The sequence below is a fragment of the Adlercreutzia sp. ZJ242 genome, from assembly GCF_011038995.1.
In the GTDB taxonomy this organism is placed as follows: Bacteria; Actinomycetota; Coriobacteriia; order Coriobacteriales; family Eggerthellaceae; genus CAAEEV01.
On sequence record NZ_JAAKEE010000002.1, the window covers coordinates 1 to 56,130 of the forward strand.

Consider the following 56,130-nt stretch of genomic DNA (forward strand, 5'->3'; position numbering starts at 1 on the left):
CGGGCCACCCGGGGCGCGCCGCCGCACGCCGCGCGCAGCCGCAAGGCCGCACGCGCCCATGCGCCCGCGCCGCGCGGCCTCCCCCTACGACTCCCCCACGCGCGTCACCTTCACGCCGCCGCCCTCGAGGCTCAGAGAGACCTTGCCGGCCAGAAGGTCGAGCAGCTCCTCGCCCACGATGGCGCGGCGCCACCCGCGCAGCACGTCGACGTCGGTGTGCCCGCGCGCCACCTGGCAGAGGTCCGCATGGCTCGCGAGCGTCTGCATGGCCACGCCGTTCTCCCGCGCGCGCAGGCGCACGACGGCGTTCATGAGGTCGAGCTCCGCGTCGACGTTCGGCTCGTTGCGCGACGAGCGGTCGAGCTCGGGCCACTCGTCCTCGGGCAGGGCGTACGCCTTCTTCATGAGGCCCGCCACCGTGCGCGCGTCGCGCGTGACGAGGCGCTCGCGCACGCCGCGCACCATGAACAAGTCGTCGATCGTCGCCGCCTCGCGCTTGCACACCTCCACGATCTGCTCGTCGGTGAGCACCCACTTGCGCGGCACGTTGCGCCTTCGCGCCTCCACCTCGCGCCACGCGGCCACCTCGCGCGCCGCCGCGAGCTGCTTGCGCGAGAGCTGGTTGCCGCGCTTGAGCCTGCGGAAGCGCTCGCGCGGGTCGCTCTCGTAGCGCGCCGGGTCCACCAGGTCGTCGAAGTCGCGCTCGAGCCAGCCGAGGCGCCCCTTCTTCTCGAGCGCCTCGGTGAGGACGCGGTGGACCTGCGGCAGGTACACCACGTCGTCGGCCGCGTACGCGAGCTGCGAGCCGGACAGGGGCCGACGCGACCAGTCGGTGAACGAGTCGATCTTCTTGAGCGACACGCCGCAGGTGGCGCTCACGAGCGCGCCGTAGCCGATCTGCTGGGTGTGCCCGATGAGCGCCGCGGCGATCTGCGTGTCGAACACCGGGTGGGGCAGCATGCCGATCTCGCGGTAGAGGATCTCGAGGTCCTGCCCGCCCGCGTGGAAGAGCTTCAGGATGGACTCGTCGGCGAGCAGCGGGGCGATCACGCGCAGGTCGCGCACCGCGAACGGGTCGATGACGGCCACCTCGCTGTCGGTCGCCATCTGGAGCAGGCACAGCTTCGCGTAGTAGGTCTTCTCGCGAAGGAACTCCGTATCGATGGCAAGAAGGGAAGAAGACCTCGCGCGCTCGACGAACGCCTCGAGGCTTTCCTGGTTCGCTATGTACACCGAGTTGTTCCTAACATGATCACAGTTTGTAGTACCATGCCATTGTAGCTTGGGAAAGGAAATCTGTGAAACTGCTCGTGATAAATAACCTGGCTTCCGGCTTCGGCGAGGGCGCGGTCTACGACTTCGTGCGCTCGTTCTCGGCCGACGGCGACGAGGTGACGATGCGCTCCACGGACGGCAGCTCGGATCTGCGCACCTTCCTCTACGACGCCGAGGACTACGACGCCGTGGTGGCCGCCGGCGGAGACGGCACCATCGCCACGGTGACCTACCTTCTGGCCGACACCGGCATCCCGGTGCTCCCCTTCCCCGCAGGCACCGCCAACCTGCTCGCCATGAACCTCGCCTCGCCCACCGAGCCGCACGCGCTCGCCAAGATGACGCGCGAGATGCGCTGCATGGACTTCGACATCGGCGAGATCGAGCTCCCGAGCGGCGAGCACTGCGGATTCTCCATCATGGCGGGCGCCGGCTACGACGCCACCATCATGAAGGGCGCCGCCGCGGGCAAGAAGCTCCTCGGCCCCATGGCCTACTTCACCTCGGCCGTGGCCAACGCCACGCCCCAGCACGCCACGTTCACGCTGAGCATCGATGGGCACGAGGTGAGAAGCTCGGGCGTGGGCGTGATCATCGCGAACTTCTCGAAGATCCAGTTCGACCTCTCGCTCGTGCACGAGAACCTCCCGCGCGACGGCGCGTTCGACGTGGTGGTGCTCAATACCAAGGACGCCTTCGGGCTCATCCCCGCCCTGATCGCGTGCGTGCTCGACCGCTCGGGCGAGTTCCCCGGGCGCACGGACGCGCTCGAGATCTACCGCGGGCGCGAGATCACCGTCGAGGCCGACCCGCCTCTGGTGGTGCAGTACGACGGCGAGGTCACGAGCCGCACCACGCCGTTCGCCGTGCGCATGCTGCCCAAGGCGGCGCGCTTCATCGTGTCGGAGGAGTGCTGCCGCGTGTTCGCCAAGGCGTGAGGGGCGCCGAACGCCGAGCACCCTTACGTCCGAACGCGGGTCCCAAGCGCGAAGCCCGAACGCGTAACACCTGGTCACCCGAGCACGGGGGCGCCCGAACGCCGTGCGTCCAGACGCCCCCGCGTCGCGCAAGCTGCTAGGCCCGGTCGTCGAGCGTGCGCTCCTTGACGGCCTGGCTGGCCTTCCAGCGCGCCAGGTTCGCGTTGTAGCGCATCTGGATGAGCTCGAGGATCACCGCGAACACCATGGCGAAGTAGACCATGAGCTTCTCAAGGTGCATGTCGAGCACCTCGATGCCCGTGGTGATGCCGGCCGCGTCAAGCACGAGCAAGACGCCGATGGCGGTGATGAACACGAGCGCCAGAAGCTTCATCTCGACGTTGCGGTTGATGAAGTCGGCGATGAAGTCGATGAACACCATCATGACCACGATGGCCACGATGACGGCGATGATCATGATGATGAGGTGCTCGGCGAGGCCCACCGCCGTGATCACCGAGTCGATGGAGAACACGAGGTCCATCACCATGATGGTGCCGACGGCCTGGGGAAGCGTGAGCATGTGCAGGAGCGCGTGCACCTCGGAGCTCTTCGCCTTGATCTCGGTGAGGCGCAGCGCGTCGAGGAGCTCGACGATGCCCTTGTAGATGAGGTAGGCGCCGCCGGCGAGCATGACGAGGTCGCGAACGGAGAAGCCGTGCGAGAAGTCACCCAGATCGAGGGTGAACAGCGGCGTGGTCATGTGCACGAGCCAGCTGGCGAAGCAGAGGAACAGACAGCGCATGATGAGCGCGCCGGCCAAGCCGAGCTTGCGGCCGATGTGCTGCTTGTCCTCGGGCAGGCGGTTCGTGGTGATCGAGATGAACACGATGTTGTCCACGCCGAGCACGATCTCGAGGAATATCAGGGTGATGAGGCTGATCCAGGCCTCGGGTGTCGCGAAGATCGAGAAGTCCACACGCGCTCCTTTCGGTTTGCTTCCACAAAAAAGACTCATGGCGCAAAGCCGATGATCCGTTGCGTCATCGATTCTGCGCCATGAGTCTCGTTAATTAAGATGCGCCAGGCCGCTTGTTGCCCAGGTGCAACCGCGCTGCCATGATGTTGAACGCATCGCGCTGTTTCGCGCCAACTACTCCCCCATGGAGTGCGTTCATGCTAACAGAGGGCAGAGTCGGCCGCAATGCTATAATCGGCGGAGTCACAAAATATTACAAGGAGTTTGCATGGCATTCCAGCTTCCCTTTGACTTCATGCGCGAGCCTGCGCGCGCGCAGCGCCCACGGGCCGCCGCGGCGCCGCTGCCCGGCTTCGAGAACGAGAGCATCCGCTACTTTGACGCGCCGGCGCTCTCGCGCCCCCTTGAGATGCCGCAGTCGGTGCGCGCCGGGGCGCTCGCCGGCATGCTCGTGGCCGCGGTCATCGGCGGGGTCATCCTGTTCCAGTACTTCGACGCCATCGTGAACGCGCCTGCGCGCGAGCAGGCGGCGCTTGAGGAGAACCTCGCGCGCGCGGTGCCCGTCGAGGTGCCGGCGATCATGTCGTTCATGACGATGAGCGACGAGGAGGTGATGGGCGCGCTCAACGCGTCGGGCGCCACCCTGTACGAGCGCGTGGCGCCGGGCACCTCCGAGGACGGCAGCTTCGAGGTCATCAAGCTGCCCGAGGGCGTGACGGTGGCCGACGCGGGCGCGATGTACGTCACCGGCATCGACAACCTGGGCGCGGCCGACGCCGTGCGCCTGCTCAACGGCGCGTGGGACCTCACCGTGAACCACACGAACGGCTCGCTGGTGCGCGTGCGCTACGCCGACTTCACCTCGCTGTCCGTCCAGGAGGCCGTGCAGGGCGCCATCAACGCCGCCGGGCTCGGCGAATGCGCCATCGACGACTCGGGCGTCGACGAGTCGGGCAACACCTACGCGGCCGGCGTGGTCGAGAGCGAGGGCAACGTCTACAACTGGCGCGTGTCCGCCCTGCCGCTCTCCGAGATGTACGACATCAGCGGCGTTCCCGAGACCGCCAGCTACGTCGGGATCAAGCTGACGAGCGCGTAAGGGAGGAGGGCGCGCTCGCTGCCGAAGTGGCTGGTGGGCGCTTCGGGCTGGCGCCCCCCGCCAAAGTTCATCGCCGAAGCGGTGGCAAGCACTTTTAGCCGGGGCTCACTGCCGAAGCGGGCAGCGAGCCCCCTGCCCGCCACCCGCTCGAACCACCGACAACGCCCCTTTTGCATCCACGATTCTGGGAAGCTGGATGGAAAATGCCCGTTATCGGCGATTCGAGCCCCGAAAACCACCGACAACGACGCTTTAGCATCCACTTTTATCGAAAAAGCACCGATAACGGCCTTGTTTCATCCATAATCACCTGGGAGGTGGATGGAAAAGAGCCGTTGTCGGTAACTGGATTGCGAACACGCGCTTTCTTGCTTCGATGCCGCCTACGATCCCCGCTGACGCTTCTTTTCCCTCATGCGAAAGAGGCTCCCGTTCATGAATCGGGAGTCCTTCGAGTTTCGACGCAAAGCAAAACAGCCCCGAGGGATCCCTCGGGGCTGCACGATAGACAATGGAGCGGACAACGGGGTTCGAACCCGCGACCCCCACCTTGGCAAGGTGGTGCTCTACCAGCTGAGCCATGTCCGCATGTTAAGTTGTCAAAGCCGAATGGAGGCGACGCCCGGATTCGAACCGGGGGTGAAGGCTTTGCAGGCCTCTGCCTTACCACTTGGCCACGTCGCCATTTTCAAGCTTGCCGTCATGTAAGAGGCTGGCCAAAACGTAAGCCTGACCAGCCTCGATGTGACAATGGAGCGGACAACGGGGTTCGAACCCGCGACCCCCACCTTGGCAAGGTGGTGCTCTACCAGCTGAGCCATGTCCGCGTCGCAAAGAGATATATTAGAGGAACTTAAACTCTCATGCAAGCATTTTTTTCAACTTTTTTACGAACGCCTGCCGAGGGTTGGTTGCCAAGGGTTGGTCGAGGGTTGGTTGCCGAGGGCTGTTTGGGCTGGTTGCCGAGTGCTATTGCAACACCGTGCCGAGCAATTCAACCTACCAATTCAACCTACGAGCGTCTGCCGAGGCGCACGCGGCACGCACCAGCTCGCGCCGACCGACACGCACTGACCGACACGCACCAACGGTTTCCCGAGAGTCCGCACGGAAGCGAAGACTCAATTTGCCAGGAATCCGCAGAAGTCGGGAATGCTCTCCGCATGGCAAATTTTCTCGAAAAAGGGTCTTGTCAGATTCCCCTGCTCTGCTAGAATATCTTTTCGCTGACGCGGGAACGCGACGCACACCACATACGTGGGCGGTTAGCTCAGGGGGAGAGCACTACCTTGACACGGTAGGGGTCACAAGTTCAAATCTTGTACCGCCCACCATTGAACTTCGAAAGCGGCCTTCTGGCCGCTTTTTTGCTGTTCGACCCGCATCGTCGCGCGCGAATCCTTTCCGCCGCATGAGACGCGCAGCGCGCCTTCCCGCCGCGGGAGATCCCCTGGGCCGTCTGGGAACCCCCGCAGACTGCACGAAGGGGATCCTCTTTCTGGCGTCAGACGCCTCTGAGTGGATCACCGGGGACAGCCTCGCCATAGACGGCGGCGAGCTCTGCTCGTAGGCAAGCCTTCCGCTACGGCAGCGAGGGCGATTTCTTCCCTAACGGGAAGAGTCGTCCTCGCCGCTTTTTTGCGCCCTCTGCGCGGCGCGCCTCCCTTGCCGCGGCGCGCGGCCTGCGTCGCTCCCCCTTTCAGCGCCTCTAGGGCGCCCTGAGTCATCTCCCTGCTTGCTGCTTGCTGCTTGCTGCTTGCTGCTTGCTCCCCTCCTCGGCGCCTCTGGGGCCTCCCCTGAACCATCTCCCAGCGTGTTTCCTCTCCTCGGCGCCTTCTGGGGCGCCCTGGCAGGCGCTAGCGGGAGGACTCGTCCTCGCCGTAGGGCTCGATGTGGACGAGGACCTCCTTCACGTTGGGGTGGCGCTTGATGACCTCGCGCTCGAAGGCGTCGCCGAGCTCGTGGGCCGCGCGCACCGTCATCTCGGGGTCGACGAGCGCATGCAGGTCGCAGTACACCTCCGCCTCGGTGCCGCGCGTGCGCACGCAGTGCACCTCGACGAGGCCCGGCATCTCCCGCGCGATGGACTCGATGTCCTCGGGCGGGATGCACGCGTGGTCGGACAGCGTGCGCAGCGCCGTGCGGAACACGCCCACCGCCGACAGGAGGATGAACACCGTCACGATGAGCGCCATGATGGGGTCAGCCGCCGGGAAGCCCGCCGCCACGAAGCCGAGGCCCGCGATGACGCCGATGGACACGAACGCGTCGGAGAGCGTGTGGGCCGCGTCGGCCGCGAGGATCTCGCTGCGCAGCTCCTTGCCGCGCCGCCGCTCGTAGAGCGTGACGCCCAGGTTCACCGCGAGCGTGGCCACCATGACCACGAACGACATGGGCGTGACCTCGGCGGTGTAGCTCTGGCTCATGAGCTTGCCCACCGCTCCCGAGCCCACCTCGAAGGCCGCGAGCACGAGCAGCACGCCGATGGCCATGGAGCCGTACGTCTCGAACTTCGCATGCCCGTAGGGATGCCCCGCGTCAGCCGGGCGGCCCGCCACGGCGATGCCCACGAGCCCGATGATGTTGCCGAGCGAGTCGAACACCGAGTGGATGCCGTCGGCCTGCATCGAGGCGGAGCTCGAGGCCAAGCCGTAGAAGAACTTCGCCGCCGCCACCGCCAGGTTGAGCACGAACACGATCCAGAGCACCCGCTCCACGCTGCGCGCGTGGTCGGTCTTAACCGAGGAGCTGAAACGAGCCATGCGCCCTCCTCTCCGCAAGACGGGATCAAAAAGACGGGATCTGATGCAAAAAAGCCCCGCTCAGCGGGGCTTTCGATTGCAAATGGTGTCGGAGGCGGGATTTGAACCCGCACACCCGGTATGTGGGCACTAGCACCTCAAGCTAGCGTGTCTGCCGTTCCACCACTCCGACATGCTTTTTTGCAGCGACAAATAGTTTAGCATAATACCGCTGCGATGCAAGAAATATTTTCAACTTTTCTTGCCGCGGCGCGCTGCGCTGGCGCTAGGCGCCGATCGTCCCATGCGGGTAGATGACCATGAGCACCAGAAGCGACAGCATGAACACGATCGCGCACGCGATGGTGATGCGGTCGAGGTTCTTCTCGATGACGCTCGTGCCCGTCTGGGTGGAGTACATGGAGCTCGCGATCATGTCGGAGATGCCCGTGCCCTTGCCCGAGTGCATGAGGATGAACACGATCATGCCCACGCCCGACAGCACGAGCAGGATGAGAAACACAATAACCAGAGGATTCAAAGCTTCACTCTTCTCTCGGAGGAATAACTACCTTTACACAAATTCGTTATTATAGCGCAACCTCCGCTACGAGGCAAGCAGACACGAGCCCGTCATCTCGTCAGGCGCCGCGAGCCCCACGGCGGCGAGCAGCGTGGGCGCGATGTCGGCCAGGCACCCCTCTTCCCCGCTCAGGCCAAGGCCCGCCCCCGTCTCGTCCACCAGGACGAACGGCACGGGCGCCGTGGTGTGGGCCGTATGCGGCGTGCCGTCCGGCGCGATCATCTTGTCGGCGTTGCCGTGGTCGGCCGTGACGAACGCCACGCCGCCCTTGCGCGCCACCGCGTCGAGCACGCGCCCCACGCCCGCGTCGACCGCCTCGACGGCAGCCACCGCGGCGGGGATCACGCCGGTGTGCCCCACCATGTCGCAGTTCGCGAAGTTCACGATGTACACGTCGGCCTCGTCGGCGTCGATGGCCGCAGCGAGCGCCTCGGCCACCTCAGGCTCGCTCATCTCCGGCTTGAGGTCGTAGGTCGCCACCTTCGGGCTCGCGATGAGCTTGCGCTCCTCGCCCGCCTTCTCCTCCTCGCGCCCGCCGTTCAGGAAGAACGTCACGTGGGCGTACTTCTCGGTCTCCGCGATGTGGTACTGGCCAAGCCCCGCGTCGGCGAGCACGTCGGCCAGCACGTTGTCGGGGAACTCCTTCGGGAAGGCCACCGCCGCCGCGATCTCGGGGTCGTACTCGGTGAGGCACACGAACTTGACCTGCGGCCAGAAGGCGCGCTCGAAGCCCGCGAAGCCCTCGTCCGTGAGGGCGCGCGTGATCTCGCGCGCGCGGTCGGGGCGGAAGTTGAAGAAGATCACCGCGTCGCCGTCGCGCATGCCGCGGTCGGCGAGGGCCACGGGCACCACGAACTCGTCGGTCACACCGTCGGCGTACGACGCCTCCATGGCCTCGACGGGGCCGAGCTGCGTGAGGTTCGCGGCGCTTGCGAGCGTGTCGTAGGCGCGCTCGACGCGGTCCCAGCGGTTGTCGCGGTCCATGGCGTAGTAGCGCCCCTCGATGGAGGCGATCTCCATCACGCAGCCGCCCTCGGGCGCCTCCGCCCCAAGCCGCCCGATGACCTCGGCGAGCTCGCGCACGTACCCCGCGCCGCTCGAGGGCGGCACGTCGCGGCCGTCCATGAAGCAGTGCACCATGACGTGCGGCACGCCCGCGTCGCGCGCCGCCTCGAGCAGCGCGTAGAGGTGGGCGTTGGAGGAGTGCACGCCGCCGTCGCTCAGGAGCCCCATGAGGTGCAGCGCCGCGCCCGGCGCCTTCGCCGCCTCGAACGCCGCCGTGATCTCGGGGTTCGTGACGATGGAGCCGTCTGCGCACGCGCGGTTGATGCGCGTGAGCTCCTGGAACACCACGCGCCCCGCGCCGATGTTGAGGTGCCCCACCTCGGAGTTGCCCATCTGGCCCGCCGGCAGGCCCACGGCCTCGCCCGACGCCTCGAGGCGCACCCAGGGGCGCGTGGCGAACAGCTCGTCGAGCACGGGGGTCTTCGCGAGCGAGATGGCGTTCCCCTCCCCCGGCTCCTCGAGGCCGAAGCCGTCCATGATGATGAGGCACGCCGGGAGGCGCAGGGACGCGCGGTCCGCGCCCTGCGCCTCCCTTCCTTCGTTAAGCTGCTCAGACGCCATCTACATCGCTGCCTTCACGATCTCGATGAACGACTTCGCCTTGAGCGACGCGCCGCCGATGAGGCCGCCGTCGATGTCGGGCTCGGCGAGCAGGAGCGCGGCGTTGCCCTCGTTCATGGAGCCGCCGTAGAGCACGCGCATGGCGTCGGCCGTCTTGTCAGCGTAGATCTCGGCGAGCGTGGCGCGCACCGCCGCGCACACCTCCTCGGCCTGCTCGGGGGTGGCGGTGCGACCGGTGCCGATGGCCCAGATGGGCTCGTAGGCCACGACCGCGCTCTTCGCCGCCGCCTCGTCCACGCCGGCGAACGCCGCGCGCACCTGGGCGCACACGTACTCGAGGTACGAGCCCTCGTCGCGCACGGCGAGCGACTCGCCCACGCACACGATGGGCTTGATGCCGCCGTCGACGAGCGCCTTGACCTTCTTGTTCACGTCCTCGTTCGTCTCGCCGAACAGCCCGCGGCGCTCCGAGTGGCCCACGATGCACCACTCGCAGCCGATCTCGCGCAGCATCTCGATCGAGATCTCGCCCGTGTAGGCGCCCTTCGGCTCCCAGTAGACGTTCTGCGCGCCCACGCCCACCTTCAGATGGTCGAACTCGAACACGTTCACCACCGGCTTGAGGTCGACGTACGGCGGGCACACCGCCACGTCGACGAGCTCGAGCCAGTCGCGGTAGAAGTCGTACGAGATCTCCTGCGCGAGCACCACGGCCTCGCCGATGGTGTTGTTCATCTTCCAGTTGCCCGCGATGAGGTTCTTTCTGGTCATGTGAGGTCCTTTCACTCTGCTCGCAGCGCCTCGACGCCGGGCAGCTTCTCGCCCTGCACGAGCTCCATGGAGGCTCCGCCGCCGGTGGAGATGAACGTCATCTTCTCGGCGAGGTCGAACTTGTTGACCGCCGCCACCGAGTCGCCGCCGCCGATGATGGTGTCGGCCGCCTCGTTGGCCGCCACGGCCTCGGCCACGGCCTTCGTGCCCGCCTCGAACGCCTTCATCTCGAACACGCCCATGGGGCCGTTCCAGAACACGCTCGCGGCGCCCGCGATGGCCTCCGCGTAGAGCGCGGCCGTCTTCGGCCCGATGTCTAGGCCCATCATATCCGCGGGGATCTCGTCCGCCGAAACCGTTTTCGTGTTGGCATCTTCGGCGAAGGCGTCAGCGCACACCACGTCCACGGGGAGCAGCAGCTTCACGCCGCGCTCCTCGGCCTTTTCGATCATGGCGCCGGCGCGCTCGACCCAGTCGTCTTCCTTGAGCGAGGTGCCCACGGCGCGCCCCTGCGCGAGCAGGAAGGTGAAGCACATGCCGCCGCCGATGATGAGGGTGTCGGCCTTGTCCATGAGCGCGTCGATGACCTTGATCTTGTCGGACACCTTGCTGCCGCCGAGGATGGCCACGAACGGGCGCTTGGGCTCGTCGAGCATGCCGGTGAGCGTGGCCACCTCGCGCTGCATGAGGTAGCCCGCGTACGCCGGGAGCAGCGCCGCGACGCCGGCCGTGGAGGCGTGCGCGCGGTGCGCGGTGCCGAAGGCGTCGTTCACGTAGGCGTCGGCCAGCGCGGCGAGCTCGGCGCAGAGGGCCGGGTCGTTCTTCTTCTCGCGCTTGTCGAAGCGCAGGTTCTCGAGCACCACCACGTCGCCGTCGGCGAGCGCGGCGACCTTGGCCTGCGCGTCGGCGCCCACGGTGTCGGACGCGAAGGCGACGGGACGGCCCAGGAGCTCGCCCAGGCGCGCGGCCGCGGGGGCCAGCGTGTAGGCCTCCTCGAAGCCCTCGCCCTTCGGGCGGCCCAGGTGGCTCATGAGGATGACGCGCGCGCCCTCGCCCACGAGGCGCTCGATGGTGGGCAGCGCCGCGCGGATGCGCGTGTCGTCGGTCACCACGCCGTCTTTCACCGGCACGTTGAAGTCGACGCGCACGAGCACGCGCTTCCCGCGCGCCTCGAGCTCGTCAACCGAGTTAATCTTGCTCATGTTCACTTCCTAGCAAATCGGGATCGTTCATGCCGCCAAGCGCGTGCATCAGCTCGCGCAGCATCTCAGTTTGCTCGCGCTGCGCGGCGGCGACCTGCCTTTGGGCCTCGGCGGCCTCCTTCAAAGCCTGCACCATCTCGAAGAACTTCTTCAAGATGAGCAGCACGACGGCGAAGGGGACCAGGTAGACCAGGGCGGCCATGATGCTCGGGATCATGTTCTCCATGGGACGGGCACCTCCTTTGCAGAAAAGCCCCGGGGGCCGATCAGGAACCCGGGGCTTAGCAGATCGTGAATCGCACGCTGAAGGATCGCAGGTCGTTCGCAACGTCGCAGGTCAATGCAACGTCACAGGTCGTTCGTAACGTCACAGGTCGTTCGTAACGTCAGCGAGCGACGCCGAGGTGCCCGTAATTGCCCCGCCGCGCCGCCAAGCGTACCTCGGTACGCGCAGCGCGGCGCAGAAGGGGCAAGGACGGGTGCTTCGGCGCCGCGCAGCGTCGAGCAGCCCGCCGTTGCGCCAGCAACGGCGGCACGGCTTACAGCATGATCTTGACGAGGTCCTTCACGCGGTTGGAGTAGCCCCACTCGTTGTCGTACCAGCTGATGCACTTCACCATGTCGGACTTCTCGCCCATCACCATGGTGAGCAGGCTGTCGAAGATGGAGGAGTGGTTGTCGCCCACGATGTCGATGGACACGATGGGATCGTCCTGGTACTCGAGGATGCCCTTCAGCGGGCCCTCGGCGGCGGCCTTCATGGCCTCGTTGATCTCCTCGCGGGTCACCTCGCGCTCAAGCTCCACCGTGAGGTCGACCATGGAGCCGTCCGGCGTGGGAACGCGGGTGGCGAAGCCGTCGAGCTTGCCCTTGAGCTCGGGCAGGACGAGCGCCACGGCGCGGGCGGCGCCGGTGGTGGTGGGGATCATCGACATGGCGGCCGCGCGGGCGCGACGCAGGTCCTTGTGCGGGAGGTCGAGGATCTTCTGGTCGTTGGTGTACGCGTGGATGGTGTTCATGTAGCCGCGCTTGATGCCGAAGTTCTCCATGAGGACCTTCGCCATGGGGGCCAGGCAGTTGGTGGTGCAGGAGGCGTTCGACACGATGTTGTGCTTCGCCGGGTCGTACTGGTCGTCGTTCACGCCCATGACGATGGTGATGTCCTCGCCCTTCGCGGGGCAGGTGATGACGACCTTCTTGGCGCCGGCCTTGATGTGCTTGCCGGCCAGCTCGCCGGTCTTGAAGATGCCCGTGGACTCGACCACGATGTCGACGCCGAGCTCGCCCCAGGGCAGGTTCTCCGGGTCGCGCTCGGAGAGCACCTTGACGGCGTGGCCGTCGGCCACGAAGCCGTCCTCGGTGACCTCGACGGTGTCGAACGCGCGGCCGTGGACGGAGTCGTACTTCAGGAGATGCGCCATCGTGGGGATGTCACCCAGGTCGTTCACGGCCACGACCTCAATCGCGGGGTCGTTCACCATCGCGCGGTAGACGAGGCGGCCGATGCGGCCGAATCCGTTGATGCCTACTTTGGTTGCCATACGTATCTCCTTTCACAAGATACTCCTTGAAAACCCTTGCTCAGGGCTGATTACCTGACCCATACAGCATAGCACGCCGCGCGCCGAATCGGCGGGCGCGTGTTAGCTTCAGTATACGCGCTCCTCCCCCGCTATCTCGCGGGCCATCTGCTCGAGGCGGCGGACGCGGTGGTAGACGGCCGACTTCGACAGCGGCGGCGACGAGTGGCTCCCGAGCTCCTTGAGCGACGCGTCGGGGAAGGTGACGCGCAGGCGGATGAACTCCTGGAGCGCGGGCGGGAGGTTCTCCATGCCGTAGCGCTCGAGCACGGTGCGGATGGTGAAGAGCTGCTCCACCGCGGCGTTCGAAGCCTTCTGCTGGTTGGCGAGCTCGGCGTTGATGGCGCGGTTCACGTCGTTGCGCACCGACTTCACCACGCGCTGCTCCTCCATGAACAGGGCCGACGCGTGCGCGCCCACGAACGCCAGGAACTCCAGGATGGCGTTTCCGCTCTTCAGGTAGACCATGTACGAGCTGCGGCGCTGCATGACGCGCGCGGTGATGTCCTTCTCGGCCATGAGGGCCACGAGCCCCTCCGCGAGCTCCTCGCTCTCCACGGTGATCTCGAAGTGGAAGTCGCTCTTGGGATTCGAGATGAAGCCCGACCCCAGGAACGCCCCGCGCAGGTACGCCGCCGCGCAGCACTGCTTCGCCACGAGCTCGGGCTTGACGCCGAGCTCGAGGCCGTCCTCGGGCGAGAGCACGCCCATGTCGCGCAGCGCGGGGGCCAGCGCGGGCTGCGCGGGGACCTCGATGAGGTAGTTCGGCGTCTTGTGCAGCACGCTGCGGCGCACGGTGAGGTCGGTCTTGAGCTGGTAGAGCGTGTGCAGGAGGCGGATGATGAGGCGCGCCACGGAGGGCACGTCGGTGGCCACCTCCATGCGGTAGCGCCCCGGGCCGCTCACGAACAGCGTGCCCTCGATGCGCACGAGCGCGGCGAGCGTGGCCTTCTCGCAGTGCGAGCACTCGGGCGCGACGTGGGCGATCTCGTCCTTCACATCTGAGGTAAACGACATGCCGAAGCCCTACCCCCGCCTCGCCTGCATGAGCTTGACGACCTGCAGGAGCGCGTTGCGCAGCGCCTCGGGGGAATGCCAGGTGGGGCGCTCGGCGTCGGCGAGGGCGCGCGCCAGGACCACCGGGCCCATCGACTGGATGGCCTGGAGGTCGTGGTAGTTGATGGACACGGGCCGCACCTTGCCCGCAAGGCGCGCGTCGTCGAGGCCGGCGGTGGAGGCGTGGTCGGAGTCGCGCCCCGTCATGGCGTTGAAGCGGTCGTTCGCCGGGCTGTCGGCGCGCAGCGGCACGCGCGTGTGCACGAGCACGTAGTCCACGAGCCCCGCCATGCCGTGGTCCATGAGCGCCTCCACGTGCTCGCGCGCGGTGAGGCCCCACGTCTCGCCCTGCACGTCGGCGAGCGAGCACACGAAGAGGACGCGTCCGCGCGAGGCGCGGATGGCGTCGACGATGCCGGGCACGAGCAGGTTGGGGATGATGGAGGTGAACAGCGACCCGGGGCCGAGCACGATGAGGTCGGCCTCGCGCAGCGCGTTGAGCGCCGGCTCGTAGGCGGCGATGCCGCCCGCCGCGGGCGCGCACAGGCGCACGCGCTCGAGCGCCGTGTGCGAGTGGCACGCCACCGCCTGCCCGTCGAGCTCGCGCCCGTCGCGCGTGGTGGCCGCGAGCGTCACGTGGTCGAGCGTGGAGGGGTACACGTGCCCCTGCGCGTCGACGAGGCGCTCGCAGATGCGGATGGCCTCGGGGAACGAGCCGCACGCGTCCTCGAGCGCGGCGAGCATGAGGTTGCCGAGCGCGTGGTCGCGCGCCACGGCGAAGCGGTACTTGAACGCGCGCACGAGGGGGTCCTGCGGGTCGCGCGCGAACGCGGCGATGCACTTGCGGATGTCACCGGGAGGCGTGACGTCGGCCTCCTCGCGCAGGATGCCCGTCGAGCCGCCGTCGTCGGCCATGGCCACCACCGCGCTCGTCTCGATGCCGAGCGAGAGCAGCGTGCGGATGGACATGGGCGCGCCCGTGCCGCCGCCGACCACCACGGCGCGCAGGCGCTGCCCGCCGTGCGCGAGCGCGTCGAGGCGCGGCAGCTTGCCGCGGAGCGCCGAGAACGACCCGGTGGCTGACGGGTCGACGCGGAACGGATGCTTGGCAGCCATGGCGCTTCCGCCTAGCGCGCGCCCGCGGGGGCGGGGGTGGCGGCGGTTGCGGAGCCGGTGGCGGCCTCGGCCTCGGGGGCGGGGGCTGCGGGGGCGGGGACTCCGCCAACGGCCGCGTCCGCCTCCGCGTGCACGTCGGGCGACTCGGCGAGCACCGCCGCGCCCACGTGGCGGTCGGCCAGCTTGAGGTCGCGGTGCGCCACCGACACGCGGTAGCCCTTGGTCTTGAGGTAGTCGCCCGTCGACTCGGCGAGCGCCACGCTGCGGTGCTGCCCGCCCGTGCACCCCACGGCGATGGCGAGCTGCTGCTTGCCCTCGGCCACGTAGCCCGGCATCACCACGTCGAGCAGGTCGTGCCAGCGGTGCCGAAACTCGATCGTCTCCTCGCGCAGCATCACGAAGTCGCGCACCGGCGCGTCGAGGCCCGTCAGGGGGCGCAGCTCGGGGTCGTAGTAGGGGTTCGGCAGGAAGCGCACGTCCATCACGAGGTCGGCGTCGAGCGGCGCGCCGTGCTTGAAGCCGAACGAGTACACCGTGACGGCGAGGCCGCGGCGCTCGCTGCCGGTGCCGAAGAGCGAGCGGATGGTGGTGCGCAGCTTCTGCGGCAGCATCTCGGTGGTGTTGATCACGTGGTCGGAGGCGTCATGCAGGTCCATGAGCAGCTGCCGCTCGCGCTGGATGCCCTGGGCGATGGTGGTGCCGTCAGTGCACAGCGGGTGCCGGCGGCGGCTCGACTTGTAGCGCGCGACGAGCTTCTCGTCGTCGGCGTCGAGGAAGAGCATGCGGTAGTCGACGCCCTCCTCGCGCAGGCGCCCCAGCTGCGCGTCGAGCGAGCCGAAGTAGCCGCCGTTGCGCGCGTCGCACACCACGGCGAGGCGCTTGCGCTCGCCTTCCCCGCCCGGGCGCTCGTTCAGCTCGATCAGGTTGCCGATGAGGCTCGCCGGCAGGTTGTCCACGCAGAAGTACCCCAGGTCCTCGAACACGTGCATGGCCTCGGTTCGCCCCGCGCCGCTCATGCCGGTGACGATCACCAGGTCGGGCATGTTCTCCAGGTCCACGTGCTCCTCAGTCATGGGCGCCTCCTTCGGTCGCGGCGCGCGCAAGCGCGTCCTCAGCGGTTCTCTTGTCCTCATTATACTGCTCGATCACGCGCACGAGCTCCTCGGCCACCTCGTCGGGCACCACGTGCGCCGCCTTGACCTCCTCGAGCGTGGCGGCCTTGAGGTTCTTGAACGACTTGAAGTGCTTCATCAGGGCCTTCTTGCGCACGGGGCCGAGGCCCGCCACGTCGTCGAGGATGGAGGCCGTCATGCCCTTGCCGCGCAGCTCGCGGTGGAACGTGATGGCGAAGCGGTGGGCCTCGTCGCGCACCTGCTTCACCAGGTACAGGCTCGCGCTGCCGCCGGGCAGGACCACGGGCCCGGTGTCCTGCCAGGGCACGAAGAGCTCCTCGTCGCGCTTGGCCAGGCCGCACAGCGCGATCCCTGTGACCCCCATCTCCTCGAACATCTTGAGCGCGGCGGTGAGCTGGGGCTTTCCGCCGTCGAGGATGATGAGGTCGGGTTTCTTGCCGAAACGCTCGTCGGCCATGCGCGCGGGCGCGTAGCGGCGGCCCATGACCTCCTGCATGGAGAGGAAGTCGTTCGCCTCGTCGAGCGGCGTCTTGATCTTGAAGCGCCGGTACTGGTTCTTGTCGGGCTTGCCGCCCGTGAACACCACCATGGAGGCCACCGTGTAGGAGCCGTGGATGGTGGAGATGTCGAAGCACTCGATGCGCATCGGCGGGCCGTCGAGCGCGAGCGCGCTCTCGAGCTGCAGGAGCGCGTCGTTGATGCGCTTGTCGTCGTAGTTCGTGCGCACCTTGTAGCGCATGAGCGTGTGCTTGGCGTTCGTCTCCGCCATGCCCACGAGCTCGGACTTCTCCCCCTTCTTCGGGGCGGTGAAGCGCACCTTCGCCCCGTGCGCCGAGCCGAGCTTGCCCGTGAGCCACTCCTCCATGGCGTCGGCGTCCTCGGGCAGCTCCCGCACGATCACCTCGTGCGGGATCGAGGTGGTGGCGTCGTAGTAGCGCAGCAGGAAGTTGTGCTGCAGGTCCTGGTCGGGCACGTCGCGCCCGCGGTTCAGGGTGAACTCGTTCGAGTTGATGATGCGCCCCTCGCGCACCATGAGCACGTGCGCGCCGGCCACCGTCTCCTCGCGGAAGAAGCCGATGACGTCGGCGTTGAGGTTGCGCGCGGACACGGCGTGCTGCTTGTCGGTGAGCGAGCCGATGGTGTCGATGCGGCTCTTGATGCGCGCCGCGCGCTCGAAGTCCAGCTCGGCGGCGGCGGCGCGCATGTCGGCGGAGAGCTCGTCGACGAACTCGCGGTGGTGCCCCGCGAGGAACCGCTCGACTCGGCGCACGTTCTCCGCGTACCCCTCGGGCGTGATCTGCCCGCAGCACGCGCCCGGCCCGAGCCCCACGTGGCAGTCGAAGCACGGGCGGATGGAGCCGTCGGGCGTGAGGAAGGTGCCGGGCGTGGCGGCCTCGCCCCTGCCTGCGAGCTTCTCCAGCTTGCGCGTGAGGTTGCGCCAGTCCGCGCAGCTCGCGGCGCAGATCGGCACCACGCGCCGCGCGATGTCGACCATCTCGCGCGCGGCGCGCGAGTCGGTGTAGGGCCCGAAGTAGCGCGTGGCGCTCTTGTGCCGCTCGCGCGTGTACTTGATGGCGGGGAACACGTCCCCCTTGGTGAGCGCGATGAAGGGGTAGGACTTGTCGTCCTTGAAGTCCGCGTTGAAGAACGGGCTGTGCTGGTTGATAAGGTTCTTCTCGAGCACGAGCGACTCGTGCTCGTTCTGCACCACGATGTACTCGAACGAGTCGATCTGGTCGACGAGCAGCGGGATCTTGGCGCGGTCGTCCTGGAAGTTCACGTACTGGCGCATGCGCGCGCGCAGCTGCTTGGCCTTGCCCACGTAGATGACCTGGCCCGACGCGTCCTTCCAGAGGTACACGCCCGGAAGCGTCGGCACCGCGTCGAGCTCCCGCTTGACGCGCGCGATCTTGGCGGCCTGGGTCTCGGGCGCGGCGGGCGCGAGGGCGGGAGCTGCGCCGGCAGACGCGGCGCCGCTAGGGCCGCTGGGCGCGGGAGCGCCAGAGCCGGCGGGCACGGAGGCGACGTTGTTCTCGAATTCTTCCATGCGGAAGAGTATAGCGGTTCTCCCGCCGCCGCCGGGCGCCTGCGCGGCATTCTACAGATCGAGCGCCTTGCGCGCAGCGGTGGTGAGCTTGGCGACGACGATAGGTTTTAAGAGTCGGCTACCCAAGCCACTTGTTCAAAACCTTGAACAGCTGGTCAAAGTCAAGGGGCTTTGCGATGTGCTCGTCCATTCCGGCATCCCTGCAGGCCTGCACGTCCCCGACAAAGGCATTCGCGGTCAAGGCGATGATCGGCACCTGCCGGGGATAGTCGCCGGGCAGGCTGCGGATGGCCCGAGTCGCCTCGCAGCCGTCCATGATCGGCATCTGGACATCCATGAACACGATGTCGTAATAGCCTGCCTCAGCCACGGTCATCCTGTCGAGAGCCTCTTTTCCGTCCTTTGCGTATTCGACCTCGAGACCTGCCGTGCCAAGGACTTCGCGCGCTATTTCCGCGCTCAGCTCATTGTCCTCCACCAGCAGCGCCCGCTTGCCGCTGAAGTCTTCCTTCTGAATCGCATTGAGCGCAGGCAGGCCTTGCAGCTGCTTCCCGTTTCCAAGAAGCTCTTTGAACAGGTAAACCATCTTCGACTTGAACAAAGGCTTGCTGAGGAACGCGTTGGCTCCGGCCGCCCTTGCCGAGACTTCGATTTCGGACCAGTCGTAAGCCGAGATGATGATGATCGGCACGTCCTCCCCGACCTGCCTGCGAATCTCCCTGGTTACCTCCACGCCGTCCATTCCCGGCATCTTCCAGTCGAGGATGACCGCGAAGTAGTCATCCTCCGCCTCGTGGCGGGTCACGACGCACTTCACCGCGTCCTCGCCGCAGAGCACGTATTCGCCCAACATGCCGAGGTCGCTCAGCATATCGCAGGTGGACTCGCAGGTCGCCAGATCGTCGTCCACCACCAGAATCGGCAGGTCGATCAGCTCGTCAGAGGAAGCAGCCTCCCCGCCTTCCTGGAGCTTCAGGAAAATCGTTATGGTGAATCTCGTCCCCTTGTCCGGCTCGCTCTTTACGTCGATCCTCCCGTTCATGAGCTGGACGATGTTCTGGGTAATCGCCATTCCCAGTCCCGTCCCCTGAACGCCCGCCATGCGGCTGTCTTCCGCCCTGGTGAAAGGCTCGAACAAGTGCTTCAGGAACTCCTCGCTCATGCCGATGCCATTGTCCTCGATGACGATCTCATAGCAGCCCAGGGCCTTCCTGCGGATCGGCTTCTCGGACAGGAGCAGCTGCACCCTTCCACCCTCGGGCGTGTATTTGATGGCGTTGCTCAGCAGGTTCAGGAATACCTGCCGGATCCGCTGGCTGTCGCCAACGACCTTCTCATGCGCAACGCCCCTGACCGAGACGTAGAACTCATGGCGCTTTGCCTCGATCTGAGGCTTCACCATCGGGATCAGATCATCCAGCAAGTCCGGCAGGCTGAACTCTTCATCCTGCAACTCGATCTTGCCGGATTCGATCTTGCTCATGTCCAGCACTTCGTTGAGCAGTCCCAGCAGGTGCTTGCTGGCGACCATGATCTTAGAAAGGCAGTCCGAGACCCGCTCCTTGTCGTCCAAATAGGTCCCGGCAATAGCGGTCATGCCGATGATGCCGTTCATGGGGGTTCGGATGTCATGGCTCATGTTGGCCAGGAAAGTGGACTTTGCGGCGCTGGCGTGATTGGCTGCCTCATAGGCGGCCAGAAGCGCCTGCTGCTGATTCTGCTGCTTCAGCTTCGCCTCGGTAATGTCTGTCGCTATGAACAGCCCGTGAATATGGTCGGTCTCCTTGTCCTGGTGCATGAAGACAGAGACCCGCATGTAGGTGTCCTCGACGGGGTTGTAGTATTCCGCCTCCGGATTTGAGATTCCCTTCTCAAACAGCTCCGCAAGCCCGGCGCAGGAGAAGCAGCCAGCCTCGTCTTCCTCTAGCAGGCGGATCTTGTTCTTCTCCAAGAACATGCTCTGAAACGTGTCGTAATCCACCGGAAGGGAAAGCCCCAGCGACGCGAGCAGGTTCTTGTTATGGGCCGTCACGATCTTCTCCCGGATCAGCCCCCCGGAAACCTCGAAGGAAAAGCTGTACTCCGAGCCCTGCACCAGCGCATCCCGGTACTGCCTCCGCTCCTGCTCCAGCGTCGCGTAAAGATGCTCGTTCACCCCCTCCGCGAGAGGCACGCTGAAGATCATCTTGAACAGCTTTCCCAGCTTCAGCAGCGCCGCCTTCTCCTCTTCCGTCCAGTCATGGGGCGTAAAGCACTGGAAGCCGACGGAGCCGTCATAGCTGCGGGTCTTCTTTCGGACGAACCCGTAGTGCATGATGCAGTCCGATATCTCATAGTCTGACAGCGAGCCCACGTTATAGGCGCAGAGAGGAGAGTCGTCGTACATATGGAGGGCCCTCTCGTAGTCCTCCTCCGTCAGCTCCAGGTACACGCCCCGGTTGTCGTACTTGGGATGGCTCACGCTGGCGTATTTATAGGTGAACGCGTAGTTCCAGTTGACCCTCTCCAAAATATAGACCACGTCAAACCCGTACTGCTCCCGCACACGATCCAGCAGCTCCTGAACATGCTCGCTGATGTCGTCCGTCTCCAACGCAATTGCCGCAAACCGGGCGATCGCATCGTCTACTCTCGTCCTCACAGGGTCTCTCCTAAACCTATGCCAACAATCAGAGTTTTTTCATGTTTTTTACATAATACATGCTTTTGTCGGCCAGCGTGATCAGTTTTTCCAGATCAGCCCGCTCCTCGAAAAAGGCGATGTCAGAAGCCGCGGCACGGTGAAGCGCATTTCGCGGCATGGTGAGGCGCATTCTCATGATGGGAAATCGCAGTGCTTCTGGCTTGCCCGGCGATCGCCTCCGTCACGGAAGCCGCGCAAGCGCTATTGCCGCGCTATTGCCGCGCCCTCCCTTTATCCGCCAGCAGGTAGGCCTTCAGGTCCCTGGGTGGCAGAGACTTCGAGAAATAGTATCCCTGGCAGCAGGTTGCGCCGAGGGAGCGGAGATACTCGTAGGTCTTCTGGTCTTCGACCCCCTCCAGGCAGCTGTGGAGGCCCAGCCTCCGGGCAGCATCCACGATCGCGCCCACGTACACCTGATTAGCCTCCCGGCTGCGTATGTCCGTGATGAAGGATTTGTCCAGCTTGACCTCGTCTACCGGGAGGTTGAGCAAGACGCCCAGGGAGGAGAAGCCGGTGCCCACATCGTCCAGGGCAACCTGAATGCCGAACCGGTGGAAGAACTCGATCTGCGACTTCAGGTATTCCTCGTCCAGTTCGCGGCAGCGCTCCGTCAGCTCCAGGCAAAGCTGCTGGGGCGGGAAGCCGGTCTCCCGCAGCGCCTCGAGCACCATGGCGTTAAACCGCTCGTCCTCCAGCTGCAGGACGGTGATGTTGACCTTGATCACGAAGCCGGGCACCACCGGCAGCATTTCCCGGGCGTCTGAGAGGGCTTTCCGAAGGATCCACCAGCCCACCTGGAAGAAGCAGGGATCGTTTTCCAGCCAAGGCACAAACTGCCCCGGGTGCACCATGCCGGTTTCTTCGCCCCGCCACCGCAGCAGAGCCTCCGCCCCCATGGCCTCTCCGGTATCCATTTGGTGAATGGGCTGATACTCCAGGCGAAAGCCCTTCCGCTCCGTCACCGCGTCCTGATAGATGGCGGCCAGCAGCTTGAAGTCTACCTGGCTCTCGCCTTGAGCCGGATCGCCGTAGAACATGAGGCGGCCATAGCCTTCATGCTCGGAACGCTCCAACACGCTGGTCAGGTTGTTCCGGACAGCGACGACGCTGCCGGCATATTGCTCGCCCACGACAAAGGCCCCGCCCGCCAGCCTCAGGGGAATGGTGATGGAGTCCATGGTGATCTCGAAGCGGGCGGCGTTCGTCAGGTCTGCGTAGAGCTTGGAAACGTCCTCCGCGTCCATTCCCGGCAGGCAAAGAACAAACCTGGTGTCTCCGATCCGGAAAGCCCGCCCCTTCTGGCCAACGACCCTCCTCAGAACTCCGGAAAACTGTCCCAGGATCTGATCGCCGGTCAAGTGGCCATACAGCAGATTGATCCTGCTGAAGGAGCAGATCTTCACCGTCAGGAACGATGCCCTCGCCTTCTCCCGCAGCAGCTTCTCCATGTGGGGAACCAGGATGCGCTCGTTGTGAAGCCCGGTGATGGGGTCGATGGTCTCCCCGATGCCGTGATTGACCAGGGTGGCGACGAACAGGTCCGGCTCGCCGCTCTTGCCTTTCAGGATTCTGCCCCGGCAGGTGCATACCACGTATTCTCCCCGCTTGTTGCGAACGCGGTACTCTATGTTGTGCTCCTTTTTCGCTCCGCTGAAAACCGCGCTGATGTCCGTCCAATAGGTGGCGCGGTCGTCCGGGTGGATATACTCCATCCAAACGGTGGCGCTGTCATAGATGAACTCGCCGGGCAGGCCGAAGTAATCCACCGCCGCCTGAGACCAGCGGGAGACGTTGGTGGACAGGTTGCCCATGGTAAGGTAGTTCCTTCCGCCTGTTGCGGCGAAGGCATCGAAGATGCGGTCGGTCAAGCCGGTGACGTTCAGCTGCTGCCCGTCCTGCGACAGGCGGGCTTTCTCCCGCCTCATGTCCGTCTTGTTCTGATACATGAGGTAGTCGGCCATCTGCAGCACGTTGCGCAACGAGGCGTATTCCTCGCCGGATACGGCGTAGCCGATGGCGACGCTCATCTGATAGGGCACCTTTTCGGACATGGCCTTGCAGTCCGCGTTGACCTGATCGATCTCCTGCTGGATCTTCGCCTCATCCGCGTTGCGGTATACGGCCAGAAACTCGTCGCCGCCCATGCGGTAGATGCTCTTCGCCCCCTGCAGATCCCGCGTCAGGATCTGGGCGATGTCACCGATGTAGTCGTCCCCCTTCAGGTGGCCGAACTCATCGTTGACCTCCTTCAAGTCGTTGATGTCGCAGAACACCATCCCGAATCGGATGTCCCGGTTCTGGACGAACGTCTCCTCCATCTGCTGGATCTCGAGCTCATAGCTGCTGCGGCTCTTCACGCCGGTGAGGGCGTCAATCAGCAGCTTCTGCCTGAACACGTCCGCCGGGTTCTCCAGGGAGAAGAAGAACGCCACCGTGACAACGGTTGCCGCGCCGCCCGTGATCAGCAGCTCGGGCACCGCGATCTGGATGCACTCCGCCGCCACCATCAGAGTAAGCATGGGAATCAAGGCCATCCGGACATGAGGCGCCAGCTTCTTGAAGTTCACGGCCAGGATCACGGCGCTGCCTGCCAAGAAGATCATGCCGAGGCCATAGCCCACGACGGCTGCCGGCCCCAGGCTGTAATTGGTCCCGTTGCCATGAAGGTACTCGATGGGCATCACTGGCAGGAGGAGCAGATAGAGCCCCACCAGGGAAAAGCCGATGATTCTCGCTGCCTTCTGAACCCGCTTCTCACGGTAGGACAGGGCGATCACATAGCAGAAGAACTCATGGGCAAACAAAATGGCGAACAGGTAAAACACCACATGGGCTATGTAGTTGACCCAGACGGGAACCTGGTCCAGGTTGTTCACCGTCAGCACGGTGATGATGTCGAACACAACATGGCCAATGGCGAAAAACAGCATTCTTATGAAGCTGCCATTGTCCTTTCCCATCTTGTAATAGCGGGCGTTGATGCCGAGGAATACCAGGAGTATCAAGCAGACGATCTCCACTCGGACGATCAGCAACGGATACAAGTGCTCACCACCAGACGTACCTATAGTTTTGCCTCAAACTCTCTTCCCGGATCAGAAGCGTTTCAAGGATACAAGAAGAACTCCTCCGTGGCAGCATTTCTCCCCGTTTTCTTGCTGCAATTCTCTTCAACGGCGCGGAGGCGTAAGCGGGCGTGGGGCGTCGCGGAGGCGTAAGCGGGCGTGGACGGCATCGCGGAGGTGCGGCGGCTCACGCGCGCTTCGCGGCCTTCGTCGCCGGACATGCCGGGCACGCTGGGCCTCTTCGCCGATTTCGCTGTCGCACCGGGCACGCCGGGCCCCTTCGCTGCTTTCGCCGTCTAGAAGCGGCCTTGGGCGCCGCTTGTGTAGCGGGCGCGCACGATGTCGTCGCGGATGATGCGAAACGCCTCGTCCTCGCCACGGTCGGCGAGCAGGTGCAGCATGTACTCGAGCAGCTGCGCCGTCTCGGGGTGCATGATGTAGCGCGCGCTGCCGGCCTCGTAGTACTCGAGCGCGCTCGCGTCGGCGTAGGCGTCGCCCTGGTACACCTTGCAGGCGGCCACGCGGTCGCAGAACATCTCCACCACGTAGCGCGTGGGCATGGGCGCGCCCACGATGCGCCCGTCGCCCTTGCCGCGCACGTCGGTCCAGTACTCGTAGTGATGGCGGTTGCGCCCCTTGTGGTGCAGCCACGCCGCGCAGAAGCCGCGCTCCTCGCGCTCGGCGGTGTTGGGGCTGCGCGTGCCCTGGTAGTAGCGCATGCCCGTGCAGAACTCGGTGGGCGTGTACTTCGAGAGGTCGTGCAGAAGGCCCTGCTTGTAGAGCCCCACGCGGAAGCAGTGGCGCATGACCTGGATCTTGTGCGCGTTGATGGTGCGCAGGTGCTGGCACGCCATGGAGAGGGTGCCGCGCGGCGGCTCATAGCGTCTCCCCAGGTGAAGGGGGAGCTCCGTCTCGTCGATGACGAAGATGTTGCGGTCGCGCAGAAGCTTCGCGGTGACGCCGTAGCCGGGGCGCAGCGTGCCGGTGAACGTGCCGTCGTACACCTGGCGGCTGCCGCACGAGGGGCTCTTCGCCTTGAGGACGGCCATGCGGCACCCTTCGCGCCGCATGAGCGCAAGCGTGGCCTCGGCGCCGCGCACGAACGCGTCGGTGACGTCGGCGCCGTCGCGCGCCGTCACCTGCCAGCGCGCGCCCGCGTGCGTGATCTCGCTCGGCTCGCGCGGCGTGGGCAGGCCGCCCGCCACCTCGGGGCAGACGGGGACCACCTCGACGTCGCCGCGGTCGAGGAGGGCCAGGGCGGCCTCGCAGGGCTTGGAGGCGCCGTCGTAGCGACAGGCCTGCCCCAGCAAACACGCGCTCACCGCCACCTTCATGCGCGGCTTCCCGCGTGATGCCGCCTTTCGCGATGCCATGTGCCGCAAACCTCCGCTCTCCGCTCGTCCGAAGCCCCTGCCGTACCGTGCCGATGGTAGCACAAAGCGGGGACGTGCGCGCCAAGCACACGCCCCCGCCCTCGTCGGCGAAGTCACCGAAGGATGCTTGCGAGCTGGAGGTTGAGCGCAGGCCGGAAGCGCTAGCGAGTCGGCGGCTTGGGCGCGGGGACCGCAGGTGCTGCGGGAGCTGCGGAGGCGTCCTTGCCGTCGAGGACGGCAAGCGCCTCGAGGTAGCGCGCGCGGCGCTTCATGTCCACCGCGGTGAGGCGGCGCTTGAGGCGCTTGGGGTCGAGGTTGTGCTCGAGGTCGGCGCGCTTCACCTTGGCGGCCACGGGGTTTTTCCGCACGCCGCGCACGTAGTCCAGGTAGTCCACGCGCTCGTCGTGCGTGAGCAGCTCGACCGCCGCGACCACGCTCTCGGGCATGCCCGCCTCGCGCAGGTCGTCGACCGTGAAGTCGGAGTCCTCGAGCACGTCGTGCAGAAGCGCCACGCACGTCTCCTCTTCGGTGTCCATGGCTTCCGCCACGTGCAGCGGATGGTTGACGTAGGGCTCCCCCGCCTTGTCGAGCTGCCCCTCGTGCGCGCGACGGGCAATCCCCGCCGCAGCCGCCGTCAATGCCGTGCTTATCATAGACCGTGCTCCTTCCCTCTTTTTCCCCTTGATGGTAACACGACAAGGTTTTCTTGGTCCATCCTCTTGAAACAAGAACATGTGTTTTATATAATTGCAGCAACGTCAACTCTGGTTGGAATAATCCTAACCTCACGGGACAGCCACCTCTTCGAAAAGCGGTGATGTCCTATGTTGCTCCTTCGTTAATAGCATTTTCATACCTCAATTATATTGAATCAGTATATTGGAGGAGCATATAATGCTATTCGTGTTCGATCCGAAGAAGAACGCCGTCAACATCGAGAAACACGGCATGAGCTTTCCTGAGGCGCAAGCGCTGTGGGAAGACGAGAACGCGATCCGCTTGCCGGCCAAGGATCGAGGCGAGCCGCGCTATCTGGTCGTCGGCATGGTCAACGGCAAGCATTGGACCGCCATCGCGACCGATCGGGGAGACGCCGTGAGGATCATATCCGTTCGCCGGTCACACGACAAGGAGGTCAGGCTTTATGAGCACCGCAAGCGTTAACGCCGCAAACCTCGAAGGGCTCTTCGACGAGGGCGCCGACGTGCTCGACTACTTCGACACCGCAGCAATCGAGCACTTGAACTGCGAGGTGAAGCGCGTCAACGTTGACTTTCCCCAATGGGTCGTCAATGAGCTCGACAAGGAGGCCGCGCGCATCGGCGTAGGCCGGCAAGCCATCATCAAGACGTGGATCGTGGAGCGCCTCGATTCCATGGGCAAGCCTGCCTAGCAAGCCGGCTTAGCAAGTCGGCCTAGCGAGCCTGCCCAACGAGCACGGCAGCACGATACGCTCAGCGGCGCAGCGCCTTGAGGTTTGCCGTCATGCGACAACCCCTTGAAGCTGTTTCGTTCTGCGAGAGCCTCTTGGACTTCGTCGCTATGCGACGGCCTCTTGGAGCTTTTGCCAGATGCGCACCATGGCGAGCGTGTCGAGCTCGCAGTAGCGCAGGAGCGCCTCTCGGGTACGAGCGGCCTCCTCGGGCACCATGTGCGTCAGGTCGGTGAACGCCGCCGACGCCTGCGCCCCGTTGCGCACGCCGTCGAGGGCATGGTAGTCGAGCTCCGGGTCGTCTGGGAAGAGCGCCGGGAGCACGGACTTGATCGAGAACGAGCCGCCCTGCGCCGCCGCGTAGTACGCGCCGTTGCGGAAGGGCACCATGAGGTCGCGCATGTTCTCGCGCATGGCGAGCAGATGCGCGGCGAGGTCAGGGAACTGGACGGCGAGGTCCTTGAGCACCATGCGCTCGAAGCTCATGTTGTAGGCCACGGTGCGCGCGTCGCGCGGGATGGCGCGCGCGAGCGCCTCGGCCACCGCGCGGCGCGGGTCGGTCCCCTCGCGCGCGAGGAACTCGCGGTGCTCGAAGGCGCCTTCCGCGTCGCTCACGACGTGCAGCGAGAACTGCGTGGGGATCTGCTGGTAGGGGCGCACGCCGTCGAAGGGCGGCACGGCGGGCTGGTACGTCTCGAAGTCGAGGAAGTACAGCGGCGGCGCGAGCTCGGCGAGGAACCTGCGCACGAACGCCACGTCGACAAGCGGGCTCTTCCCCGTGCGATGCGCCTCGATCTGGCGCTGCGGGATCGCCTTGAGGCGCAGGCCTGCGTTCGCCACGTCGTCGAACGTGAGGAGCCCCTGGTCGACGAGCTTGAACGCCTTGACGAGCCCGTAGCCGCCCAGGTCGAACACGCTCGGATGCGGCACGTAGCGCCAGCACCACCGCTGGTAGCCGCACGGGTAGGGGCTTCGGCAGTGCGGACCAATGGAGCAACGGTCACGTGCGCCGGGCTCCATGCCGAGCGACTGGGAGAGCGCGCCTGATTCCCCGGGCTCGGCGGGGTCGTCCGCCACCGCCTTGAGGTAGGCCACGCGCTCCCCCACCTGTCCCATCATGCCTCTCACCACCTCGGTGCAGTCCTCCACCGTGAAGAGCCCGTGCAGGTCGAGCTCCCCCTTGCGCACGTAGGAGCTGTTCACGTGCATGAGACTCGCGCTCTTCACCGCATACCCGCATCGGTCCAGCAGCCAGCACTGGTAGGCCATGTCGTGCAGGTAGATGTCGTGGAGGTGCGTGGAGGACTTCACCTCCACGAGGCGCACGCCGTCAGGCTCGTTGAGCAGGATGTCCACCATGCACAGGTTGCCGTCGCGCTCGAAGGTGGCTTCGCAGATCACAGGCTCGCCCGCCTCCATGAGCTCGCGCGTGAGGCGCGCCATGCCCGCGAAGTCATGCGCGTCGAAGGGGATCTCCGTGAAGCGGCCGTAGTAGCCCATGGCGAGGTCGCCCACCTCGTTTCCCGTGGCGAGCACGGCTTGGTTCAGCACCGTGTCGTCGAACTGCTCGGGCAGGTGCGCTTCCATCCAGAGCATCTTCGGGCACTGGACGCCGCGCGTGTAGCGGGACTTCGAGAGGTTCATGCGTGCTTCCTTATGACGTCTTCGAGCGCTTCGACGTCCGACGCGTCGAAGCGGTAGGTTGCCACCTGAGGCTGCGCGGGGTTGCCTCCGCTGCGGTGCTCCACGCGCACGAAGCGCGCCTCGACCTCAGAGACCCCCTCCTTGAGCAGGGCGTACGCGTAGCACTGAGCCTGCAGCTCGTGCTTCGCGCGCACGAACGCGTCCGTCTCGGCGGGCGAGCCGCCCGTCTTGTAGTCGACGACGAGCGCGCACCCCGTGCCGTCGAGGGCGAGCGCGTCGAGGGCGCCCTCGAGGTAGAGCGGCGGCGCGCCTGCGGGCCCGACGTCCACCATGAACGGGACCTCGGCGGCGATCTGCGCAAAGCTGCCGAGCTCACGCGCCACGTCGCTCGCCGCCCAGAGGTCGAGCGCCTCGTCGAGGCGCCTCGCCTGGTCAGGGGTGAGGCCCGCGCGCTGCGCCTGCGCGCGCACGGCCTCGCGCGCAGGCTTCTCGAGCGCGCGCGGCGCCGGGCGGACCGCCGCCTCGAGCACCATGCGCTGCGCGAGGCGGTGGAACGCCGTGCCGAGGGCCGTGGCGTCGTCGTCCTCCACGACGCGCGCGGCGACATCTTGCGCGGCGGCGGCGCCAGCGGCGGGCGCGGCGGCGGGCGCCGCCCCGAGCTGCGCGGCGCGGCCGAGCAGCTCCCAGGGCAGCGGGTCGTGCTCGAGCGAGGAGTAGGAGCGCACGTCCTCGCGCCCGAACGCATGGGGCGCGGCAGAGGGCATCCGCAGCGCCGGGCGTGCGGGCACGCGGAAGGCCGCAGGCTTCGCATCCTCTTCACCAGCGGGAGCGCCGTCGCCGGCAGAAGCGTCCGCCCCGCCGCCGGCAACGCCCTCGCTCGCAGAGGTACTTTCGCTCGCAACAGCGCCCTCGCTCGCAGGGACGTCCTCGCTCGCCGGCGCGCCTTCCCCGCCAGGAGCCGCCCCTTCGCCAGACGCGGTGAGGTACTCGAGCGTCACGCGGGCGGGCGCGCTCCCCCCGTAGTCGACCATGCTGACCGACTTCTCGGACTCGACGTCCCACCCGAGCGCCGCGTGCAGATCGCCGTAGATGCCCGCCTTCTCGTAGCCGTCCTGAGGCTTCGACCTGAACACGCCGCTCAAGAGCAGCGAGCGGCTCGCGCGCGTGAGCGCCACGTAGAGCAGCCGCTGCGCCTCGGCGAGCGACTGGGAGCGCGCGTAGGCGGAGAGCGCGCTGAAGAGCTCCCCGGGCGTGCGCGCCGCCGCGGCGTCCTCGCAGAGCGCGTCCTCGCGCTCGAAGCCGCGCAGCTTCGTGATGACCTTCTCGCACTCCCCCGCGGCCGGCGCGCTCGCGGCGACGTAGGTGCGCTCCCCGACGTTCTCCACCACGAGCGACTCGCGCGACGCCACGCCCGACCCCAGGTCGGCGACGGCCACGTGCGGGAACTCGAGGCCCTTCGAGGCGTGCACCGTCATGATGCGCACGAAGTCGGACTCCACCGTGGCGAGCGCGCCGGGCGCCTCCTTCGCGCAGCGCAGGTGGTCGGCGTACGCGAGGCAGACCGACGATGCGCCCGAGCACGCGCCCTCGAAGCCGCGCACCAGGCTGAGCGCCTTGGCGAGGTTCCCCGCCGCGGCCAGGCCGGGCGCGCCCGCGTCCTCCAAGCGGTCGAGCAGGCCCGTCTCCGCGAAGAGACGGCGCAGCGCCTCGGTGGCGCCCCCCTTGCGCGCCCGCGCCGCGAACCGCCCCAAATGCGCGCGCGCCATCGCGAGCGCCTGCTCGTCACCAGACGCAAGGCCCGAAACCGCTCCCTCGCGCGCGTCGGCGAAGCCGCGCGAGAGGGAGCGCGGGCGCACCTCCCCCGCCTCGTCGCGCGCGGTGGCGAGCGCGAGCAGCACGTCGTCGGCGAGGGCGAACAGCGGCGAGGTGAGCACGGAGAACAGCGCCGGCTCGTCGTCCCCGTTGACCGCGACGCGCAACAGGCTGGCGACGAGCTGGGCCTCCTGCGAGGACGCGAACACCGACCCGCCCGCGATCACGCTCTCGAGCCCGACGCGGCGCAGCTCGCGCGCGTACACGCCCGCGTTTCCCATGCCGCCGAGCAGAAGCGCCATGTCGCCTGCGCGCGCGCCGCGCGCGCGCAGGCAGGCGAAGTGCTGCGCCACGTGGCGCGCGGCCGCGACGACCGCCTCGGCCTTCGAGACGCCCCGCGCCTTCGACGTCGAACCCTTGTAGTGCACGAAGTCGAAGCTGATGCGCGGATGGTCGGCGAAGACGGGGTCGGCCGCGGCGTTCACCGCCCCGCGCGGCTCGAGGTGCAGAAACTCGCGCCCGAACACGCGCTGCTGCGCGAACACCGCGTCGACGAGCTTGAGCACGTCGGCGTGGCTGCGGAAGTTGTCCGGCAGCGACACGAACCGCGCGTCCGCGCTCTTTTGGCGCAGGCTGTCGCGGTACGCGAAGAACACGTTCACGTCAGCCCCGCGGAAGCGGTAGATGCTCTGCTGGGCGTCGCCGACCGTGCACACGTTCGCGAGCCCCGGCGCGGCGAGCGCGCTGATGAGGAAGACCTGGAGCTTGTCGGTGTCCTGGAACTCGTCGACCATGATGAGCTTGAACTGGCGGCGGTAGCGCTCCGCGAGCGCCGGGCGCGTGGCGAGCGCGCGGGCGCACTGCGCGAGCAGGTCGGCGTTGTCGAGCCGCGACGGCCCCTTGAGCCGGGAGAACTCGTCGGAGATCAGGCGGGCGAAGCTCACGAGGGCGCGCGCGGTGCGATACGCGCAGCACGCCTCGGCCTCCTCGCTCAGGCGCGCGTACTCGCTGCGGTAGCTCGCGAAGAAGCCGGCGTCATCCTTCTTCGCGTGGAACTGGGCCGACGTGGGCGGGAAGGCGTAGAGGGCGCGGCGGAACGCCTCCGCGTCGAAGGCAGGGTCGTCAAACGCCGCAGGCGGCGCGTCCGAGAGCCACGCTTGGGCGCCCTCGAGGGCGCGCTCGAGCGCCTCGAGCATCTGCGCCTCGGTCTTCGTCGGCTTCGCCCACGCCGCGGCAGTCGCGCGGAAGTCCTGCCCGAGCTCGTAGAGGGCGCGCATGAGGTCAGCCGGGCGCGCCTGCGGCTTCGCCAGGGCGATGCCGTCGAACCCCTCGGGCATGGCCTCCACGCGGCTCAGCACGCGCAGCGCCTGGCTCGTGACGCTTGAGCCGCGGCCCTCGTCGGAAAGCGGCAGGCCGCTTGCAAGGAGGTCGCGCACGAGCGGGTCGGACGACTCCCGCGCGCGGCGCACCACCGCGTCGACCGCCTGCGTGCGCAGAAGCTCGGCGTCGGCTTCGGGTAGAACCTCGAACGCCGGGTCGAGCCCGAGCTCGAGCGCGTGCTCGCGCAGGATGCGCGCGGCCATGCCGTGGATGGTCGAGATCCACGCGCCGTCCACGGCGAGCGCCTGGTCGCGCAGGCCCTCGCTCACGAGCAGCGCCTTGATGCGCCCCTTGAGCTCGCTCGCCGCCTTCTTGGTGAACGTGATGGCGAGCACCTGGTCGATTGAGTCGAGGCAGGGCGCCTCTCCCTGCGCTGGCGCGAGCGCGTTCACGACGCGCTGCGTGAGGGTGAAGGTCTTCCCCGAGCCGGCGCCCGCGGCCACCAGAAGCGGCGCGTCGAGCGTGGTCACGATCTCGCGCTGCCCGGGCGTGCAGCGATCAAGGTTCACGAGAGCCTCCTCTCACAGGATGCGACGGGACAGTGCGCGCACGCCTCCTTGGAGGCGGGGTCAGCCGCGATGCGCCCCTCCATGAGCGCGCGCACGTGCGGGGCGATCTTCTCCTCCACCAGGTCGAGGAAGCGGGCGAAGTTCATGTGCACGCGCGAGGAGTCCTTCCCGAACTCCCCCAAGTCGCCCGCGGCCTCGTCGAACGACCCCGCCGCGAACGCGCCGTCCGACCTCGCGCGGTAGCCGAGGTAGAGCGCGCCCGCGCACGCGAGGCCGTCGAAGCGCCCGCGCAGCGCCTGGGCGTAGACGAGCGCCTGCACCTTGCGCGGAAGCGCGAAGGCCTCCGGGTCGGCGTCGTCGGGAAAGCCCGCCGCGTGCCTCTCCGACGAGCCCTTGTAGTCGAGCACGAGGTAGCGCCCCGCCGCCGCGTCGACGTCGACGCGGTCAACCCGGCCGTTCAGGCGCGCGCCCGCGTAGTCAACGCCCTGGTCAGGCTTGATCTCAAGCTCATGGGCGCAAACCGCGTAGGTCGGCGCGAAGCGCGCCTGCCGGCGCACGCTCTCGCGCAGGACCTCGCGCAGGCGCTCGACCGCAAGCGCCTCGGCCTCGGCGCGAGCGACGAGGCGCGAGGAGGTCGCGGGGTCTTGCGTGCGCTGCGCGGCGGCCTGCGAAGCGAACACCTCGTCGAACAAGATGCTCGCCTCCTGCCAGCCCGCGGCGTCGGTCGGCACGCGCGCGCAGCCGCATGCGGCGAGCTCATCGTAGAACGCGGCGAGGACCGCGTGCGCGAACGAGCCCGTCTCGAGCGCGCCGAACCCCTCGTCGAGCTCGTTCAGGCGGATGCGGCGCGTGACGAACCACTGGTACGGGCAGCCCAGGTACGCCTCGATGGCCGAGGGCGAGAGCACGGGCAGGCGACGCGCGCCCTCCGCGACCGAGGGCAGGTGATCGGCCATGTCGAGCGTCTCGAGCACGCCGCGGCGCGCGGGAGCGAGCTCGACTGCGCCTTCGGGCGCGGCGAACGAGCGCCCCATGCCGCGTACGAGCGCGTCCTCGCCGAAGCGGTGCGCGGCGCGCGCGAGGAAGCCCTGGAGCAGGGCGTTGCCCTCCTCGGTCGGCTCGCCGTCGCTCCCGCGGGCGGCGGCGAGCGCCTCGACGTACTCGTCGAACGCGAAAGCGGGGTACGTCTCCTCCTGCGCCTCGTTGCGCAGCGGCATCACGCAGGTGAAGCGCCTGCGCGCCGCCGAGGCGGCCGCCGCAAAAGCGCGGCGCTGCCCATCGAGCGGATCGGGAGGGGTCGGCAGGCCGAGCTTGCGGGCGAGCGCGTCGAGCGCGTCTGCGCCCGGCGCGGCGGGAAAGCTCGCGTCCGTCACGTCGGCGAGGATGACCGCGTCGGCGCTTCTCGGCGCGAGCGAGCCCGGTGTCGGCAGGCCCGTGAAGAGGACGGTCGCGGACTGCGGGGGCGCAGTTTGGGCGATCCGCAGAGGCGCATCCTGCCGCCCATCGCGCGCCTGCTGCCTGCCCTCGCCCTTTGGCGCGGCAAACGCGAGCGTCGAGAGAGGCACGCTCAGCGTGGGGGCCACGTCGCGCACCACGTCAGAGAACGCGTCCCCCGCAGCGAGGTCGCGCGCCGTCTCGAGCAGGCCGCGCAAGGCCGACAGCGCGCCGCGCTCCTCGGGGCGGGCAAGCGGCGAGCTTCCCTCCGTCTCCTTCGCGCACGCCTCGACGGCGTCGAGCGCACGGCAGGCCTCCTCGAAGCCGCCACGCGCGAGCGTCTCGAAATGCGCGAAGGAGGGCGAGGCATCACGCAGGCGCTCCCGCGCGTCGGCGCAGGTGAGCAGGCGGTCTCTGCGCAGCTCCGCGTTGAGCCGCTGCGCCTCGAAGGCGCGCATGCCCGAGAACGCCCCGTAGGCGAAGTCGGTGGCTGCCGCGATCCAGCGCGCGTCGTCCTCGACCAGCGCGCACGCGCTCGCCCAGGCGCGCCCGAGCGCCGTGGCGCCGAACGGGACGCGGCACGTGAGGCCGCATGCGATCCCCGCCTCCGCCAGATGCGGCGCGAGCGCACGGTAGAGGTCGCGCGGGTCAGGCGCGCACACCACCACGTCGAGCGCGCGAGGTGCCGTGGCAGCTGCCCCCACGAGGCGCATGATCTCGTCGAGCACGGCCGCGGGCGTGACCGTGGCGCCGGCGGGGATGAGCAGCCCGGGCTCAACCCCCTCGTCAGGCGCGGGGACGGCGAACGCCGCATGCTCCTCTCGCACCCATCCCAGCGTCGTGAGCAGCTGCCCCACGGCAGGAGCCATGTCAAGCCCGGGCGCGCACGTGATGTGATGCGCCGCGTCGGCCGCGCCCAGCTCGTCGGCCGCGCCCAGCGCACCAGCCGCGCCCGACTCGCCATCCGCACCCAGCCCGTCGGCCAGTACGTCGCCCAGCACGCGCGCCGCCCGCCCCGCCTCTACGAGCCCGCGCGCGTCGAGCGCCGCCTGGTACGCGCGCACGAGGTCGAGCACGGCGCGCTCGTGCGGCGTGACGTCCTCGCTCGGGAACGTGCCGCAAAGCGCCTGGTCGAGCTCGCGCGTTCCCGCATAGCGCCCGACGAACCGCGCGAGCAGGCGCGCGGTGCCCAGCGTGCGCGCGAACGCGCCCTGCCGGGCAAGCACGGCGCGCACCGCCACGAGCCGCTCCTGCGCGCTCACGATGCGCCGCGCATCGCCCCAGACCTCCCACAAATCCGCGACGAACGCCTCGGGCGTGGTGAAGGTGGCGCCCAGGGAGCACGCGTCGCTCGCGCGAGCGCATGCCTTGCGCGCCGCCAAGGCGGCGTCAAAGCTGGGATGCAGGTAAACCCGCGTGCGAAGCTCCACCACGAAACCCTCCTCGTTCAACGATCACGCCTAGCCATTATAGTGGTTCGCCGAGACGCGCCGCCCGAAACGCACCGCCGTCCACCAGCCAGCCCGCGCCGACGGCGACCCGCCAGCCAACCCGCGTCCAGCAGCCCGCGCCGACGGCAACCCGCCCGCGCCGCGCCGCTCGGGACGCGCCGCCGCGGCCGCGCCCGGCGCGCGCTCAGTACGCCCCTCTGATCTCCTGGCGCATGCGGCGGACGCCCGTCCTCGCCTCGTGCAGCTGCCGCTTGTAGCGCCAGCTGCCGTCCTCCACCGCCTGGCCGAGCAGGTCGACGGCCATGCGGTACCACGAGAGCGCCACGTCGAAGCCATGCGCGCAGCCGCGGCCGAGCTCGTGGCAGCGCGCCAGGCGCAGCGCCGCCGCACCCGCCTGCGCGCGCGCCGAGGCGCCCTTGTGAGCAGCCGCGTCGAACGCGCGGCGGTAGAACCGGTAGGCGCGCGGCAGGTCAACCGCGCAGCCGCGGCCCTCGACCAGCAGGTCCCCGAGGGCGCAGCACGCCTCGGCGTGCCCGCGCAGCGCCGCCTGCATGAGCCACGCGAACGCCCGCTCCTCCGGCGCGGCGCAGGCCGCGTGGCGGGCGCGCTGCTCGAGCAGCCCCTTCCAACGCGCGGCGTCGCGCAGGTCGCCCAGGTACAGCAGGCCGAGCTTCGCGCACGCCTCCACGTTGCCGCGCTGCGCCGCGTGCAGGTACAGGATCTCCGCCGCGCGGAAGCACTCGGTGCGCAGGACCTCAGCCTCGGCGCCCTCGCACCCGCGCGCCTCGCCGCAGTAGCGTTCGGCCAGCTCAAGCGCACGCCAGCCGCCGCGGTCAGAGTCGCAGGGATACACGCCCACGTACGCGCGCCCCAGATACGCGCCCGTCCGCTCGTCAAAGGCGGGCTCGGTCACCCAGATGCGCGGGAGGCGCTCGGACGCCTCGGCGCCCTTGCGGTCCACCTCGAACACCGGCGTGCTCGCGCGGCGGGCGCGCCACGCCCTCGTGCGCAAGGCGCGCGGCGTGAAGCTCGTCTGCGCGCCGCCGTTGGCGCGTCGCGCGCTCGGCGAGCCGAACACCGCCGCCGAGAGGCGCTCGGCGGCGCTCAGGTGGCTCGCGCGGCGGACGCGGTAGGGCTGCACCGCATAGGGCGCCAGCGTGCAGGCAGCAGCGCTAGTCATCGAGATACACCCCCATCTCCACGCGCGTCCAGCTCTCCACCTGGCTCGCGCCCTCGAACACGCCGAACACGTGCTTCCCGCCGTCCATCAGGCGCGCCACCACCTCGTTGCACTCGCACGAGACGTACCCGATGCGGTTGCGCGCGCCGTCGAGCACGCGCACCGCCCACTCGTCGTAGAGGTTGTCGCGGTCGCGCTCGAAGGCGAGGCGCGAGCCCGCCTGCAAGCCGCCCACCAGGTCCCTCACGCCCGCCACGTGACGCGTTCCTGCCACCGTCGTGCCTTTGACCAGGCATAAGGCGCGCGAGGTGCGCGCAGGTGCGAGAGTAGTGACCATGGTTGCTTCCTTTCCGCTGCGTTTCTGACGAAGGACATGATATGATGAGAGCATGGCTTATGTGTACCACCTGAGGTACATGCAAGGCAGAAGTTGAGAAAGGTCGCGCCATGCCGAGAAAACCGTCCACGAGAAGCACCGCGCCTGCGCCGTCGCAAGGCGCCACGCGCGTCCCGCCGCAAGGCGCGCCTGCGCCCGCGGCGCACGCCGCCGCGCCCACGCCTCCGCGCCCCGCCGAACCGCAGAAGCTCAAGCTGCTCCACCTCGCGCGCATGTTCTTCCGGGAAACCGACGAGGACCACGGGCTCACCATGCCGCAGATCCTCGAGTACCTGCAGGAGCACGGCATCACCGCCGAGCGCAAGGCGATCTACCGCGACGTCGACGCGCTGCGCTCCTTCGGCTTCGACATCGTGACCCTGCCGCGCCGGCCCGTCGAGTACGCGCTGGCCACGCGCCGCTTCTCGAAGGCCGAGCTTCTGCTCGTGGCCGACGCCGTGCAGTCGTCCCGCTTCCTCACGAAGACGCAGGCGGCCTCGCTCATGCGCTCCATCAAGGCGCTCGCCTCGAAATACGACGCCAAGGCGCTCTCCTCCCAGGTGCATGTCGAAGGGCGCGTCAGGACGCAGAACGCGAGCGTCTTCCGCAACGTCGACGTGATCCAGGAGGCGCTGCGCGCCCGCCGCAAGATCTCCTTCCACTACGTCAAGCACGACGTGCACGCGAAGGAGCAGCTGCAGCACGGCGGCGACGCGTACGTCGAGACGCCCGTCGCGCTCATCTACAGCAACGACTTCTACTACCTGGTGGTTTACAACGAGAAGCACGCCGGTTTCGCGCACTACCGCGTCGACCGCATGCGCTCGCTCATCTGCCTCGACGAGCGCGCCACGAGCAACGAGGCCACGCGCGCCTTCAACGCGGGCGAGTACCTGAGCTGCGCGTTCGGCATGTACCACGGCAAGCGCCAGCCGATGACGCTGCTCGTGCACGAGCGGGCCGTAAGCGGCGTCATCGACCGCTTCGGCAAGGGCGTCACCATCACGCCCGCCCGCGACGCAGGCGAAGGCGCGGACGGCGGCGCATGGGCGCGCGTGAGCGCGCCGGTCATGCAGAGCCCGGCGCTGTTCGGGTGGCTCGCGCAGTTCGGGGGCCTCGTGCGCGTGGAGGGGCCGCGCGAGCTGGCCGAAGCCTACGCGGCGCACCTCGAGGAGGCTCTCGCGGCGTACCACGGCCCCGCGCAGGCTGAGCCGGCCTCAAGCGCCGATCCCGAGCGCGAAGCCCCACGACCGACATCGCCCACCGACCCGAGCCGCAACCCTGCGCAACCCGAACTAGCCTCAAACGCCGATCCCAGCTGCTAGCCCTCCTTCTCGAACGCCCTGATCTCGGCGAGGAAGTCCTCGCCGTAGCGCTTGAGCTTGGCAAGGCCCACGCCCGACACCTCGAGGAACTCCTCGTCGGTCGCGGGGCGCTTGGCGCACATGTCGCGCAGGGCGGCGTCGGAGAACACCACGTAGGGCGGCTTGCCCATGGCGTCGGCCAGGCTCTTGCGCAGCGCGCGCAGACGCTCGAAGAGCTCGTCGTCGCCGAAGGACCCCGCGCCGAAGACGCGCCCGGCGCCCGAGCCGACGTGCGCCGACCTCTCGCGCGCGCGGCGCCTGCGGTCGGCGGGCCGCAGCGCCTTCTTCATGGTGAGCGAGAAGTCGTCGCGCGCGGCCTCGCGCCCGCGCGGCCCCAGCCCCACCGTGGGGTAGGTGCCCTCCGTGATGACGAGGTACTCGCCCGCGGCCAGAAGCTCGATGACCTCCTTGACGAGCGCCGCCGAGGCGTCGAGCGCGCCGTACGTGCGCGCGCCGTCGAGGCCCAGGCTGCGGATGCGCTCGGTGTCCGCGCCGCGCAGCACGTCGACCACCATGCCCTTGCCGAAGCGCCCGCGCAGCTCGTGCACGCAGCGCATGACGGCGCGCGCCTCGAGCGTGACGTCGACGGCCTCGAAGTCGCCGTCGCAGTTCGAGCAGTTGCCGCAGAAATGTTGTGCGGCAGCCGGCGACCCGGCGGCCTGCCCGCCCGCCGCCAGCTCACCCGCCGGTTCGCCACCAGCAACCGCCACGCCCGCCGCCAGCCTACCCGCCGGTTCGCCACCCGTTGCCGCCGCATCCGCGCGCGCCTCCCCTTCGCCACCCGCCTCGGCGGGCTCCTTCTCCCCGAAGTAGCGCAGGATGTACTCGCGCAGGCAGGAGGTGGTGTAGCAGTAGCCCACCATGGCCTCGAGCATGCGGCGCCGCGTGGCGCGCACGGCCTCGGCCTCCTCGGGCGTGAGCTCGTCGTTTCCCGACTCCTGGTCGATGAAGAAGCGGCACGTGGACACGTCGCCGTCGCTCCAGAGCAGAAGGCAGCGAGCGGGCTCGCCGTCGCGGCCGGCGCGGCCGGCCTCCTGGTAGTACGCCTCGATGGAGCCGGGCATGTTGTGGTGGATGACGTAGCGCACGTTCGACTTGTCGATGCCCATGCCGAACGCGTTGGTGGCCACCATCACGGCCGCGTCGTCGGTGATGAACGCGCGCTGGTTGGCCTCGCGCTCGGCGGCGGGAAGGCCCGCGTGGTAGCGCACGGCCGCCACGCCCGCCTCCACGAGCGCGTCGCACACGCGCTCGGTGTCCTTGCGCGTGGAGCAGTACACGATGCCCGCGTCGGCCGGGTTCGCCAGCGCGTGCGCCGCGATGCGCGCGAGCTTGCGCTTGGGCTCGAGCCGCTCCACGCCGAAGAAGAGGTTCGGGCGGTCGAACCCCGTGACCAAGACGAGCGGGTCGCGCAGGCCGAGCAGGCGCACGATGTCGGCGCGCACGCGGCCGGTCGCGGTGGCGGTGAGCGCCGCCACGGCGGGGCGGACGGGCAGGCTCTCGATGAACGCGCCGATGGCCAGGTACGACGGGCGGAAGTCCTGCCCCCACTGGGACACGCAGTGCGCCTCGTCAACCGCCAGAAGCGGGATGGCGGCGCTCACGGCGAACGCGCGGAAGCGCGGGTCGGACAGCCGCTCGGGCGCCACGTACATGACGTCGTAGGCGCCCTCGAGCGCGCGGCGCATGACGGTGGACTGCTGCGCGGGCGTGAGCGTGGAGTTGAGGTACGCGCCGCGCACCCCCGCGTCGAGCAGCGAGCGCACCTGGTCGCCCATGAGCGACACGAGCGGGCTGATGACGAGCGTGACGCCCTCCATCACCACCCCCGGCACCTGGTAGCACACCGACTTGCCCGCGCCCGTGGGCATCACGCCGAGCACGTCGCGCCCCGCGAGCACCGCCTCCACGAGCGCGCGCTGCCCCGCCCGGAACTCCGCGTAGCCGAAATGGTCCCGCAGCGCCCGCTCAGCCGCCCGCATGTCAGGTGCGCCAACGCACGTGGCAATCACACTTTCGCACATGTCAGAAATGCCGCCGCGCACGCTGGCCGTACCTCCGCAAGCGCCGGCCGCTTTCTCGCACGCACCAGCTGCACCTTCGCTCAGGCTTGCTGCGTCTTTGCACACGCTGACCATGGTTCCGCGCAGGCTTGCCGCGCCTCCCTGAAACTCATCCATACATCCTCGCGCCCACTCGCCCTCTTCCTTTTCCGCATCAGTATAGCAGCCTGAAATTGCACGATAAAGCGAATACATCACGAATCGTCTTTCTATCTTATATGTTACTTATTTAGTAGTATTTGTGATGAGAGCAAAAGTTAACCGTTGGTGAGTTTTCACGATCACTCAGCTGATAGACTGGCCGAAAAAGAGAGAAAGGCTCATCATGGCGAAGAAAAGCGACAGGAAGCTCGGCAAGAAGGGCATCGGCAAGATTGCAGAGAAGGACGCGAAGTCACAGAAGGGAGCGAAGAAGAAGAAGAGCGGGAAGATTGACGGCAAAGGCGCGAAGAAGGACGCTGGAAAAGGCGCGAAGAAGGGCGGCAAGGGCGAGAAGGCATCCGGCAAGAGTGGAAAGGGCGCGAAGAAGGGCGACAAGAAGCAGAAGGCGGCGCCTGTCGTCTGCCCCTGCTGCTCGAAGCACTGCCCGCTTGCGAAGCCCCGCTGTTCGAAGGGCCGCCGCCTCGCGGCGAAGCTCGCATGAATCTTGCCGACAACACCGGTTCTGCAGCCGCTTTATTGCCTCTGTTACTGCTATCACCGATGACGCCGGTTCTGCAGTCGGTTCTGCAGTCGGTTCTGCAGCCGGTTCTGCAGCCGGTTCTGCAGCCGGTTCTGCAGCCGCTTCATCACCGCTATCACTGCCATCATCGACAACACCGTTTTTGCAGCCAGTCCGTCACCGACAACGCGAGTTTTCCAGCCAGCCCGTCGCCGACACCACCGACAACGCGAGTTTTCCAGCCACCCTACCACCGACATCAACCACTATCACCGACAACACCCGTTTTGCAGCCACCCTATTACCGACAGCGCGGGTTTTGCAGCCACCCTTTAGGAATCCTGGATGGAAAAGGACCGTTGTCGGTGGTTTGAGGGGCTCAAGTGGATGGAAAAGCTGCGTTATCGGCGATTTCGCTTGTGCAAACCACCGACAACGCTGATTTTGCAGCCACATCCCTCATTCACCTCAAAGGGAAGGGGCGCAGCCTCCCCTTCCTCGCGTCTAAGAAACGAGAGCTGATCCAAAACGAGGGCAGGCGCTTGACCTACGGCTAATCTGCCGCGCTCTCAGCTTCCCGCAAGGCTCAATGTATGGCGACATTTGGGCTGCTTGGCCTACGGCTGACCTGATGCACCCTCAGCGGGAGCCTTGTGGGGCTTCGCCTGCGCACCTGCCGAAGCTGACGACGAGGTCGCCGAGTGCGCCGAGCTCGACGCGCTGCTCGAAGCCGAGGAGCTCGCATCTGACGAGGGCTTCTGGCCCTCGTCGCCGGCAGAGCTCGCTGCCGACGAGCCTGCCGATGAGCCTGCCGAGCTCGAGGCGCTGCTTGACGCCGAGGACTCCTGCGCCGAAGAACCCGAGCTCGCGCTTGACGAGGAAGCCTTCGCGCCTTCGCCATCCTGCGCCGCGCCCTTCGAGCTTCCGGTATCAGAGGATGCCGCAGGCTGTGCTTGCGAAGGCGACCGCAAGGGCTGCGGCTTGGCGCCGAGGCCCTCGCCGCCCGTCGCGAGCATCACCGCACCCGCGCTCACCAGCACCGCCGCAAACGAGGAGGCCACAGCGACGGCGAGGATGCGACGGCGCTTGCGGTTCTCGCGCTCGATGCGCGCCTTGACCACCGTGGCCGCGGGCGTCACCTGCGCCTCGTCGCTCGTGACGTTCAGCGGGCCGAGCACGTCGGTCTTGCTGGGCGAGGAGCCCTGCGAGGTGATCGCCGCCGAGGCCGCTTCCGCGCTCTTCGCACGTTCGCCTTCCGCGCTCTCCGCGTGCTCGCCTTCCGCACCCGTGACTTCCGCACGCTCCGTCGTGCCTGTTCCAGTGCCCGCGAACTCGCCTTCCGCGCCTGCTCTGGCGCCGGCGCCTGCACCCGGCACGCTTGCGCCCTCGCCCGCACCGGCGGCTTCCGCATGCGTTGTCGCGCCTGCTCCGGCAGCTTCCGCATGCGTCGTCGCGCCTGCTCCGGCGACCGTTGCATCAGCTTCCTCACCCGCGCGCGACAACGCGCTCGCGTCCACGATCACCGCAGCTGACGTCATGCCCGGCACCACGCCGACCGCCGCGGGGATCTCCTTGATCTTCTCCGCCGAGGCCGCGAGGAACTTCTTGTAGACCTGCGATGACACGGCCGACACCACCGAGCCCACCGCCACGCCGATGACCGAGCCCGCGATGCCGATCTGCGACGAGAGCAGCATGGAGGTCACTGCCGCAAGCGCACCGGCTCCCACCTGCGCAAACGACAGGTCGTCGAAAAGCGTCCTCAGCGCCTGCGCCTTCTTGCCCCTGTCCGCGCCCGCCATGCGCTCACCCCTTCCGCTCGCTTCGCACCGTCAATTCCGACCGCCCAGCCGCCAGACACCCGCAACCTCAGTCGCTCAGCCGTCAGCTGCCCGCAGCCCAGCCGCAAGCACGCCTGCAACTCCAGCTGACCGCATGCCAGCTGGATACCCGCACGCCAACCGCCCAACCGCCAGGCACCCGCAGCACCGGCACCCGCATGCCAGCCACCGCCCGCGACCCTACCCGCATGCCGACCACCGCCCGCAACCCTGGCCACGCGCGCAGCAGCGCCCGCAACCTCAGCCGCTCGCCGGCTGGCTGACGTGGCCTCATAACCTCCATTGTCCATGCCAGGCGCGCCGCGTGCGCGACCGACACCAAAACGTCACCACCCCCACACCCTCACTCCACGTTTGCCGTGGCCGACTACGGGACGGCCCCGCGTTCTCAACAGGGCGGTACAGAGGGTTCTCGCACCGCGCGACGCGCCCTAGAGTGGGGCGTGTCATTCAGGACACGCGTCGAGCCGCGAGCCGAGCGCGGACGGCTGGGCAGCCTTCGCACCTGCGCCTGCGCCCGCACCTGCGCCGCGCCCGCGCCCGCCGCTCGACGCGTACGAAGAGAAAGGTGGCACCCATGCGAAAGATCACCCGCGCGGCCATGATCGTGTTCGCGCTGGCCACATGCGTAGGCACGGGATTGCTCGCGACGCTGTGGTTCTCCTGGGACCCGCTGCTCCCCTTCGCCATCTGGCTCGCCCGCATGGGCTGGTTCGACGTGACGCTGCTGGTGCTCCTGGCCATCACGGCCCTCGGCGTGGCGGCGATGCTCGTCGCGGCCGTCGCCACGCCGGGCCGAGGCTCGCAGCTGAGCCTCGAGCAGGAGGGCGGGCGCGTGGCGATCACGAAGGAGGCCATCAGCTCCACCGCCACGCGCACCATCGAGGGCCATCGCGGCATGACCTGCAAGAGCACGCGCGTGGACATCCGCGGGCGCCGCAACCCGCGCATCCGCATCCGCGCGAAGGTCGACCCCTCCTCCAACGTGGGCCTGACCTCGCTCGGAACCGCGATGCAGCGCGAGGTGGCCGAGAGCGTGGGCGCGTTGGCGGGCTACCCCGTCGAGAACGTCGACATCACCTTCACCAGCACGTCCGACGCCTCGACGGCTGCGCGCGCCGATCACGCCGCGCCCCGCGCGCATGACGACCCTGACCACCGCCTAGGAGGTGAACCATGTCCAGCACCAACGTGAAAGTGAAGATGCGCTCCTCCGCCGAGCGCGAGCGGGAAACCGGTGCCGAGCGCACGCGGGGAACCGGCGCGAGGCCCTACGTGACGAAGGCGGGCGAGGTGTGGCGCGCCACGCCGACCTCGTGCGACCTCGGGCCCGGCAACTCCTCAGCCCAGGACTTCGACGCGGGCGACCCCTGCGACGGCCCCGGCGAGGCCGACGAGCACGCGGGCCGCGCCGGCCGCGGCAGCCCCGCGTCGCAGGCAGCGCACTCCCCCGCAGCCGACGAGCGCGCGGCCCGCGCACGGCACGGCTCTGCGCCGCATGAGGGGGCCACGCCACCCGTGGGCTCTGCGTCCCACGGGAGCTCCCCGCCGCCCGGCAGCTCCGCGCGCGGCGTGCTCGAGGACGTGCGCGCTGCCGCAAGGCCGTTTTTGAGCAGGCACGAGCACGCCGTAGCCTACGGCCTTCTCGGCCTTGCGGCGGCGTTTTTGATCATCGGGATCGGGCTTCTGCCCACATTGCTCGTCGCGCTGTTCGTCGCCGTCGGCTTCGCCATCGGACGCTACCGCGACGGCGACGCGGGCATGCGCAACGCGGCGCGCGGCATCGCCGCCTCCCTCGGAAAGAAACCACAGGAAAGGAACTCCCTATGACCGACACCTTCACCACCCGCGACAAGCACAACAAGCACGCTGCCGGCAGCGGCGGCCCCGGCGGCAGCGGCGGCGGCCACACCGCTAGCGGCCACACCGCTAGCAGCCACACCAGCGACAGCCCCGCCGCCGGCAAGGCCGACGACGGCACCACGCTGCACGTCACCTCGCCCGCAACCGCCGCCGACAAGATCTCCGACGCCGTGACCTCGCTCACCTCCGACGAGGACGGCCCCACGGCGCGCGAGCCGAAGTACACCCTCACCATCGACGAGGGCGTGGTCGAGAAGATCTCGTCGTTGGCCGCCCAGAAGGTCGACGGCATCGTCGACATGAAGGGCAGCGTGTTCTCCATGATCCAGGAGGGCCTCGGCGGCAGCGCCGACAAGAAGGGCGTCGACGCCGACGTCGACGACGGCACGGCCACCGTCGAGCTCTCGATCATCCTGGAGTACGGCAGGTCAGCCATCGAGGTGTTCGACGCCATCAAGGAGACGGTCGTGAGCCAGGTGCACGACATGACCGGCCTCGAGGTGGTCGAGCTCACCGTGAACGTGGTGGACGTGGCCGACAAGGCCGCGTGGGACGCCGAGCACGCGCCCGCCGACGACGAGAAGAAGCCCGACCGTCGCTCCCACGTGACGCTCGCGCAGGACTAGCCTGAGCGAAGCCGGTGTCAGCCCCGCCGAACTCAAGCGAAGCCAGGGGCAGCCCCGCCGAGCTCAAGCGAAGCGGACGCACCCCGGCCGAGCCCGACCGAACCCAACCCAGTCAAACCCAACCCGAACCCAGCCGAAAGGAAGCACGCATGACCTCACTCATCGACAACATCAAGGACACCGCCCACGCCGCCAAGGCGGCGGCGCAGGACGCCGCGCATGACGCAAGGAACGCCGTGGAGGACATGGCGCACGACGCGAAGAACGCGGCCAAGGACGCGAAGGCCGAAGCCGAGCTGAAGCACGCCGAGCACGAGCAGCACAAGGAGATCGCTCGCGAGGCGCGCGAGGAGGAACGCGAGGCGAAGCATGCCGAACGCGAGGCGGAGCGCGACCTGAAGCACGCGCAGCGCGAGGCGAAGCGCGAGATCAAGCAGGAGGCGCGCGACGCACGTGACGAGATCGACCAACTCGACGAGATCGAGAAAGTCACGGCCTGCAGCATGAGGGACGACTCGCTCGTCCTGTAGGCCAAACGCGCGGGACAACGGGACAACGGGGACGGAGCCTTTTCCCGCGCGACGAGAAGCGCGTCGGCCACATCATTCAACGCAGAGAGGCGCATCGGCCGCAGCGCGCAACACAGAGAAACGTGCCAGCCGCATCACGCTCAGTGCAGAGAAGCGCATCGACCGCGCCGCACGGTGCCAAGGGACGCATCAACCGCGCCACACGACACTACAACCGCACCACGCGTCACACGACACTAAGGGGCAAAAGGTTCCGTCCCCGTTGTCCCGCGCACACCCGAAAGCGGCCGGAGGATACCAACCTCCGGCCGCTTTTCGCGCTCCCTCAAACCGCACAGCGAAAACGCTTGGAGCTGCAGCCTACTTGAACTTGCAGAGCGCGACGCACGCCGTGCCCGCAAAGCCGATGACGCACATGACGATGCCGAGCGTCATCCACTGGTCCAGGTTGGCGCCGAGGATGATCGGCGCCAGGAAGGTGCCGAGGAACTGACCGAGGCTCTGGATGAGCATCAGGAACCCCATGCCGATCGACATGAGCTCCGGCTTGCCCAGAACCTGGCCGAACGACGTCAGCGCCATGACCGGAACGCCGAGCCCCAGCAGGCCCATGATGACGGCGCCGACCCACAGCGCAGGCCCCGAGCCCGTGAGCAGCAGAAACGCGCTCGGACCCATGGCGAGCATGCCGATGATGTAAAGCGGCTTGCAGCGCCCCATCTTGTCGGACAAGGTGCCGAACAGCGGGGACGAGATGACGGCCAAAAGCATCGGAAGCGTGCTCAGGAAGCCCGAGAGCGAGGCGTCCATGCCCTGGCTCTGCATCCAAGTCGGCGAGAAGCCGAGCATGGCGAGGAGCACGAGGTTGAAGAGCAGAAACGCCAGGAAGAACAGAAGCGTGTTCGGCTTGAGGAGCTCAGCGTAGCTCGCCTTCTCCTGAGCCACCTGCTCCTGCGGGGCCTCGGGCCCGTCGCTCCCGTCGGCAAACCTCACGACGACGGCGACGAGCACGGCGAAGACGGCGGCGAAGATGGCGTAGACCATCCACACGCCCACGAAGCCGAAGAGCGCCGAGACGGTTGGCGTCACGATGCCTCCGACCACAGAGCCCAGGCACACCCACAGGGCCCAGATGCCCGTCGCGGAGCCGATCTTGTCAGGAGCAACGTACTTCTGCACCGCAAGCGGGCCGCAGATGGTCACGAGGATGAACGCGACGCCCTCGATCGCCCGCGAGACGATGAGCATCGTGCCGTCGGCCGCGAAGACGCCGACGAGCGAGCCGGCCAGCAGGATGCCGCCGGCGGCGAGCAGCAGCGCCTTGGGCCCGTACTTCTTGGCCAGCGCGCCCGTGGGGATTGCCAAGATGATGCCGACGAACGTGAAGATGGACATCAGCCACGACGCGCTCCCGGCATCCATTGAGAACTGCTCCATGAGGCCCGTCATGATGACAGGCACCTTGTACTGCGACGAAGCCACCGCCGTGCCAAAGAGCAGCAGGACGACGGCAATGAGCGCCCAGTTGCGATACTTCTTTGCAACGCCCATGAATACCCCTCCTTATTCAGCTTTGAAACTGCTTGACTTGCTCGGACGTACCGATGCGATTGCTCGGTACCTGATTGTTTGGTACACGACTGCTTGGTACACAATTGCTTGAAGCGCACTTGCCTAGAGCACGCTCGCCTGAAGCGCGCTCACGAAACAGAATCCCGAACTCATCGCGGCAACCGCGTCACGGCAACGTCGCCGCCACAACTGCGTCAGGGCAGCGGCATCGCGGCAGCAGCGCCGCCACAGCCGCGTCAGCGCCACCACAACGTCACCGCCACAGCCGCGTCAGGGCAGCGGCGCTATGTTGTCCTGGAGCACCTCGAAGCGCTCGCCCCCCGGCCCGCGGAAGAACATGATGCGCAGCTGCGTGCCCGCGTCGCCGTGCTTCACGAACAGGTCGGAATCCTCCTCGGCCAGCGGCCGGTCGAACTCCAAGGGCGGGTCAAGCGGCCCGGCCTCGAGAGCAACGCCCTTGTCCTCGAGGTGAGCGACGAACGCGTCCAGGTCGTCCACGCGCAGGGCGATGTGGTTGCTGTCCTGGGCTGCCGCATCGCAGCTCGCCTTGTCCTCCGTCTCGAGCAGCTCGAACGCCATGCCGAGCCCCTTGACCCAAGCCATCTTGAGCGGCTTGTCGCCCTCCATGGCATCCGCCCGAAACAGCAGCCGGCAGCCGAGGACGTCCTCGTAGAACGCAAGCGACTCCTCTATGTCGCGACAGTAGATCCCCGCATGCTGAAACTCAAGCTTCACGCCTGACACCTCCTCCTTCCCATGCGGGGATACGGCCCGCACGCGGCCCTATCCCCGCTGAACCCGCTACGCGCGCATCTAGCCCTGGTCGCTCGCGGTCCTGGCCATGACCTCGGCCACCGTGGCGTTCTTCATGCGCAGCTCAGTCTGGGCGATGACCTGGCCGTCGAAGTCGGTCAGGTTCCGGTAGTCCGAGTACACGTCGCCGACGGCGTTGCGCGGCTTCGTGAGCTTGACGGCCTTCTCGGCGTCGTAGGGGATGAGCTGCTCCTTGGGAGGCTTCGCCTTCGCGATCCAGTTGGGAGACGTCGCCTCGGGAGACGGCATGGTCTCGATCTGGCGGCAGTCGCCGTACTTCTCGATGAGCTCGTCAACGGGCCCGAAGTCGAGCGCGCGCATCGGGCAGCTCGCCACGCACTCGGGCAGCTCGCCCTTCTCGAGGCGGTCGATGCACATGGTGCACTTGCTCATCTTGGTGCCGGGCTCGTCGCTCGCGAACTTCGGGGCGCCGTACGGGCACGCGTCGAAGCAGTTGCGGTCGCCTTCGCACAGGTCGCGGTCAACCAGCACCGCCCCGTACTTCTCCTCCTTGATGATGGCGGAGTGCTCGCACGCGGAGACGCACACCGGGTTGTCGCAGTGCCCGCAGTTGAACGCGAGCATGCCGATGGAGACGTTGGGGAACGCGCCCGTCTCCCACATGTAGACGCTCATCCACTTCTCAGGCCCCGGCCCGATGTCGTTCCAGTCCTTGCAGGCAACCGAGCACGCCTTGCAGCCGTAGCAACGGCCCTGATCGAAGAAGAATCCGTACTGAGTCATCGCTCATCACCCACTTTCCTGACCTCAACGAGGCCGGCCGTCAGCAGCGCTCCCACGATGTGGGGAAGGTGCGCGTCCCCGATGAGAAGGTTGCAGTTGCCCGCCGTGTCAATGCCGTAGCACATCGTCTTCGACTTCCTGGTGTCGTCGAACTTCGACCACTCGCCGTGTCCGATGGAGACCGTGCCGGGAAGCAGCTTCGACGAGACGTAGGCGGTGATCTCCACCTCGCCGAACTGGTTGTAGACCAGCACGCGGTCGCCCGACTTGATGCCGCGGTCGGCTGCGTCCGCGGGAGACATCCTGATCATGTGCTCGTAGCAGTCGCCCTTGAGCCACGGGTTCTGGTCGTTGGCGGAGTGCTGGCGGTACGAGGAGACCGGGGTCACCATCGAGAGCGGGAAGAACTCCGTCCACGGATGGTAGTAGCTGTCGTTCGCCGTGACGTCCTGGTAGGTCGGCTGCCAGCGCGGGAACGAGTCGTAATGCCCGCCGTAGCGCGTCTTCGTGAGGTCGGTCTCCTTGACGTACGAGCTGTCGAACTCGATCTTGCCCGAGGGCGTCTTGAACGGGGACCGTCCGAACTCGACGGTGTTCTTGAAGGGGTAGAACCACTCGCCAGGCTCGCCAGGGACGCGCACGATGGGCATCTTCTGGAACTCTTCCCAGGTCGGCGGCTCGTAGTCATAGTACGCGAGATAGCCGTACTCGTCCTTCGCCCACTCCTCGTAGGCGGGCTTGTAGATGCGCTCAATGACCTGCTCATCCCAATCGCGCCAATCCGTGACGTCGAGCATCTTCGGGTTGAACTTGTCGGCGAAGCCGAGCCTGCGCGCGAGCTCCATCCAGACCCAGTCCTTCGAGCGGACCTCCCCCGGGGGGTTCACGCCCTTGCCGGCGAACAGGAAGTAGTTGTTCATGCCGGAGGGAGCGCCCCAGAACCGGTTGATCCCGAAGAAGTGCAGGTCGGTGGACTCGAACTGGATAACCGGCGACGGCAGCACGATGTCGAGGAACTCGATGGACGGCTGGTCGTGGAAGTACTGCCAGCCCCAGGAGAACTCCAGGTCGGCGAAGCCGGCCATGCGCTTGCTCACGTGATGCTGGTTGTTGATGTAGTTGTTGGGCACGATGGCCATCTTGATGTGGGGCAGCGGGTTGCCCGGCGGGCAGCCGATGCGCCTGCGGAACTCCTCCTCGGTGATCTCGCCCGCAGCGTAGAGCTTCTGGCAGTACATGACCTCGGTGACCTTGTTGTTGTTGTTGGTGATCGGGTTCACGACGTCGCCGAGGATCTGGCCCGTCTGGGGGACCGGCGCGAAGATGCGCGGCTGCGTGACGAGCAGGGCGCCGCCGCCCTCGCACCCGCCGGCGATGGAGAGGTTCCCCGTCATGGCCTGGAGCAGCATGGCCACGGCAGCGGCGTAGTCGCCCAGGTTGCGCTTGGAGACGCTGTACATCTGGTGCAGGTGCACCGGCTTCATGCTGGCGTAGTACCGCGCGAACTCCGTGATGGTCTCAGCGGGAATGCCCGTGATGGGCTCGGCCCACGCGGGGTCGTGGACGACGCCGTCGACCTCGCCGACGACGTACTTGCGCCACTCCTCGAAGCCCTCCGGCTCAACCCACTTCTCCACGTACTCGGGATCGTAGAGGTCCTCGGTGTAGAGGACGTGGGCCACCGCGAGGCCGAAGGCCGTGTCAGTGCCCGGACGGATGGGGATCCACTGGGCGTTCAGGCACTCGGCGCTCACGTTGTAGACGGGGTCGATGAGGATGAACTTGCAGCCGCGCTCCTGGGCGAGCTTCATGTAGTAGGGCACGTGGCCGAACCAGCTCACCATGGGGTCGAAGCCCCAGAGGACGACGAGCTTGGAGTTGAGCAGGTCGGGGGCCTCGAAGCCGGGATAGGCGTCGCTCGTGCCCTTGATGAGGCAGTCCGTGAGGCGCACGCCGAGGTGGAAGTCCTCAGCCGCCGCGCCGCCCGAGGTCGAGTGGTCGCCCCAGCCGGTGATCGTGCCCTTCAGGTACGAGGCGAACGGGAAGTCGGAGCTCTCGAACGCCACGTAGTAGCAGTAGTAGAGCCACGGGTGGTCGGGGTTCTCCTCGGCCATCTTCCTCATCTTGTCGGCGATGGTGTCAAGCGCCTCGTCCCATGAGATGCGCTCGAAGTGGCCCTTCCCCGGGCCCTTCTTGCCCACGCGCTTCATGGGGTAAAGCAGGCGGTTCTCAGAGTACAGCTCCTGGCGCCACGCATGGCCCATCGGGCAGGCGCGCGCCTGGATCATGCCGGTCTGGATGGCGTTCTCGTCGTCATCCTCCCTGGCGACGCCCGGGTTGACCGAGTCGTCCGGCTCGATGGAGACGACCTTCCCGTCCTTGATGCCGCACTTGATCAAGCACGTCGCGTCCCAGCACCCGTTGTTGTGGCACGTCGTGTAGAAGTACTCCACTCCCTCATGTCGCGAGCCGAGCTCTTCAACGATTGACTCTCTGGACATCATGCCCCCTCTCTCGCTATGCAGTTGTCAGATGCGCGCTTTTGTCGACATATCACGCCCAAGCCTATTATTGGGAGGCCGGCGGCGGGCAGCAAGCTTGTTTCTGTTTCCGGGCGACCCCGAAACCTGGGGCTTTCGCGAAATCGCCGTTCCCCGCCAATATTGAAATCTCCTCGCTTTTATCGGCCCGAAGCCTTATAACATAGATGGTTTGTGCATGTGATTGTCTCATGGCGGAGACGGTCACCGGGGGAGGTGCAGCAGCATGACATACCTTGACGCGTATCACTACTCCGCGTCGACGCAGGCGGCTTTCTACAAGGCGGAGTCGGAGATCATTCGGCTTGACAGCAGGCTTGCGCGCAACGAACTCGCCCGGTACATAAAGGAAGCCCTGCTCGCGATCGACGCCGTCTTCGCGATGCGCATCTCGAAGGACGCTGACATCCCGATCGTCCCCCTTCTCGCCGCGTTCCAGCTGTCAAAGCGCAAGGGCGACCGCAACAACCTGAGGAAGTGCTACTGGAACGCCTGCATCGGCTTCCAGCCGTCTGACGACGAGCTTGAGCTCGCGGTGGAGGCGCTGCACTACATGCAGACCATCGAGTGGATCTCGGACAACATCCGCGCCGACACCACCGTGACCATCGAGACGGTCCTGCGCCTGCACGAGTACCTCATGAGCGGCTTCGAGAACGACGGGTATTTCCGGGGATTCAGGAGCGCGCCTCTGCCGAACAAGGGCGGAGCGGACCCCTCGGCCATCCCCTCCGAGATCAACGACTTGTGCAGCTTCATGAACAAGGAGGTGTTCTCCCCCCTCGGGCAGGCGTCGGCCATCAACCACATCTTCGAGCGCATCGCCCCGTTCGACGCCATGACGAACCTCTGCGGCCTCGTCCTCGCCTTCTCCGCGCTGTTCAAGCGCGGCCTGTTCCCCAACGGGCTCATAGCGCCGATCTGCTGGGGCGCGTCGGCCAACCGGGAGGATCGGACGAAGATGCGCATCTCCTCCCGCGGCGAGACCACGAGCGAGACGTACGAGTCCTACCGGGAGGACTGGGCCATGTTCAACGCGCGCAACACCTACTACTCGGTGCACATAACCGACTCGTTCCTCGACGCGGCGGAGCTCCTGCATTCCGCCTGGAGGTCAAGCGGCCTGCGCATCCCGTCGAACTCGGCCATCGAGAAGCTCATCAACGTGATGCTGGGAGCTCCGCAGCTCTCCATAAAGCATGCCGCCAGCATAATCGGGAAGAGCTACGGGGCGACGAGCGAGGCCATTCACCAGCTGACCGCCGCGGGAATCACCCGCGAGGTCGCGCTCGACAACCGGGAGCGCGTCTTCGTCTGCGACCAGGCGTCGGATCTGATCAACAGCTTCGTCGAGCACCTCACCGACATCTGCCAGCATTCCGAGCTCAACCCCGTGAAGATGACGCCCTTGGAGTGGAAGCTCACGGAGGACAAGCTGAAGTTTTAGGCGTGGGCCGCGGGCCACCCGGGCGACGGGTGGCCCGGGCGGCGGGCGGCGAGCCGCCGCGCGGTCCAGCGAGCCGCCGCGCAGCCCAGCGAGACGCCCGGGTGCGCGCCCTGCGGCTCATGCGAAAAGGAGGTGGCTGCCGGCGCGCCGGCAGCCACCTCCTTGCGAGAATCGTATCATCCGACCGACGTTCTGCGCGAAGCCCTACTTCGCAGAGTCGGCCGTGACGTCGCTATGGAAGTTGGAGTACCCTCCAACTGCATTGGACTTGAACCTGCCGGCGGTCTTGTTGTAGAACACCTGAGCCCTCATGAGGTCCTTCTTCGTGATCCCGAACTCGGCCATGGCCTCGTCCTCGGTCTTGCCGGCATCCATGAGGGCGTTCAGCGCATCGGCCTTCGCCGGTGATTCGAGCGCCATGAATTCGTCGCGAGTCATACAAGCTCCTCCTTGTCTGAGCAGGTCGGGCAAAGCTCGACGCTATTGTACGAACAGCCCCTTGCCTTCACCACTATATGTCCGTATGGGAGAGCGCCTGAAGCATATCTGCGTCTGCATATGCCCGTATCTTCTCTTTTCCGCAATATGTCCCGCGGGAGCCGCGACCTTTGGGGGGCCAGCGAGCTTCGACCTTTGCCGCAGCTTGCCGGCGAAGCCTGCCCTGCATCCCGCATCCCGCATCCCACGGGAAGGACCGCCCGAAGCTTCCGCTCGGGACGGCTGATGAGCAGCGAGGGCGCCCGCCGACATGCTCCGGCGGGCGCCCTCGCAGGGGTTTCGCGCAGGCCGCGCTAGGCGGTGCGCTTGGTGAGGGCGTTCATGATGGCGATGAGCACGACCGAGCCCAGAAGCGCCACGAAGAACGACCAGAAGTTCAGGCCCGTGAAGCCCTCGGCCCCGACGAAGCTCATGATGAACCCGCCTATGAGCGCGCCGATGATGCCCGTGACGATGTTCTTCACCAGGCCGCCCTCGCGGCCCATGAGGGCGCCGCCCGCCCAGCCGGCCAAGCCGCCGATGATAACCCAAACGATGATGCTCATGAGGTTGCTCCTTTCGCGTTGCCAACGAAGAACAGCTTAGCGACCCCGCCGGCGCGCCCGCGCCACGCTCCCCCACCCGTCGCTGCCTCGTTGGCAGGCCGTTTGCCTGCCGCGAGGTGCCCTGCCGCAAGTACCGCCCCTTACCCCTTGCAAACGCAGCAAGACGCCATCTGATGGCAAAGCGCAAACTTACGTGATCGAGCGACAGATGAGGGGGCGGGGCACGCCCATGTGCATGAGCAGGAGGTTCGCCTGCAGCTCGAGCGACTCGCGGTCGCGCTCGGCGAGGATGAGGCGGTCGGTCGAGTACGCGCGGCGGTCAAGCAGGACGCCCGTGGGCATGACGTCGACCACGTCGGCGCCCATGAAGTCGAGCGTCGTCCACAGCGAGGCGAAGGCGTAGCGCGCCTGCGAGGAGCCGGCCGCGCCGCTGTAGGTGACGGGCTTGTCGTGCATGACCGACGTGCCGTCGGCATACGCCGGGCGCGAGAGCCAGTCGAGCAGGTTCTTCAGCACGCCGGGCAGGCCGTGGTTGTACTCGGGCGTGACGATCCACAGGCCGTCGGCCGCCTCCACCGCGTCGCGGACGCGCTGCACCGGCTCGAGCACGGGGACCTCGACGTCCTGGCTCATGTACGGCAGGTCGGCGTACTCGAGGAACGACACGCGTACGCAGCCGCTCAGCACCGCGGCGGCGCACTCGGCGAGCTGGCGGTTGAGCGAGCGCGCCCGCAGCGACCCGACGACCATGAGCACCGACTTCTCGCCGCCGCAAGCGAAGGTCCTCTCCGCCGCACCGCCGACGTCAGCGTCCTTCGCCCCTCCGCTCGAGTCCTTCGCTCCGACACCACCAGCGGCAACATCCTTCCCTGTCTCGCCGCCCGCCGCGCACAGCCTTCTCTCGACGCCGCCCGCCGCGCCCTTCCCTATCTCAGCAGCTTTGCTCTCCATGGGATCATCCTTTCACGTGCCGTTTTGCTTCCTCCCATGATAGGGCCGCCCGCCAGGGCGCCGCATGCGCGAGACACAGCGGAAGGCAAGGCGTTGCGAAGGCGTTGCCGCGCAAGCGCCCGCACCCCACGCGCACTCAGCACGGCGAGAGCTGCGATGGTTTATAATCGTCCCTGTTGGGCGCAGGACCCCTTCCGCAGGCGGCCCTGACGAGCTGAGAGCGAGGCTTGAGATGAACGAGAGCACCCGAAGGGAGATAGACTTCGCCGTCTTCCTCATATATCGGCTCGCCGAGAGCTGGGGCAAAACCGTGCCCGAGACCTACCGAACCCTCGCCGACTTGAACGTCCTCGGCGATTACGTCATCCCCTTCTACGACGTGCTCCACACCCAGGGCGAGCAATGCCTGGTTGACGAGATCACCGAGCTCGCGCGCAGGAGGGGAGCCGTCATATGATCCTCTACCACGGCTCAACCGTCGAGGTTCTCCATCCAGACCCAGCGCGCGCTCGGAAAAACCTCGACTTCGGCCAGGGATTCTACCTGACGTCCCACAGATCCCAAGCCGAGCGCTGGGCCAAGCGCAAGGCCATGCTCGAAGACGCAAGTGCTGTGGTCAACGAGTACGAGTTCGCCAAACACGCCCTCGAGAACTTCGCTGTCCTCCGATTCGACGAGAGCGACGCCGACTGGGTGAAGTTCGTATGCGACTGCCGTCGCGGCGGCAATGCATACCAAAAATACGACGTCATCATTGGATGCGTCGCGAACGACAAGGTGTACGAAGCGGTGAACATGTACTTCAGGGGATATTGGGACATCGACACCACGCTCAAGGCGCTCAAATACTACGACAAGAACGACCAGTACTGCTTCGTATCCCAGGCCGCCGTCGACGTCTTGCTTTCCTTCCGAAGAGCATACGAGACGGGGAGATAGCGGTGGACGAGCGCGTCGTTGAGAGCCTGGGATCGTTCTTGAAGGAGCATCTGGAAGCTGACGTGGCGTTCTGCGTCGCCGAGCGCCTCGACGTCTCCGCAGAGGAAGCAATGGGGATCTACTACGGAAGCAAGATCGCTGAAGCGGTCGAGGAAGGCTCGCTGGGGATGCAGTATCTGCCCGCTTCTTACCTAGCGGACGAGGTGCTCAAAGATGCCGCGTCCGCCTCTGCACATTCTCTACGCTCTTAGGAGAGCAGCCCGCCCCCCCCCCAAGCATATCTTCCGCTCCCCTGCCGAAAATCAAGCAGTCGCGCATCCGTTGATTCTCACGTCCCCCGCCTTGCTTCGCGGTGGGGCGGGAGACGCTGCACAAAACGGCGTGCGAAGGCGCGAGAAACACGCGATCTGATACCCGCCAAGTCGCCCGATCCCAGCTTCCGCCAGCATTTTGCCTGGTCGTACGTTTTCCTTGAGCCAATGCAGCGCCTTCTCGCATCGTTTTTCCAGAAATTCGGTATCAGATCGCGTGTTTCTCGCGCCTTCGCACGAACGACGCTGCACAGAAAGCCCCTGGGCCCTGCACGTTTCGTCCGCTCTGGCCCGCGCGCAATCCACCGCGCGAGCCGGCGCGCCCCGTGCGGCGGGGTCGCTTCCATTACACTTCTGT

At 67.1% G+C, this 56,130-nt stretch carries 48 protein-coding genes and 5 tRNA genes; 17 read left to right on the forward strand and 36 right to left on the reverse strand.

What is annotated here, in order from left to right; translation table 11 throughout:
• Positions 1 to 84: 84 nt before the first annotated feature.
• Positions 85 to 1,233, reverse strand: a complete 1,149-nt coding sequence (gene rnd, locus G7Y49_RS00785) for a ribonuclease D (RefSeq protein ID WP_165170278.1) — start codon at positions 1,231 to 1,233, stop codon at positions 85 to 87.
• A 65-nt stretch (positions 1,234 to 1,298) separates the two neighbouring features.
• On the opposite strand from rnd, the gene G7Y49_RS00790 reads away from it, so the two are divergent.
• Positions 1,299 to 2,213 carry a diacylglycerol kinase family protein gene (locus tag G7Y49_RS00790; protein ID WP_165170280.1) on the forward strand — a complete coding sequence of 305 codons (915 nt, stop codon included), beginning with the start codon at positions 1,299 to 1,301 and terminating at the stop codon, positions 2,211 to 2,213.
• Positions 2,214 to 2,349: 136 nt separating this feature from the next.
• Here the strand turns inward: G7Y49_RS00790 and G7Y49_RS00795 are convergent, their stop codons facing one another.
• Complete coding sequence (locus G7Y49_RS00795; protein WP_165170282.1) at positions 2,350 to 3,171, reverse strand: TerC family protein; 822 nt, start codon at positions 3,169 to 3,171, stop codon at positions 2,350 to 2,352.
• Between the two features lie 268 nt (positions 3,172 to 3,439).
• Between G7Y49_RS00795 and G7Y49_RS00800 the strand changes: the two genes are divergently transcribed.
• A complete protein-coding gene (locus G7Y49_RS00800; protein ID WP_165170284.1) occupies positions 3,440 to 4,270 on the forward strand; it encodes a teichoic acid transporter in 831 nt (276 codons plus the stop codon).
• Between the two features lie 512 nt (positions 4,271 to 4,782).
• On the opposite strand, the gene G7Y49_RS00805 is transcribed toward G7Y49_RS00800, so the two are convergent.
• The 3 genes from G7Y49_RS00805 to G7Y49_RS00815 form a co-directional block, all read right to left on the reverse strand.
• Positions 4,783 to 4,858: transfer RNA gene (locus G7Y49_RS00805), tRNA-Gly, on the reverse strand.
• Positions 4,859 to 4,880: 22 nt separating this feature from the next.
• A tRNA-Cys gene (locus G7Y49_RS00810) sits at positions 4,881 to 4,954 on the reverse strand.
• A 67-nt stretch (positions 4,955 to 5,021) separates the two neighbouring features.
• A tRNA-Gly gene (locus tag G7Y49_RS00815) sits at positions 5,022 to 5,097 on the reverse strand.
• 432 nt (positions 5,098 to 5,529) lie between these two features.
• On the opposite strand from G7Y49_RS00815, the gene G7Y49_RS00820 reads away from it, so the two are divergent.
• Positions 5,530 to 5,604, forward strand: a tRNA-Val gene (locus tag G7Y49_RS00820).
• A gap of 77 nt (positions 5,605 to 5,681) precedes the next feature.
• Positions 5,682 to 5,840 (forward strand): SDR family oxidoreductase, encoded by a 159-nt coding sequence (locus tag G7Y49_RS12435; protein WP_165170286.1) that lies wholly within the window; start codon positions 5,682 to 5,684, stop codon positions 5,838 to 5,840.
• A 286-nt stretch (positions 5,841 to 6,126) separates the two neighbouring features.
• On the opposite strand, the gene G7Y49_RS00830 is transcribed toward G7Y49_RS12435, so the two are convergent.
• From G7Y49_RS00830 to G7Y49_RS00900, 15 genes are all read right to left on the reverse strand, one after another.
• Positions 6,127 to 7,032: a cation diffusion facilitator family transporter gene (locus G7Y49_RS00830; protein ID WP_165170288.1), complete on the reverse strand. Its 906-nt coding sequence runs from the start codon at positions 7,030 to 7,032 to the stop codon at positions 6,127 to 6,129.
• Between the two features lie 83 nt (positions 7,033 to 7,115).
• Positions 7,116 to 7,204 (reverse strand) — tRNA-Leu (locus tag G7Y49_RS00835).
• 93 nt (positions 7,205 to 7,297) lie between these two features.
• The gene (gene secG, locus G7Y49_RS00840) at positions 7,298 to 7,552 is read right to left on the reverse strand and encodes a preprotein translocase subunit SecG (RefSeq protein ID WP_165170290.1); all 255 of its coding nucleotides are present in this window, start codon (positions 7,550 to 7,552) and stop codon (positions 7,298 to 7,300) included.
• 66 nt (positions 7,553 to 7,618) lie between these two features.
• Positions 7,619 to 9,220 (reverse strand): 2,3-bisphosphoglycerate-independent phosphoglycerate mutase, encoded by a 1,602-nt coding sequence (gene gpmI, locus G7Y49_RS00845; RefSeq protein WP_165170292.1) that lies wholly within the window; start codon positions 9,218 to 9,220, stop codon positions 7,619 to 7,621.
• Positions 9,221 to 9,991 carry a triose-phosphate isomerase gene (gene tpiA / locus G7Y49_RS00850; protein ID WP_165170294.1) on the reverse strand — a complete coding sequence of 257 codons (771 nt, stop codon included), beginning with the start codon at positions 9,989 to 9,991 and terminating at the stop codon, positions 9,221 to 9,223. It lies immediately after the preceding gene.
• Positions 9,992 to 10,002: 11 nt separating this feature from the next.
• On the reverse strand, positions 10,003 to 11,193 hold the full coding sequence (gene pgk / locus G7Y49_RS00855) for a phosphoglycerate kinase (protein ID WP_165170296.1): 1,191 nt from the start codon (positions 11,191 to 11,193) through the stop codon (positions 10,003 to 10,005).
• Positions 11,180 to 11,419, reverse strand: coding sequence for a hypothetical protein (locus tag G7Y49_RS00860; RefSeq protein ID WP_165170298.1), 240 nt, complete (start codon positions 11,417 to 11,419; stop codon positions 11,180 to 11,182). Before G7Y49_RS00860 ends, pgk begins: the two co-directional genes overlap by 14 nt.
• Before the next feature lie 313 nt (positions 11,420 to 11,732).
• On the reverse strand, positions 11,733 to 12,734 hold the full coding sequence (gap, locus tag G7Y49_RS00865; RefSeq protein ID WP_165170300.1) for a type I glyceraldehyde-3-phosphate dehydrogenase: 1,002 nt from the start codon (positions 12,732 to 12,734) through the stop codon (positions 11,733 to 11,735).
• A 108-nt stretch (positions 12,735 to 12,842) separates the two neighbouring features.
• Positions 12,843 to 13,790, reverse strand: a complete 948-nt coding sequence (gene whiA, locus G7Y49_RS00870; RefSeq protein ID WP_165170303.1) for a DNA-binding protein WhiA — start codon at positions 13,788 to 13,790, stop codon at positions 12,843 to 12,845.
• A 9-nt stretch (positions 13,791 to 13,799) separates the two neighbouring features.
• A complete protein-coding gene (gene yvcK / locus G7Y49_RS00875; protein ID WP_165170305.1) occupies positions 13,800 to 14,945 on the reverse strand; it encodes a gluconeogenesis factor YvcK family protein in 1,146 nt (381 codons plus the stop codon).
• 11 nt (positions 14,946 to 14,956) lie between these two features.
• Positions 14,957 to 16,018 (reverse strand): RNase adapter RapZ, encoded by a 1,062-nt coding sequence (gene rapZ / locus G7Y49_RS00880; RefSeq protein WP_165170307.1) that lies wholly within the window; start codon positions 16,016 to 16,018, stop codon positions 14,957 to 14,959.
• The gene (gene uvrC / locus G7Y49_RS00885) at positions 16,011 to 18,125 is read right to left on the reverse strand and encodes an excinuclease ABC subunit UvrC (protein ID WP_165170309.1); all 2,115 of its coding nucleotides are present in this window, start codon (positions 18,123 to 18,125) and stop codon (positions 16,011 to 16,013) included. Before uvrC ends, rapZ begins: the two co-directional genes overlap by 8 nt.
• A gap of 118 nt (positions 18,126 to 18,243) precedes the next feature.
• On the reverse strand, positions 18,244 to 20,766 hold the full coding sequence (locus G7Y49_RS00890) for a hybrid sensor histidine kinase/response regulator (protein WP_165170311.1): 2,523 nt from the start codon (positions 20,764 to 20,766) through the stop codon (positions 18,244 to 18,246).
• 28 nt (positions 20,767 to 20,794) lie between these two features.
• Positions 20,795 to 20,938, reverse strand: a complete 144-nt coding sequence (locus tag G7Y49_RS00895) for a hypothetical protein (RefSeq protein ID WP_206214496.1) — start codon at positions 20,936 to 20,938, stop codon at positions 20,795 to 20,797.
• A gap of 82 nt (positions 20,939 to 21,020) precedes the next feature.
• Positions 21,021 to 23,828: an EAL domain-containing protein gene (locus G7Y49_RS00900; protein WP_206214497.1), complete on the reverse strand. Its 2,808-nt coding sequence runs from the start codon at positions 23,826 to 23,828 to the stop codon at positions 21,021 to 21,023.
• A 204-nt stretch (positions 23,829 to 24,032) separates the two neighbouring features.
• Between G7Y49_RS00900 and G7Y49_RS00905 the strand changes: the two genes are divergently transcribed.
• Positions 24,033 to 24,173, forward strand: a complete 141-nt coding sequence (locus tag G7Y49_RS00905; protein ID WP_165170317.1) for a hypothetical protein — start codon at positions 24,033 to 24,035, stop codon at positions 24,171 to 24,173.
• On the opposite strand, the gene G7Y49_RS00910 is transcribed toward G7Y49_RS00905, so the two are convergent.
• Entirely contained in the window at positions 24,170 to 25,246 is a 1,077-nt protein-coding gene (locus G7Y49_RS00910; protein ID WP_165170319.1) for a DUF5662 family protein, read from the reverse strand. The genes G7Y49_RS00905 and G7Y49_RS00910 overlap by 4 nt on opposite strands.
• Positions 25,247 to 25,407: 161 nt before the next feature.
• Positions 25,408 to 25,899 (reverse strand): HD domain-containing protein, encoded by a 492-nt coding sequence (locus tag G7Y49_RS00915; protein ID WP_165170321.1) that lies wholly within the window; start codon positions 25,897 to 25,899, stop codon positions 25,408 to 25,410.
• 241 nt (positions 25,900 to 26,140) lie between these two features.
• Between G7Y49_RS00915 and G7Y49_RS00920 the strand changes: the two genes are divergently transcribed.
• Both G7Y49_RS00920 and brnA read left to right on the forward strand, forming a co-directional pair.
• Entirely contained in the window at positions 26,141 to 26,410 is a 270-nt protein-coding gene (locus G7Y49_RS00920; protein ID WP_165170323.1) for a BrnT family toxin, read from the forward strand.
• A complete protein-coding gene (brnA, locus tag G7Y49_RS00925; protein ID WP_165170325.1) occupies positions 26,391 to 26,639 on the forward strand; it encodes a type II toxin-antitoxin system BrnA family antitoxin in 249 nt (82 codons plus the stop codon). The genes G7Y49_RS00920 and brnA overlap by 20 nt, the downstream gene beginning before the upstream one ends.
• A 147-nt stretch (positions 26,640 to 26,786) precedes the next feature.
• Here the strand turns inward: brnA and G7Y49_RS00930 are convergent, their stop codons facing one another.
• The 5 genes from G7Y49_RS00930 to G7Y49_RS00950 form a co-directional block, all read right to left on the reverse strand.
• Positions 26,787 to 28,322, reverse strand: coding sequence for a DUF2779 domain-containing protein (locus G7Y49_RS00930; protein ID WP_165170327.1), 1,536 nt, complete (start codon positions 28,320 to 28,322; stop codon positions 26,787 to 26,789).
• Positions 28,319 to 32,023: a UvrD-helicase domain-containing protein gene (locus G7Y49_RS00935; protein WP_165170329.1), complete on the reverse strand. Its 3,705-nt coding sequence runs from the start codon at positions 32,021 to 32,023 to the stop codon at positions 28,319 to 28,321. The genes G7Y49_RS00930 and G7Y49_RS00935 overlap by 4 nt, the downstream gene beginning before the upstream one ends.
• Complete coding sequence (locus tag G7Y49_RS00940; RefSeq protein ID WP_165170331.1) at positions 32,020 to 34,890, reverse strand: PD-(D/E)XK nuclease family protein; 2,871 nt, start codon at positions 34,888 to 34,890, stop codon at positions 32,020 to 32,022. The genes G7Y49_RS00935 and G7Y49_RS00940 overlap by 4 nt, the downstream gene beginning before the upstream one ends.
• 202 nt (positions 34,891 to 35,092) lie before the next feature.
• Positions 35,093 to 36,088, reverse strand: a complete 996-nt coding sequence (locus tag G7Y49_RS00945) for a tetratricopeptide repeat protein (protein ID WP_165170333.1) — start codon at positions 36,086 to 36,088, stop codon at positions 35,093 to 35,095.
• Positions 36,081 to 36,425 carry an HIRAN domain-containing protein gene (locus tag G7Y49_RS00950; protein ID WP_165170336.1) on the reverse strand — a complete coding sequence of 115 codons (345 nt, stop codon included), beginning with the start codon at positions 36,423 to 36,425 and terminating at the stop codon, positions 36,081 to 36,083. The genes G7Y49_RS00945 and G7Y49_RS00950 overlap by 8 nt, the downstream gene beginning before the upstream one ends.
• A 110-nt stretch (positions 36,426 to 36,535) precedes the next feature.
• Here G7Y49_RS00950 and G7Y49_RS00955 point away from each other — a divergent pair, with 110 nt between their 5' ends.
• On the forward strand, positions 36,536 to 37,789 hold the full coding sequence (locus G7Y49_RS00955; RefSeq protein WP_165170338.1) for a YafY family protein: 1,254 nt from the start codon (positions 36,536 to 36,538) through the stop codon (positions 37,787 to 37,789).
• On the opposite strand, the gene G7Y49_RS00960 is transcribed toward G7Y49_RS00955, so the two are convergent.
• Positions 37,786 to 39,852 (reverse strand): ATP-dependent DNA helicase RecQ, encoded by a 2,067-nt coding sequence (locus G7Y49_RS00960; protein WP_241157213.1) that lies wholly within the window; start codon positions 39,850 to 39,852, stop codon positions 37,786 to 37,788. The two genes, G7Y49_RS00955 and G7Y49_RS00960, sit on opposite strands and share 4 nt — an antisense overlap.
• Before the next feature lie 364 nt (positions 39,853 to 40,216).
• On the opposite strand from G7Y49_RS00960, the gene G7Y49_RS00965 reads away from it, so the two are divergent.
• A complete protein-coding gene (locus G7Y49_RS00965) occupies positions 40,217 to 40,534 on the forward strand; it encodes a hypothetical protein (RefSeq protein WP_165170276.1) in 318 nt (105 codons plus the stop codon).
• 635 nt (positions 40,535 to 41,169) lie between these two features.
• On the opposite strand, the gene G7Y49_RS00970 is transcribed toward G7Y49_RS00965, so the two are convergent.
• Complete coding sequence (locus tag G7Y49_RS00970) at positions 41,170 to 42,354, reverse strand: hypothetical protein (RefSeq protein ID WP_165170340.1); 1,185 nt, start codon at positions 42,352 to 42,354, stop codon at positions 41,170 to 41,172.
• Between the two features lie 616 nt (positions 42,355 to 42,970).
• Between G7Y49_RS00970 and amaP the strand changes: the two genes are divergently transcribed.
• The 4 genes from amaP to G7Y49_RS00990 all read left to right on the forward strand — a co-directional run bounded on the left by amaP (position 42,971) and on the right by G7Y49_RS00990 (position 45,412).
• Positions 42,971 to 43,588 (forward strand): alkaline shock response membrane anchor protein AmaP, encoded by a 618-nt coding sequence (amaP, locus tag G7Y49_RS00975; RefSeq protein ID WP_165170342.1) that lies wholly within the window; start codon positions 42,971 to 42,973, stop codon positions 43,586 to 43,588.
• Positions 43,570 to 44,223: a DUF2273 domain-containing protein gene (locus G7Y49_RS00980; RefSeq protein WP_206214498.1), complete on the forward strand. Its 654-nt coding sequence runs from the start codon at positions 43,570 to 43,572 to the stop codon at positions 44,221 to 44,223. The genes amaP and G7Y49_RS00980 overlap by 19 nt, the downstream gene beginning before the upstream one ends.
• Positions 44,220 to 44,882, forward strand: coding sequence for an Asp23/Gls24 family envelope stress response protein (locus tag G7Y49_RS00985; RefSeq protein ID WP_206214499.1), 663 nt, complete (start codon positions 44,220 to 44,222; stop codon positions 44,880 to 44,882). The genes G7Y49_RS00980 and G7Y49_RS00985 overlap by 4 nt, the downstream gene beginning before the upstream one ends.
• 149 nt (positions 44,883 to 45,031) lie before the next feature.
• Positions 45,032 to 45,412: a hypothetical protein gene (locus G7Y49_RS00990; protein ID WP_165170344.1), complete on the forward strand. Its 381-nt coding sequence runs from the start codon at positions 45,032 to 45,034 to the stop codon at positions 45,410 to 45,412.
• A 360-nt stretch (positions 45,413 to 45,772) separates the two neighbouring features.
• Here the strand turns inward: G7Y49_RS00990 and G7Y49_RS00995 are convergent, their stop codons facing one another.
• The 4 genes from G7Y49_RS00995 to G7Y49_RS01010 all read right to left on the reverse strand — a co-directional run bounded on the left by G7Y49_RS00995 (position 45,773) and on the right by G7Y49_RS01010 (position 51,042).
• The gene (locus G7Y49_RS00995; RefSeq protein ID WP_165170346.1) at positions 45,773 to 46,963 is read right to left on the reverse strand and encodes a CynX/NimT family MFS transporter; all 1,191 of its coding nucleotides are present in this window, start codon (positions 46,961 to 46,963) and stop codon (positions 45,773 to 45,775) included.
• Between the two features lie 291 nt (positions 46,964 to 47,254).
• Positions 47,255 to 47,719 carry a VOC family protein gene (locus G7Y49_RS01000; RefSeq protein WP_165170348.1) on the reverse strand — a complete coding sequence of 155 codons (465 nt, stop codon included), beginning with the start codon at positions 47,717 to 47,719 and terminating at the stop codon, positions 47,255 to 47,257.
• A 78-nt stretch (positions 47,720 to 47,797) separates the two neighbouring features.
• Positions 47,798 to 48,541, reverse strand: coding sequence for a 4Fe-4S dicluster domain-containing protein (locus G7Y49_RS01005; protein ID WP_165170350.1), 744 nt, complete (start codon positions 48,539 to 48,541; stop codon positions 47,798 to 47,800).
• Entirely contained in the window at positions 48,538 to 51,042 is a 2,505-nt protein-coding gene (locus G7Y49_RS01010) for a molybdopterin-dependent oxidoreductase (protein ID WP_165170352.1), read from the reverse strand. The genes G7Y49_RS01005 and G7Y49_RS01010 overlap by 4 nt, the downstream gene beginning before the upstream one ends.
• Before the next feature lie 265 nt (positions 51,043 to 51,307).
• Here G7Y49_RS01010 and G7Y49_RS01015 point away from each other — a divergent pair, with 265 nt between their 5' ends.
• Positions 51,308 to 52,528, forward strand: a complete 1,221-nt coding sequence (locus tag G7Y49_RS01015) for a hypothetical protein (protein WP_165170354.1) — start codon at positions 51,308 to 51,310, stop codon at positions 52,526 to 52,528.
• 204 nt (positions 52,529 to 52,732) lie between these two features.
• Here G7Y49_RS01015 and G7Y49_RS01020 read toward each other — a convergent pair whose 3' ends face one another.
• From G7Y49_RS01020 to G7Y49_RS01030, 3 genes are all read right to left on the reverse strand, one after another.
• Positions 52,733 to 52,966 (reverse strand): hypothetical protein, encoded by a 234-nt coding sequence (locus tag G7Y49_RS01020; RefSeq protein WP_165048605.1) that lies wholly within the window; start codon positions 52,964 to 52,966, stop codon positions 52,733 to 52,735.
• Between the two features lie 353 nt (positions 52,967 to 53,319).
• Complete coding sequence (locus tag G7Y49_RS01025) at positions 53,320 to 53,571, reverse strand: GlsB/YeaQ/YmgE family stress response membrane protein (RefSeq protein WP_165170356.1); 252 nt, start codon at positions 53,569 to 53,571, stop codon at positions 53,320 to 53,322.
• 189 nt (positions 53,572 to 53,760) lie between these two features.
• A complete protein-coding gene (locus G7Y49_RS01030) occupies positions 53,761 to 54,522 on the reverse strand; it encodes an NADPH-dependent FMN reductase (RefSeq protein ID WP_165170358.1) in 762 nt (253 codons plus the stop codon).
• Positions 54,523 to 54,754: 232 nt separating this feature from the next.
• Here G7Y49_RS01030 and G7Y49_RS01035 point away from each other — a divergent pair, with 232 nt between their 5' ends.
• Genes G7Y49_RS01035 through G7Y49_RS01045 form a run of 3 tightly spaced genes read left to right on the forward strand, consistent with a single transcriptional unit; the run spans position 54,755 to position 55,712 of the window.
• Entirely contained in the window at positions 54,755 to 54,979 is a 225-nt protein-coding gene (locus G7Y49_RS01035) for a DUF3791 domain-containing protein (protein ID WP_165170360.1), read from the forward strand.
• Positions 54,976 to 55,461, forward strand: a complete 486-nt coding sequence (locus G7Y49_RS01040; RefSeq protein WP_165170362.1) for a DUF3990 domain-containing protein — start codon at positions 54,976 to 54,978, stop codon at positions 55,459 to 55,461. Before G7Y49_RS01035 ends, G7Y49_RS01040 begins: the two co-directional genes overlap by 4 nt.
• A 2-nt stretch (positions 55,462 to 55,463) precedes the next feature.
• Positions 55,464 to 55,712: a hypothetical protein gene (locus G7Y49_RS01045; RefSeq protein ID WP_165170364.1), complete on the forward strand. Its 249-nt coding sequence runs from the start codon at positions 55,464 to 55,466 to the stop codon at positions 55,710 to 55,712.
• The last annotated feature ends 418 nt before the right edge of the window (positions 55,713 to 56,130 follow it).

What these genes read in the sequence shown, in the direction of transcription:
- G7Y49_RS00800 (WP_165170284.1), top strand. Translation starts at nt 3,440, where the DNA reads ATGGCATTCCAGCTTCCCTTTGACTTCATGCGCGAGCCTGCGCGCGCG.
- G7Y49_RS12435 (WP_165170286.1), top strand. Translation starts at nt 5,682, where the DNA reads ATGAGACGCGCAGCGCGCCTTCCCGCCGCGGGAGATCCCCTGGGCCGT.
- G7Y49_RS00830 (WP_165170288.1), bottom strand. Translation starts at nt 7,032, where the DNA reads ATGGCTCGTTTCAGCTCCTCGGTTAAGACCGACCACGCGCGCAGCGTG.
- gpmI (WP_165170292.1), bottom strand. Translation starts at nt 9,220, where the DNA reads ATGGCGTCTGAGCAGCTTAACGAAGGAAGGGAGGCGCAGGGCGCGGAC.
- tpiA (WP_165170294.1), bottom strand. Translation starts at nt 9,991, where the DNA reads ATGACCAGAAAGAACCTCATCGCGGGCAACTGGAAGATGAACAACACC.
- pgk (WP_165170296.1), bottom strand. Translation starts at nt 11,193, where the DNA reads ATGAGCAAGATTAACTCGGTTGACGAGCTCGAGGCGCGCGGGAAGCGC.
- G7Y49_RS00860 (WP_165170298.1), bottom strand. Translation starts at nt 11,419, where the DNA reads ATGGAGAACATGATCCCGAGCATCATGGCCGCCCTGGTCTACCTGGTC.
- gap (WP_165170300.1), bottom strand. Translation starts at nt 12,734, where the DNA reads ATGGCAACCAAAGTAGGCATCAACGGATTCGGCCGCATCGGCCGCCTC.
- whiA (WP_165170303.1), bottom strand. Translation starts at nt 13,790, where the DNA reads ATGTCGTTTACCTCAGATGTGAAGGACGAGATCGCCCACGTCGCGCCC.
- yvcK (WP_165170305.1), bottom strand. Translation starts at nt 14,945, where the DNA reads ATGGCTGCCAAGCATCCGTTCCGCGTCGACCCGTCAGCCACCGGGTCG.
- rapZ (WP_165170307.1), bottom strand. Translation starts at nt 16,018, where the DNA reads ATGACTGAGGAGCACGTGGACCTGGAGAACATGCCCGACCTGGTGATC.
- uvrC (WP_165170309.1), bottom strand. Translation starts at nt 18,125, where the DNA reads ATGGAAGAATTCGAGAACAACGTCGCCTCCGTGCCCGCCGGCTCTGGC.
- G7Y49_RS00895 (WP_206214496.1), bottom strand. Translation starts at nt 20,938, where the DNA reads ATGCGCCTCACCATGCCGCGAAATGCGCTTCACCGTGCCGCGGCTTCT.
- G7Y49_RS00910 (WP_165170319.1), bottom strand. Translation starts at nt 25,246, where the DNA reads ATGGCATCGCGAAAGGCGGCATCACGCGGGAAGCCGCGCATGAAGGTG.
- G7Y49_RS00915 (WP_165170321.1), bottom strand. Translation starts at nt 25,899, where the DNA reads ATGATAAGCACGGCATTGACGGCGGCTGCGGCGGGGATTGCCCGTCGC.
- G7Y49_RS00920 (WP_165170323.1), top strand. Translation starts at nt 26,141, where the DNA reads ATGCTATTCGTGTTCGATCCGAAGAAGAACGCCGTCAACATCGAGAAA.
- brnA (WP_165170325.1), top strand. Translation starts at nt 26,391, where the DNA reads ATGAGCACCGCAAGCGTTAACGCCGCAAACCTCGAAGGGCTCTTCGAC.
- G7Y49_RS00930 (WP_165170327.1), bottom strand. Translation starts at nt 28,322, where the DNA reads ATGAACCTCTCGAAGTCCCGCTACACGCGCGGCGTCCAGTGCCCGAAG.
- G7Y49_RS00945 (WP_165170333.1), bottom strand. Translation starts at nt 36,088, where the DNA reads ATGACTAGCGCTGCTGCCTGCACGCTGGCGCCCTATGCGGTGCAGCCC.
- G7Y49_RS00950 (WP_165170336.1), bottom strand. Translation starts at nt 36,425, where the DNA reads ATGGTCACTACTCTCGCACCTGCGCGCACCTCGCGCGCCTTATGCCTG.
- G7Y49_RS00955 (WP_165170338.1), top strand. Translation starts at nt 36,536, where the DNA reads ATGCCGAGAAAACCGTCCACGAGAAGCACCGCGCCTGCGCCGTCGCAA.
- G7Y49_RS00960 (WP_241157213.1), bottom strand. Translation starts at nt 39,852, where the DNA reads ATGTGCGAAAGTGTGATTGCCACGTGCGTTGGCGCACCTGACATGCGG.
- G7Y49_RS00965 (WP_165170276.1), top strand. Translation starts at nt 40,217, where the DNA reads ATGGCGAAGAAAAGCGACAGGAAGCTCGGCAAGAAGGGCATCGGCAAG.
- G7Y49_RS00970 (WP_165170340.1), bottom strand. Translation starts at nt 42,354, where the DNA reads ATGGCGGGCGCGGACAGGGGCAAGAAGGCGCAGGCGCTGAGGACGCTT.
- amaP (WP_165170342.1), top strand. Translation starts at nt 42,971, where the DNA reads ATGCGAAAGATCACCCGCGCGGCCATGATCGTGTTCGCGCTGGCCACA.
- G7Y49_RS00980 (WP_206214498.1), top strand. Translation starts at nt 43,570, where the DNA reads ATGTCCAGCACCAACGTGAAAGTGAAGATGCGCTCCTCCGCCGAGCGC.
- G7Y49_RS00985 (WP_206214499.1), top strand. Translation starts at nt 44,220, where the DNA reads ATGACCGACACCTTCACCACCCGCGACAAGCACAACAAGCACGCTGCC.
- G7Y49_RS00990 (WP_165170344.1), top strand. Translation starts at nt 45,032, where the DNA reads ATGACCTCACTCATCGACAACATCAAGGACACCGCCCACGCCGCCAAG.
- G7Y49_RS00995 (WP_165170346.1), bottom strand. Translation starts at nt 46,963, where the DNA reads ATGGGCGTTGCAAAGAAGTATCGCAACTGGGCGCTCATTGCCGTCGTC.
- G7Y49_RS01005 (WP_165170350.1), bottom strand. Translation starts at nt 48,541, where the DNA reads ATGACTCAGTACGGATTCTTCTTCGATCAGGGCCGTTGCTACGGCTGC.
- G7Y49_RS01010 (WP_165170352.1), bottom strand. Translation starts at nt 51,042, where the DNA reads ATGTCCAGAGAGTCAATCGTTGAAGAGCTCGGCTCGCGACATGAGGGA.
- G7Y49_RS01015 (WP_165170354.1), top strand. Translation starts at nt 51,308, where the DNA reads ATGACATACCTTGACGCGTATCACTACTCCGCGTCGACGCAGGCGGCT.
- G7Y49_RS01020 (WP_165048605.1), bottom strand. Translation starts at nt 52,966, where the DNA reads ATGACTCGCGACGAATTCATGGCGCTCGAATCACCGGCGAAGGCCGAT.
- G7Y49_RS01025 (WP_165170356.1), bottom strand. Translation starts at nt 53,571, where the DNA reads ATGAGCATCATCGTTTGGGTTATCATCGGCGGCTTGGCCGGCTGGGCG.
- G7Y49_RS01030 (WP_165170358.1), bottom strand. Translation starts at nt 54,522, where the DNA reads ATGGAGAGCAAAGCTGCTGAGATAGGGAAGGGCGCGGCGGGCGGCGTC.
- G7Y49_RS01035 (WP_165170360.1), top strand. Translation starts at nt 54,755, where the DNA reads ATGAACGAGAGCACCCGAAGGGAGATAGACTTCGCCGTCTTCCTCATA.
- G7Y49_RS01040 (WP_165170362.1), top strand. Translation starts at nt 54,976, where the DNA reads ATGATCCTCTACCACGGCTCAACCGTCGAGGTTCTCCATCCAGACCCA.